Annotated in this window: 50 protein-coding genes (2 of these 50 only partly in view); 37 read left to right on the top strand and 13 right to left on the bottom strand. The window is 71.8% G+C overall.

Annotated features, from left to right (window positions below; all coding sequences use genetic code 11):
- From ilvA to AB0J57_RS11010, 3 genes are all read left to right on the top strand, one after another.
- Window positions 1–946, top strand: the 3' portion of a protein-coding gene (gene ilvA, locus AB0J57_RS11020; protein WP_366127746.1) for a threonine ammonia-lyase. 284 nt of this gene lie to the left of the window's left edge; 946 of the gene's 1230 nt are visible here — the last part of the coding sequence; its start codon lies beyond the left edge, outside the window; it ends in the stop codon at window positions 944–946.
- Between the two features lie 438 nt (window positions 947–1384).
- On the top strand, window positions 1385–2350 hold the full coding sequence (locus AB0J57_RS11015) for an ATP-binding cassette domain-containing protein (RefSeq protein WP_366127745.1): 966 nt from the start codon (window positions 1385–1387) through the stop codon (window positions 2348–2350).
- Window positions 2347–3177, top strand: a complete 831-nt coding sequence (locus AB0J57_RS11010; protein WP_366127744.1) for an ABC transporter permease — start codon at window positions 2347–2349, stop codon at window positions 3175–3177. Before AB0J57_RS11015 ends, AB0J57_RS11010 begins: the two co-directional genes overlap by 4 nt.
- Before the next feature lie 51 nt (window positions 3178–3228).
- On the opposite strand, the gene greA is transcribed toward AB0J57_RS11010, so the two are convergent.
- Complete coding sequence (gene greA, locus AB0J57_RS11005; RefSeq protein WP_366127743.1) at window positions 3229–3726, bottom strand: transcription elongation factor GreA; 498 nt, start codon at window positions 3724–3726, stop codon at window positions 3229–3231.
- A 167-nt stretch (window positions 3727–3893) separates the two neighbouring features.
- Window positions 3894–4295: a DUF4307 domain-containing protein gene (locus AB0J57_RS11000; protein ID WP_366127742.1), complete on the bottom strand. Its 402-nt coding sequence runs from the start codon at window positions 4293–4295 to the stop codon at window positions 3894–3896.
- 109 nt (window positions 4296–4404) lie between these two features.
- Here AB0J57_RS11000 and mca point away from each other — a divergent pair, with 109 nt between their 5' ends.
- Together mca and AB0J57_RS10990 are read left to right on the top strand one after the other, a co-directional pair.
- A complete protein-coding gene (mca, locus tag AB0J57_RS10995; protein WP_366127741.1) occupies window positions 4405–5286 on the top strand; it encodes a mycothiol conjugate amidase Mca in 882 nt (293 codons plus the stop codon).
- Between the two features lies 1 nt (window position 5287).
- Window positions 5288–5518, top strand: a complete 231-nt coding sequence (locus AB0J57_RS10990; protein ID WP_366127740.1) for a hypothetical protein — start codon at window positions 5288–5290, stop codon at window positions 5516–5518.
- A 62-nt stretch (window positions 5519–5580) separates the two neighbouring features.
- On the opposite strand, the gene AB0J57_RS10985 is transcribed toward AB0J57_RS10990, so the two are convergent.
- Window positions 5581–8808, bottom strand: coding sequence for a tetratricopeptide repeat protein (locus AB0J57_RS10985; RefSeq protein ID WP_366127739.1), 3228 nt, complete (start codon window positions 8806–8808; stop codon window positions 5581–5583).
- Between the two features lie 176 nt (window positions 8809–8984).
- On the opposite strand from AB0J57_RS10985, the gene AB0J57_RS10980 reads away from it, so the two are divergent.
- The 5 genes from AB0J57_RS10980 (at window position 8985) to AB0J57_RS10960 (ending at window position 17869) form a co-directional block, all read left to right on the top strand.
- Entirely contained in the window at window positions 8985–11018 is a 2034-nt protein-coding gene (locus AB0J57_RS10980; RefSeq protein ID WP_366127738.1) for a thioredoxin domain-containing protein, read from the top strand.
- A gap of 272 nt (window positions 11019–11290) precedes the next feature.
- On the top strand, window positions 11291–12547 hold the full coding sequence (locus AB0J57_RS10975) for a glycosyltransferase (protein WP_366127737.1): 1257 nt from the start codon (window positions 11291–11293) through the stop codon (window positions 12545–12547).
- Entirely contained in the window at window positions 12544–14205 is a 1662-nt protein-coding gene (locus AB0J57_RS10970; RefSeq protein WP_366127736.1) for a phospholipid carrier-dependent glycosyltransferase, read from the top strand. Before AB0J57_RS10975 ends, AB0J57_RS10970 begins: the two co-directional genes overlap by 4 nt.
- Entirely contained in the window at window positions 14202–15383 is a 1182-nt protein-coding gene (locus AB0J57_RS10965) for a glycosyltransferase family 2 protein (protein WP_366127735.1), read from the top strand. Before AB0J57_RS10970 ends, AB0J57_RS10965 begins: the two co-directional genes overlap by 4 nt.
- An 83-nt stretch (window positions 15384–15466) precedes the next feature.
- Window positions 15467–17869, top strand: coding sequence for a galactose oxidase early set domain-containing protein (locus AB0J57_RS10960; RefSeq protein ID WP_366127830.1), 2403 nt, complete (start codon window positions 15467–15469; stop codon window positions 17867–17869).
- On the opposite strand, the gene AB0J57_RS10955 is transcribed toward AB0J57_RS10960, so the two are convergent.
- Both AB0J57_RS10955 and AB0J57_RS10950 read right to left on the bottom strand, forming a co-directional pair.
- On the bottom strand, window positions 17847–18479 hold the full coding sequence (locus AB0J57_RS10955) for a TetR family transcriptional regulator (protein WP_366127734.1): 633 nt from the start codon (window positions 18477–18479) through the stop codon (window positions 17847–17849). The genes AB0J57_RS10960 and AB0J57_RS10955 overlap by 23 nt on opposite strands.
- Window positions 18480–18553: 74 nt before the next feature.
- Window positions 18554–19231: a hemolysin III family protein gene (locus tag AB0J57_RS10950; RefSeq protein WP_366127733.1), complete on the bottom strand. Its 678-nt coding sequence runs from the start codon at window positions 19229–19231 to the stop codon at window positions 18554–18556.
- A gap of 207 nt (window positions 19232–19438) precedes the next feature.
- On the opposite strand from AB0J57_RS10950, the gene AB0J57_RS10945 reads away from it, so the two are divergent.
- Both AB0J57_RS10945 and AB0J57_RS10940 read left to right on the top strand, forming a co-directional pair.
- Window positions 19439–21262, top strand: coding sequence for a phosphoenolpyruvate carboxykinase (GTP) (locus AB0J57_RS10945; protein WP_366127732.1), 1824 nt, complete (start codon window positions 19439–19441; stop codon window positions 21260–21262).
- A gap of 246 nt (window positions 21263–21508) precedes the next feature.
- On the top strand, window positions 21509–23263 hold the full coding sequence (locus AB0J57_RS10940) for an Ig-like domain repeat protein (protein ID WP_366127731.1): 1755 nt from the start codon (window positions 21509–21511) through the stop codon (window positions 23261–23263).
- A gap of 91 nt (window positions 23264–23354) precedes the next feature.
- On the opposite strand, the gene AB0J57_RS10935 is transcribed toward AB0J57_RS10940, so the two are convergent.
- The 3 genes from AB0J57_RS10935 to AB0J57_RS10925 form a co-directional block, all read right to left on the bottom strand.
- A complete protein-coding gene (locus AB0J57_RS10935) occupies window positions 23355–23573 on the bottom strand; it encodes a hypothetical protein (RefSeq protein WP_366127730.1) in 219 nt (72 codons plus the stop codon).
- Window positions 23574–23832: 259 nt separating this feature from the next.
- Window positions 23833–24237: a hypothetical protein gene (locus AB0J57_RS10930; protein WP_366127729.1), complete on the bottom strand. Its 405-nt coding sequence runs from the start codon at window positions 24235–24237 to the stop codon at window positions 23833–23835.
- A gap of 81 nt (window positions 24238–24318) precedes the next feature.
- Window positions 24319–25530, bottom strand: coding sequence for a pyridoxal phosphate-dependent aminotransferase (locus AB0J57_RS10925; RefSeq protein ID WP_366127728.1), 1212 nt, complete (start codon window positions 25528–25530; stop codon window positions 24319–24321).
- Window positions 25531–25659: 129 nt separating this feature from the next.
- Between AB0J57_RS10925 and AB0J57_RS10920 the strand changes: the two genes are divergently transcribed.
- The 3 genes from AB0J57_RS10920 (at window position 25660) to mptB (ending at window position 28922) form a co-directional block, all read left to right on the top strand.
- Window positions 25660–26439 (top strand): SDR family NAD(P)-dependent oxidoreductase, encoded by a 780-nt coding sequence (locus AB0J57_RS10920; protein WP_366127726.1) that lies wholly within the window; start codon window positions 25660–25662, stop codon window positions 26437–26439.
- 115 nt (window positions 26440–26554) lie between these two features.
- Entirely contained in the window at window positions 26555–27424 is an 870-nt protein-coding gene (locus tag AB0J57_RS10915) for a serine protease (RefSeq protein ID WP_366127724.1), read from the top strand.
- A gap of 37 nt (window positions 27425–27461) precedes the next feature.
- Entirely contained in the window at window positions 27462–28922 is a 1461-nt protein-coding gene (mptB, locus tag AB0J57_RS10910) for a polyprenol phosphomannose-dependent alpha 1,6 mannosyltransferase MptB (protein WP_366127722.1), read from the top strand.
- Here the strand turns inward: mptB and AB0J57_RS10905 are convergent.
- Window positions 28919–30487, bottom strand: coding sequence for a D-aminoacylase (locus tag AB0J57_RS10905; RefSeq protein WP_366127720.1), 1569 nt, complete (start codon window positions 30485–30487; stop codon window positions 28919–28921). The genes mptB and AB0J57_RS10905 overlap by 4 nt on opposite strands.
- A gap of 11 nt (window positions 30488–30498) precedes the next feature.
- On the bottom strand, window positions 30499–31782 hold the full coding sequence (locus AB0J57_RS10900) for an amino acid deaminase (RefSeq protein ID WP_366127719.1): 1284 nt from the start codon (window positions 31780–31782) through the stop codon (window positions 30499–30501).
- 123 nt (window positions 31783–31905) lie between these two features.
- Here AB0J57_RS10900 and AB0J57_RS10895 point away from each other — a divergent pair, with 123 nt between their 5' ends.
- From AB0J57_RS10895 to AB0J57_RS10880, 4 genes are all read left to right on the top strand, one after another.
- Window positions 31906–32916 (top strand): sugar kinase, encoded by a 1011-nt coding sequence (locus tag AB0J57_RS10895; RefSeq protein ID WP_366127718.1) that lies wholly within the window; start codon window positions 31906–31908, stop codon window positions 32914–32916.
- On the top strand, window positions 32913–33677 hold the full coding sequence (locus AB0J57_RS10890; protein WP_366127717.1) for an IclR family transcriptional regulator: 765 nt from the start codon (window positions 32913–32915) through the stop codon (window positions 33675–33677). The genes AB0J57_RS10895 and AB0J57_RS10890 overlap by 4 nt, the downstream gene beginning before the upstream one ends.
- Window positions 33674–34081, top strand: coding sequence for a RidA family protein (locus tag AB0J57_RS10885; RefSeq protein WP_366127716.1), 408 nt, complete (start codon window positions 33674–33676; stop codon window positions 34079–34081). The genes AB0J57_RS10890 and AB0J57_RS10885 overlap by 4 nt, the downstream gene beginning before the upstream one ends.
- Before the next feature lie 83 nt (window positions 34082–34164).
- The gene (locus AB0J57_RS10880; protein WP_366127715.1) at window positions 34165–35595 is read left to right on the top strand and encodes a gluconate:H+ symporter; all 1431 of its coding nucleotides are present in this window, start codon (window positions 34165–34167) and stop codon (window positions 35593–35595) included.
- Window positions 35596–35656: 61 nt separating this feature from the next.
- Here AB0J57_RS10880 and AB0J57_RS10875 read toward each other — a convergent pair whose 3' ends face one another.
- Complete coding sequence (locus tag AB0J57_RS10875; protein ID WP_366127714.1) at window positions 35657–37012, bottom strand: M14 family metallopeptidase; 1356 nt, start codon at window positions 37010–37012, stop codon at window positions 35657–35659.
- A gap of 188 nt (window positions 37013–37200) precedes the next feature.
- Between AB0J57_RS10875 and AB0J57_RS10870 the strand changes: the two genes are divergently transcribed.
- Together AB0J57_RS10870 and AB0J57_RS10865 are read left to right on the top strand one after the other, a co-directional pair.
- On the top strand, window positions 37201–38493 hold the full coding sequence (locus AB0J57_RS10870; RefSeq protein WP_366127713.1) for an Nramp family divalent metal transporter: 1293 nt from the start codon (window positions 37201–37203) through the stop codon (window positions 38491–38493).
- Window positions 38494–38528: 35 nt separating this feature from the next.
- The gene (locus AB0J57_RS10865) at window positions 38529–38987 is read left to right on the top strand and encodes a hypothetical protein (RefSeq protein ID WP_366127712.1); all 459 of its coding nucleotides are present in this window, start codon (window positions 38529–38531) and stop codon (window positions 38985–38987) included.
- A gap of 4 nt (window positions 38988–38991) precedes the next feature.
- On the opposite strand, the gene AB0J57_RS10860 is transcribed toward AB0J57_RS10865, so the two are convergent.
- Window positions 38992–40704: a glycoside hydrolase family 18 protein gene (locus tag AB0J57_RS10860; RefSeq protein ID WP_366127711.1), complete on the bottom strand. Its 1713-nt coding sequence runs from the start codon at window positions 40702–40704 to the stop codon at window positions 38992–38994.
- Between the two features lie 310 nt (window positions 40705–41014).
- Here AB0J57_RS10860 and AB0J57_RS10855 point away from each other — a divergent pair, with 310 nt between their 5' ends.
- The 14 genes from AB0J57_RS10855 to AB0J57_RS10790 all read left to right on the top strand — a co-directional run bounded on the left by AB0J57_RS10855 (window position 41015) and on the right by AB0J57_RS10790 (window position 52276).
- On the top strand, window positions 41015–41857 hold the full coding sequence (locus tag AB0J57_RS10855) for a hypothetical protein (protein ID WP_366127710.1): 843 nt from the start codon (window positions 41015–41017) through the stop codon (window positions 41855–41857).
- 142 nt (window positions 41858–41999) lie between these two features.
- A complete protein-coding gene (gene cpaB / locus AB0J57_RS10850) occupies window positions 42000–42722 on the top strand; it encodes a Flp pilus assembly protein CpaB (RefSeq protein WP_366127709.1) in 723 nt (240 codons plus the stop codon).
- A 7-nt stretch (window positions 42723–42729) separates the two neighbouring features.
- Complete coding sequence (locus AB0J57_RS10845) at window positions 42730–43977, top strand: AAA family ATPase (RefSeq protein ID WP_366127708.1); 1248 nt, start codon at window positions 42730–42732, stop codon at window positions 43975–43977.
- 18 nt (window positions 43978–43995) lie between these two features.
- Window positions 43996–44376, top strand: coding sequence for a TadE family protein (locus tag AB0J57_RS10840; RefSeq protein WP_366127707.1), 381 nt, complete (start codon window positions 43996–43998; stop codon window positions 44374–44376).
- Window positions 44373–44756 carry a TadE family protein gene (locus AB0J57_RS10835; RefSeq protein WP_366127706.1) on the top strand — a complete coding sequence of 128 codons (384 nt, stop codon included), beginning with the start codon at window positions 44373–44375 and terminating at the stop codon, window positions 44754–44756. Before AB0J57_RS10840 ends, AB0J57_RS10835 begins: the two co-directional genes overlap by 4 nt.
- A 15-nt stretch (window positions 44757–44771) precedes the next feature.
- The gene (locus tag AB0J57_RS10830) at window positions 44772–46115 is read left to right on the top strand and encodes a CpaF family protein (protein ID WP_366127705.1); all 1344 of its coding nucleotides are present in this window, start codon (window positions 44772–44774) and stop codon (window positions 46113–46115) included.
- Window positions 46116–46299: 184 nt separating this feature from the next.
- Window positions 46300–47238 carry a type II secretion system F family protein gene (locus AB0J57_RS10825; protein WP_366127704.1) on the top strand — a complete coding sequence of 313 codons (939 nt, stop codon included), beginning with the start codon at window positions 46300–46302 and terminating at the stop codon, window positions 47236–47238.
- A 14-nt stretch (window positions 47239–47252) separates the two neighbouring features.
- Window positions 47253–48140 carry a DUF5936 domain-containing protein gene (locus AB0J57_RS10820; RefSeq protein ID WP_366127703.1) on the top strand — a complete coding sequence of 296 codons (888 nt, stop codon included), beginning with the start codon at window positions 47253–47255 and terminating at the stop codon, window positions 48138–48140.
- 4 nt (window positions 48141–48144) lie between these two features.
- A complete protein-coding gene (locus tag AB0J57_RS10815; protein ID WP_366127701.1) occupies window positions 48145–49416 on the top strand; it encodes a histidine kinase in 1272 nt (423 codons plus the stop codon).
- On the top strand, window positions 49395–50108 hold the full coding sequence (locus AB0J57_RS10810) for a response regulator transcription factor (protein WP_366127699.1): 714 nt from the start codon (window positions 49395–49397) through the stop codon (window positions 50106–50108). The genes AB0J57_RS10815 and AB0J57_RS10810 overlap by 22 nt, the downstream gene beginning before the upstream one ends.
- 104 nt (window positions 50109–50212) lie before the next feature.
- Window positions 50213–50425, top strand: a complete 213-nt coding sequence (locus tag AB0J57_RS10805) for a hypothetical protein (RefSeq protein WP_366127698.1) — start codon at window positions 50213–50215, stop codon at window positions 50423–50425.
- Window positions 50422–51000 carry a pilus assembly protein TadG-related protein gene (locus AB0J57_RS10800; RefSeq protein WP_366127829.1) on the top strand — a complete coding sequence of 193 codons (579 nt, stop codon included), beginning with the start codon at window positions 50422–50424 and terminating at the stop codon, window positions 50998–51000. The genes AB0J57_RS10805 and AB0J57_RS10800 overlap by 4 nt, the downstream gene beginning before the upstream one ends.
- A gap of 83 nt (window positions 51001–51083) precedes the next feature.
- Window positions 51084–51641 (top strand): hypothetical protein, encoded by a 558-nt coding sequence (locus AB0J57_RS10795; RefSeq protein WP_366127697.1) that lies wholly within the window; start codon window positions 51084–51086, stop codon window positions 51639–51641.
- On the top strand, window positions 51641–52276 hold the full coding sequence (locus AB0J57_RS10790) for an OmpA family protein (protein ID WP_366127695.1): 636 nt from the start codon (window positions 51641–51643) through the stop codon (window positions 52274–52276). The genes AB0J57_RS10795 and AB0J57_RS10790 overlap by 1 nt, the downstream gene beginning before the upstream one ends.
- A gap of 1007 nt (window positions 52277–53283) precedes the next feature.
- On the opposite strand, the gene AB0J57_RS10785 is transcribed toward AB0J57_RS10790, so the two are convergent.
- Entirely contained in the window at window positions 53284–54225 is a 942-nt protein-coding gene (locus tag AB0J57_RS10785) for a hypothetical protein (RefSeq protein WP_366127694.1), read from the bottom strand.
- 143 nt (window positions 54226–54368) lie between these two features.
- Here AB0J57_RS10785 and AB0J57_RS10780 point away from each other — a divergent pair, with 143 nt between their 5' ends.
- Complete coding sequence (locus AB0J57_RS10780; RefSeq protein ID WP_366127692.1) at window positions 54369–56528, top strand: Tox-REase-5 domain-containing protein; 2160 nt, start codon at window positions 54369–54371, stop codon at window positions 56526–56528.
- Between the two features lie 50 nt (window positions 56529–56578).
- Window positions 56579–56607, top strand: the beginning of a protein-coding gene (locus AB0J57_RS10775; protein WP_366127691.1) for an Imm52 family immunity protein. It continues 655 nt past the right edge of the window; only the first 29 of its 684 coding nucleotides appear in the window; the start codon lies at window positions 56579–56581; its stop codon lies beyond the right edge, outside the window.

Below are 56607 nucleotides of genomic sequence, written 5' to 3'. Positions count from 1 at the left end.
CGCCTCGTCGCTGCTGGGCGTTCGTTCCACGGTCTTCATGCCGGTGGGCGCCCCGCTGCCGAAGGTGGCGGCGACGCGGGAGTACGGGGCGGACGTACGGCTGCACGGGCACGTGGTCGACGAGACGCTGGCGGCGGCGCAGGAGTACGCGCACGACACGGGCGCGGTGTTCATCCACCCCTTCGACCACCGGGACATCATCGCGGGGCAGGGCACGGTGGGCCTGGAGATCCTCGAACAGTGCCCGGAGGTGCGGACGATCGTCGTCGGGGTCGGCGGCGGCGGGCTCGCGGCGGGCATCGCGGTGGCGGTGAAGGCGCTGCGGCCGGACGTGAAGGTGATCGGCGTACAGGCGGAGGCGGCGGCCGCGTACCCGCCGTCGCTGGCGGCGGGCCACCCGCTGGTGATCGACACCTCGCCCACGATGGCGGACGGCATCCATGTGGGGCGCCCCGGTGACGTGCCGTTCGGGATCGTCGAGGAGCTGGTCGACGAGGTGCGCACGGTGTCGGAGGACGCCCTGTCGTCGGCGCTGCTGCTGTGCCTGGAGCGGGCCAAGCTGGTGGTCGAGCCGGCCGGGGCGAGCCCGGTGGCGGCGCTGCTGAGCGCGCCGGAGTCGTTCACCGGGCCGGTGGTGGCGGTGCTGTCGGGCGGCAACGTGGACCCGCTGCTGATGCAGCGCATCCTCCGGCACGGCATGGCCGCGGCGGGGCGGTATCTGAGCCTCCGGCTCAGGCTCACGGACCGGCCGGGCGCCCTCGCGATGCTGCTGGGCGTCCTGTCGGTCGCCGACGCGAACGTCCTGGACGTCGGCCACGTACGGACGGACCCGCGCCTCGGGCTCACGGAGGTGGAGGTGGAGCTCCACCTGGAGACCAAGGGCCCCGAGCACTGCGACGAGGTGGCGTCGGCGCTGCGGGACGCGGGGTACACGGTGATGCCCTGAGGGGCGGGCCCATGCCCCGCCACCCACCGTCCCGCAGTCGGCCCCCGGCCCGGGTGGGGCCGTGCAGGGTCGCCCCCGCAGAGGTTGGCGGCAAAGGCCGGGCTCCCAAGACCCGTGCCCCAAGGCCGCCGACCTCGAGGAGGTGAGCCCGGAGGGGTCCCGCCCCCACCCACCGGCAATGGCTGCACCGCCCAGCGGGGGCACGGGGCAAAGGCACCGCCCCGGTCCGTTGTGCCCACCCGTTCCGCCCCAGCGGAACGACTGCCCACAACGGGTGGGCGGCACCGGGCACCGCCCGGGGGCACAGGGGGCGGAGCCCCTTGTGAGACGCGATGTATCGCGTTAGTCTGTGGGCCCAGTCACATAATTGCCGGGCGCCCCCCGTCCGGCATCCCTACGCTTTGGGTAGCGATTCACCCCATCAACGGGAGAACCCACATGCCAGGCGCAATTCACGCCGAAGGTCTGGTGAAGACCTTCGGCGACGTACGGGCTCTGGACGGCGTGGACCTCGATGTCCCCGAAGGGACCGTCCTGGGGCTGCTCGGCCCCAACGGTGCGGGCAAGACCACCACCGTTCGCGTCCTCACCACGTTGCTCAAGCCCGACAGCGGCAAGGCGGTCGTCGCGGGCATAGACGTCCTCAAGCACCCCAACGAAGTCCGCCGGGCGATCGGTCTGTCCGGCCAGTTCGCGGCCGTCGACGAGTACCTCACCGGCCGCGAGAACCTGCACATGGTCGGCCAGCTCTACCAGATGTCCGGCAAGGCCGCGAAGATACGCGCGGCCGAGCTGCTGGAGCGGTTCAACCTCGCCGAGGCCGCCGACCGTCCCGCCAAGACCTACTCCGGCGGCATGCGCCGCCGGCTCGACCTCGCCGCCGCGCTGGTGGTGTCGCCCCCGGTGATGTTCATGGACGAGCCGACCACCGGACTCGACCCGCGCAACCGGCAGCAGTTGTGGGAGGTCATCCAGGAACTGGTCGCCGGGGGTACGACCCTGCTGCTGACCACGCAGTACCTGGAGGAGGCGGACCACCTGGCCCACGACATCTGCGTGGTCGACCATGGCAAGGTCATCGCCCGGGGCACCTCCGACCAGCTCAAGGTCCGCACCGGCGGAGAGCGGGTCGAGGTCGTCGTCCACCAGCCCGACCAGATCGACCCGGCCCGTGCCGTGCTCGCCGGCTTCGGCAAGGGCGAGGTCGCCGTCGAGACGCACACCCGCAAGCTCACCGTCCCGGTCACCGGTGGCGCCAAGCTGCTCGCCGAGGTCATCCGCGAGCTGGACACCCGGGGCGTCGAGATCGACGACATCGGCCTGCGCCGCCCCACCCTCGACGACGTGTTCATCTCGCTGACCGGGCACGCCGCGGAGCTGGCCGACGAGGAGGCCGTGAAGTGAGCGCCGTCACCGCCCCCAAGCCGCGCGGGGGTATCGCCCAGTCGTTCAACGACTCCCTTGTTGTGGCCAGGCGCAATCTGATCCGCATGTCGCGGATCCCCGAAATGATCATTTTCGGGCTCATCCAGCCGATCATGTTCGTGGTGCTGTTCAGCTACGTCTTCGGCGGCTCGATGAACATCGGCGGCACCACTGACCCCGACGTCTACCGCAACTTCCTGATGGCCGGCATCTTCGCCCAGACCGTCACGTTCGCCACGGCGGGCGCGGGCGCGGGCATCGCCGACGACATGCACAAGGGCCTGATCGACCGCTTCCGGTCACTGCCCATGGCGCGCGGCGCGGTGCTCACCGGGCGTACGCTCGCCGACCTCGTACAGACCGCGCTGACCGTCGTCGTTCTGGCGGTCGTCGCCCTGCTGGTCGGCTGGCGCATCCACGAGGGGGTGCCCAAGGCGCTCGGCGCGTTCGCGCTGCTGCTCCTGCTCGGGTACGCGTTCTCCTGGATCGGCGCGCTGATCGGCCTGTCCGTGCGTACGCCCGAGGCGGCCACGTCGGGCGGGCTGATCTGGCTGTTCCCCGTGACGTTCCTGTCCAACGCGTTCGTGGACTCGTCCCGGATGACGCCGTGGCTGCGGCACATCGCCGAGTGGAACCCGTTCAGCGCCACCGTGCAGGCCTGCCGCGAGCTGTTCGGCAACCCGGGCGTCTCGAACTCCACCGCCTGGCCCATGGAGCACCCGGTGCTGGCGTCGATCCTCTGGTCGCTGCTGATCATCGCGGTGTTCCGCACCCTGGCGGTGCGCAAGTACCGCTCGGCGGCGTAGTCGTGGTGAAGGGCCGGGTCGCGTGTGCGGCCCGGCCCTTCGGTGTCCCTGTCAGCCGGAGTACGGCTTCGCGTCGAGGATCTTCACCGACGCCTTCTTGCCGTTCGGCAGCTCGTACTCCGCGTCCTCGCCGACCTTCTTGCCGTTGACGCCCGAGCCGAGCGGCGACTGCGGGGAGTACGTCTCGATGTCGGAGCTCGCGTACTCGCGCGAGGCGAGCAGGAAGACCAGGGTGTCGTCCTCGTCGCCGTCGAAGGCGATCGTGACCACCATGCCCGGCGCCACGACGCCGCTCTCCGCGGGAGCCTCGCCGACCTTCGCGTGCTCCAGGAGCTGGGTGAGCTGGCGTACGCGCAGCTCCTGCTTGCCCTGCTCCTCCTTGGCCGCGTGGTACCCGCCGTTCTCGCGCAGGTCGCCCTCCTCGCGCGCAGCCGCGATCTTGGCGGCGATCTCGGTTCGCGCGGGACCAGACAGGTACTCCAGCTCGGCCTTGAGCTGGTTGTACGCCTCCTGGGTGAGCCAGGTGACGTTTTCGCTGGTCTGGGTCACAGGTGCTCCTCGTCGGTACTGGGAATACAAAGCATCGCCCTACCCAGAAGGATTGTGCCTTCCTGGATGGGCGAAACCACGAGCCTAACAATTTCGGCGGGGAAGGGGGAGGACGAAAGCCACGGAATCTTCGTCCGCGCAGGTCACGCCGCGAATCCGCGGCGCGGCTACTCCGAGGTGCAGCCCAGCAGCTCTGCGCTGGTCGCCCTGGTCGTCGTACGCACCGTGACGACCTGGTCGATCCGGTCGTCGGCCTGGTCGAAGCGGACGTCCTTGTGACCCACCTCGCTGCCGTCCTCGGCGAGGGCGCGCAGCGTGCAGGAGCCCTTGGCGGCCGGGTCCTTGCGCACTTCCAGGTGCACCTGCACCCGGTCGTCGGCCGAGAGGTCGAACTTGATCACCTCGGCGCTGATCTTCTGGCCGGCGACGTAGTCGTACCCGAACCAGCCCACCATCGCGAGGAGCGCGACGCCCAGGACCGAGCCGACGATCTTGAGCTTGCGGTCGGCGCGCTCGTCCGCGGAGCGGCCGTAACGGCCCTCGGGCAGCCCTTCCCGCACCGCGCTCATGATCGTTCCTCTCCTGTGGGCCCCTGTGGGCCGGACGACGGAATTTTCCGCCTGCCGATTCCGTCACTATAGAAGCCGCCCGATGGGACGAATCATTGAGGATCGAGTCTTGACTGAGCAGCTACGACTGATGGCCGTTCACGCCCACCCCGACGACGAGTCGAGCAAGGGCGCGGCAACGATGGCCAAGTATGTGTCCGAGGGGGTGGACGTGCTGGTCGTGACCTGCACCGGGGGCGAGCGCGGTTCCATCCTCAACCCGAAGCTCCAGGGTGACCCGTACATCGAGGAGAACATCCACGAGGTACGCCGCAAGGAGATGGACGAGGCCCGCGAGATCCTCGGCGTCAAGCAGGAGTGGCTCGGCTTCGTCGACTCGGGTCTGCCCGAGGGCGACCCGCTGCCGCCGCTGCCCCAGGGCTGCTTCGCCCTGGAGGACGTCGACAAGGCCGCCGGCCGCCTGGTGAAGTCCATCCGCGCATTCCGCCCGCAGGTGATCACCACCTACGACGAGAACGGCGGCTACCCGCACCCCGACCACATCATGACCCACAAGATCACGATGGTGGCGTTCGACGGTGCGGCCGACGCCGAGAAGTACCCCGAGTCGGAGTTCGGCCCCGTGTGGCAGCCGTCGAAGGTCTACTACAACCAGGGCTTCAACCGTCCCCGCACGGTCGCCCTGCACGAGGCGCTGCTGGCGCGCGGCCTGGAGTCGCCCTACGGCGAGTGGCTGGAGCGCTGGAAGGAGTTCGAGCGCGTCGAGCGGACGCTGACCACGCACGTCCCGTGCGCCGACTTCTTCGAGATCCGCGACAAGGCGCTGATCGCGCACGCCACGCAGATCGACCCGGACGGCGGCTGGTTCCGCGTGCCGATGGAGATCCAGAAGGAGGTCTGGCCGACCGAGGACTACGAGCTGGCCAAGTCCGTGGTGGACACTTCCCTCCCCGAGGACGATCTCTTCGCGGGCATCCGCGACAATGCATGACATGAGCGCACACCAGGCACTGACCCAGCTCGTCCCGCTCGCCGCCAAGGAGCTCGACGAGAACAAGGTGACCCCAGGCGTCCTCGGTTTCATCGTCTTCGCGGTCATGGCCGCGGGCGTGTGGCTGCTGATGAAGTCGATGAACCGCCACATGGGCAGGGTGAACTTCGAGGAGGCCCCGGAACCGGCGGCGGCGACGGGCTCCGAGCGGGAGTCCGGCAAGAGCGCCTAAGGACCGTCGTCATGGCTCCATGACCGCCGCACGGTGGTCATGGAGCCCTTCCGCGTCCCGGCTCAGGGCTGTGATGCCGCCGTGGGGACGCCCATCACCTCCCTCGCGTGCCGGCCCGGGGTCAGACCCAGGGGCCACGCCTGCCAGGGGGACTCCAGCCGGATGCCGCGCTCCAGGACCAGGGACCAGGCCGCCACGGCGTCCTCCAGCCGGGGATCGCGGGCCGGGTGCTTGGCGTCCGTGAGCTGGGCGAGCTCCTGCTGGGCGACGACCGTGCCGACCTCCACGCCGCCCGGCGAGGCGTACGGGAGCAGGGTGCAGCGCAGGAAACGGGCCCAGTCCGCGCCGCGCAGATCGCCGTACGAGGCGAACAGGGCCGCCGCCTCGTCGCACAGGGCCAGGGCCTGCGGGGCGCGGTCGTTGCCCGCGTCGATGACCGCCAGCTCCAGGCACGTCCACGCCTCGCCGTGCGCCACGCCGATGCGGCGGAAGTCCGCGCGGGCGTCCACCAGCAACTGGCGGGCGAAGCCCGAGTTGCGGAGGTTGCCGGTCTGGGCGGCGCGCTGGTCGCGGGTGGCGCGGCCCGAGTGGTGGCGGGCGCACGCCAGGCCGTACACGTCCCGCATCCGGGAGAACATCGTGCGGGCCCGCTCCAGCTCCCGTACCGCCTGATCGGTCTCGCCCCCGTCCTCCAGGGCCTGGCCCAGGTAGTACAGCGTCCACGCCTCGCCCCGCGCGTCCTCGTTGTCCCGGTGCCGGCCCAAGGCCGTCCGCAACTGCTCGGCCGCCGGGTCCGGGTCGCCGTCCACCAGCCGGGCCCGGCCGAGCTGGGTCAGCGCCCACGCCTCGCCGCGCCCGTCGTGCGTGCGCCCGTACAGCTCCAGCGCCGTACGCAGCGCCTCCTCGGCGCGGGGCACCTCCCCCATGCGCAGGCACACCTGGCCGAGCTGGAAGTGCGCCCACGCCTCGCCGTGCAGCGACTCGTTGTCCCGGTGCAGCTCCAGGGCCGTGTCCAGCAGCGTCAGCGCCTCCGCCAGGTTCGCCCGGTCCCGCTCCACCGCCGCCAGGGCGTGCAGCGTCCACGCCCGGTCCGCGGCGAGCTCCGGCGACGCCTGGAGCTCCAGCGCCTCCCGGAGCTTCGCCGCCGCCTCCGGCAGATTGCCCTGGTGCTGGAGCGTGATGCCCAGCGAGCACAGCGCGAGCGCCGCCCCCGCGTCCTGGTGGGCCTCCTGGTACAGCGAGACCACCGACGTCAGCGTCGTACGCGCCGTGTCCAGCTCGCCGAGCTGACGTGCCGCGATGCCGGTGCGCCACCGCACCGACCGCGCCAGCAGACCCTGGTCCACGGCCTCCGTCAGCTCCTGGAGCTCGCCCAGCCGGTACAGGTCGCCGCGCAGCAGGCAGTAGTCGCACAACGCGCCCAGCAGGTCCAGCACCGTCTGCCGGTTCACGCCCTCCGCGTTGCGCAGCGCCGCCGTGATGAACGACGACTCGTCGTCCAGCCAGCGCAGCGCCGCCTCCAGCGAGGCGAACCCGTGGCCGCCGAAGCGGTCCGCCCGTGTGGACATCTTGCCGTCCACCATGCGGATCACCGCGTCGGCCAGCTCCGCGTAGTTCCTGATCAGCCGCTCCTGGGCGGCCGCGATGTCGCCCGCCTCCTCCTCGGCGGCCAGCCGGGCCGCCGCGAACGCCCGCACCGCGTCGTGCAGCCGGAACCGCTCGCCGCGCACCTGGTCCAGCAGCCCCGCCCCGGCCAGCTCCCGAAGCCGCGCCTGCGCCTCCTCCTCGCCGGCCCCCAGCAGCGCGCCGGCCGCCGCCGCCCCCAGCGACGCCCGCCCGGCCAGCGCGAGGCGCCGCAGCAGCCGCCGCTGGTCCCCGTCCAGGTCCGTGGCGTACCGGGCCGCCACCGCCCGCTCCACCGGACCGCCCGCCCCCTGCTCCAGCAGCCGGGCCACCTCCGCCGCCGACCGGGCGGCGCCGACCGCCGAGCCCGCCACCCGCAGCGCCAGCGGCAGCCCCCCGCACAGCTCCCGCACCCGCTCCGTGGCCTCCGCGTCGTAGGGCGCCCGCTCCCGGTCCCCGGCCGCCTGCCGCAGCAGCTCCTCCGCGCCCGCCGCGTCCAGCCCCGCCACCGGCAGGTGGTGCACCCACGCCGGCACGTCGTCGCCCAGCTCCAGCGGCTCGCGCGCGGTGACCAGCACCAGGCTCTCCGACCGCTCCGGTATCAGCGTCCGCACCTGCTCGGCGTCCCGCGCGTCGTCCAGCACCACGACGACCGGCAGGCCCGTCAGGTGCTGGTGGTACAGCTCGGCCAGTCGCCGCACCTGCTGGCCCGCCGACGACGACCGGTCGCGCAGCAGCAACTGCTCGCGCGGCGCGCCCAGCCGGTTCAGCAGGTGCAGCAGGGCGTCACGCGTCGACACCGGCTGCCCGTCCGGCCCGGTGCCCCGCAGGTCCACCAGGCAGGCCCCGCGGAACAGGTCCCGCAGCCGGTGCGTGGCCCGCACCGCCAGGGTGGTGCGCCCCGCGCCCGGCTCGCCGTGCAGCACCACGACCGTCGGCCGCGTCTCGGTCGCCGCCCGGCCCGCCCGCACCCATCCCTCGATGCGCTCCAGCTCCCCGCGCCGCCCCGCGAACGGCTCCCCGGCCTCGGGAAGGTGGGTGAACGACTGCTCCAGGACCGTGCGCCGGCGGGCGATGGCGCTGCGGTCCACGCCCCGCAGCGGCGGCGCCTTGTCGGCGGGCTTCTGCGCCGCGGCCGCCGCCAGGATCCGCTGCTGGTCCAGGAACGGGCGTATCCCGCGCACCTCCAGAGCGGTCAGCCACTGGAGCCGGAGCTGCTCCGGCCCGCCGGGCTGGCCCAGCGCCCCGGCCCGGCGGTGCGCGGCCGGCCAGTGCGCCGCGGTCACCTTCAGCACGGTCGCCGCCGCGCCCGCCACCGCCACCACCGCCCCGGCGGCCAGCGCCGTGCCCGCCGCCGTGCCCAGCGCCAGGTCCGCGCCGGCCGCCGCCACCGCCGCGACCGCCGTGACCAGGGCGGGCGTGCCGACGGCCCGCCTGCTGAACCGCTCCGACAGCGGAAGCCGGTCCGCCTCCGCCTCCCGGAGCGCCGCCGCGTACGCCGCGTACTCCTCGGCCGCGCTCGCCGCCAGGGTCTCCAGCGCGTCCCGGCCCCGCGCCAGCAGCACCCCGGCGTCGGCCCGGCCGCCGGAGCGCCGGACCTCCTCCTCCACGGCCCTGGCCAACAGCCGCTCGGCCTCCGCGCGATGGCTCTCCAGCAACTGCGACATCCGCGTCCCCCTCCGCCGGCGATCACATCCGCGACCAGTGTCCGCCGTACGGCTGATCGGCGCGAGGGGCTGTGGAAAACCCCGCACACCGTGGACACCGGAGTCACCCAGGACATCCCCTGACACTCCCGGGACGCCCGAGGCGCGTGGTGTGCGCATCCGGCAGGATGGGTGTTATGCCGAACCGACTGGCCCATGAGACGTCCCCGTACCTCCTCCAGCACGCCGACAACCCGGTCGACTGGTGGCCCTGGACGGGCGAGGCATTCGAGGAGGCCCGGCGGCGCGGTGTGCCGGTGCTGCTCAGCGTCGGCTACAGCTCCTGCCACTGGTGCCACGTCATGGCGCACGAGTCGTTCGAGGACGAGACGACCGCCGCGTACATGAACGAGCACTTCGTGCCCGTCAAGGTCGACCGCGAGGAGCGGCCCGACGTGGACGCCGTCTACATGGAGGCCGTGCAGGCCGCCACCGGGCACGGCGGCTGGCCCATGACCGTGTTCCTGACGCCCGACGCCGAGCCGTTCTACTTCGGCACCTACTTCCCGCCCGCGCCCCGCCACGGCATGCCGTCGTTCCACCAGGTCCTCCAGGGAGTCGCCACCGCCTGGGCCGACCGGCGCGAGGAGGTCGACGAGGTCGCCGGGAACATCGTGCGGGAGCTGTCCGGGCGCTCCCTGGCCTACGGCGGCGCCGGTGCGCCGGGGGAGCAGGAGCTCGCCCAGGCGCTGCTCGGGCTCACCCGCGACTACGACGACCGGTACGGCGGCTTCGGCGGGGCGCCGAAGTTCCCGCCGTCCATGGTGGTCGAATTCCTGCTGCGCCACTACGCCCGCACGGGTGCCGAGGGCGCGCTCCAGATGGCCGCCGACACGTGCGAGGCGATGGCCAGGGGCGGCATCTACGACCAGCTCGGCGGCGGCTTCGCCCGGTACTCGGTGGACCGCGAGTGGGTCGTGCCGCACTTCGAGAAGATGCTGTACGACAACGCCCTGCTGTGCCGGGTGTACGCCCACCTGTGGCGGGTCACCGGCAGCGACCTGGCCCGCCGGGTGGCCCTGGAGACGGCCGACTTCATGGTGCGTGAACTGCGCACCGCCGAGGGCGGGTTCGCATCCGCGCTGGACGCCGACTCCGACGACGGGACGGGCAGGCACGTCGAGGGCGCCTTCTACGTGTGGACGCCCGGGCAGCTCCGCGAGGTGCTCGGCGAGGAGGACGCCGACTACGCCGCCCAGTACTTCGGCGTCACCGAGGAGGGCACCTTCGAGCACGGCTCCTCCGTGCTTCAACTGCCGCAGGGCGCCGGGGTCGTCGACGCCGAGCGCCTCGACCGGATCCGCCGGCGGCTGCTCGCCGCCCGCGACGAACGCCCCCGCCCCGGCCGCGACGACAAGATCGTCGCCGCCTGGAACGGGCTGGCGATCGCCGCGCTAGCCGAGACCGGCGCCTACTTCGACCGCCCCGACCTGGTCGAGCGGGCCACGGAGGCGGCCGACCTGCTCGTACGGCTCCACATGGACAGCTCCGCGCGGCTCGCCCGTACCTCCAAGGACGGGCGCGCCGGCGCCAACGCGGGGGTGCTGGAGGACTACGCCGACGTCGCCGAGGGGTTCCTGGCGCTGGCCGCCGTGACCGGGGAGGGCGTGTGGCTGGAGTTCTCCGGCTTCCTCCTGGACATCGTGCTCGACCGGTTCACCGGCGAGGGCGGCGCGCTCTTCGACACCGCGCACGACGCCGAGCGACTGATCCGCCGCCCCCAGGACCCCACCGACAACGCCGCCCCCTCCGGCTGGACCGCCGCCGCCGGAGCCCTCCTGTCGTACGCCGCCCACACCGGCTCCGAGGCCCACCGCGCCGCCGCCGAGGCCGCCCTGGGCGTGGTCAAGGCCCTCGGTCCGCGCGCACCCCGCTTCATCGGCTGGGGCCTGGCCGTCGCCGAGGCGCTGCTCGACGGGCCGCGCGAGGTGGCCGTCGTCGGCCACCCGGACGACGACGAGGCCCGCGCGCTGCACCGCACGGCGCTGCTCGGCACCGCTCCCGGCGCGGTCGTCGCCTTCGGCGCTCCGGACGGGACCGGCGAGGAGTTCCCGCTGCTCAGGGACCGTCCGCTGGTCGAGGGGCGGCCCGCCGCGTACGTCTGCCGCCACTTCACCTGCGACGCGCCTACCACGGAATCGGACGAGCTGGCGCGGAAATTGGCCAACTGACGCCGGAAACACAGTTTTTATCGGGACAGCTCCTGACTGTCACTGTCTGCCTCTATTCTCATCCGACATAAGGAGTGGAGACTCCGCGCACGTTCTGGGGAGGCCGTGTGCGGGTCATGACCGAGGGCGTCGACGGCCAGGGGGGTCCTGCCGCGATTCGCCCCTGACATGTCTCTTGGGGATCGGCCCCGCCGCGGCGGCGCGCCGCCGGTGTGAGCACCGGCGTGCGCACCTGCGTCCGTCGCGGCGTGGCCGGAGGGGGGTATTTTTCCGTGCTCGTATCCGTGTCCGTTGCCGCCATTTCGCTGGCGCTGTTCTGGATGGCCGCTTTCACGCTGTGGTGGCAGATGCACGCCTGGCGGACGCCCGAGACGCTCGCCGCCACCCGGTTCGAGAGCCCCGACGGGCAACAGGGGCTGTCTTTCTCGCTGTTACTGCCCGCCCGCCACGAACAGCTCGTCCTGGAGCACACGATCGACCGGCTGCTGGAGTCCAGCCACCGGGACTTCGAGATCGTCGTGATAGTCGGCCACGACGACCCGGAGACCACCGAGGTCGCCGAGCGGGCCGCGGCCCGCGACCCCGGCCGTGTACGGGTCATCGTCGACACCCACGAGGCCAAGAACAAACCCAAGGCCCTCAACACCGCCCTGCCGTACTGCCGGGGAGACGTCGTCGGCGTCTTCGACGCCGAGGACCAGGTCCACCCCGAACTGCTCGCGCACGTGGACCACGCCTTCACCGCCACCCGTGCCGACGTCGTGCAGGGCGGCGTCCAGCTCATCAACTTCCATTCGAGCTGGTACTCCCTGCGCAACTGCCTGGAGTACTTCTTCTGGTTCCGCTCCCGCCTCCACCTGCACGCCGCCAAGGGCTTCATCCCGCTCGGCGGCAACACCGTCTTCGTCCGCACCGACGTGCTGCGCGAGGCCGGCGGCTGGGACCAGAACTGCCTGGCCGAGGACTGCGACCTGGGCGTACGGCTGTCCAGCGTCGGCAAGAAGGTCGTCGTCGCGTACGACGCCGACATGGTCACCCGTGAGGAGACCCCCGGGACGCTGATGAGCCTGCTCAAGCAGCGCACCCGCTGGAACCAGGGCTTCCTCCAGGTCTACCGCAAGAAGGACTGGAGGCAACTGCCCACACTCGGGCAGCGGATGCTCGCCCGCTACACCCTCATGACCCCGTTCATGCAGGCCTTCACCGGTGTCGTCATCCCGCTCAACGCCGCGATCGCCCTCTTCCTCGACGTGCCCGTCGGGGTCGCCTTCATCACCTTCCTGCCGATGATCACCGCACTGGTGACGTTCGTCTTCGAGATCGTCGGACTGCACGACTTCGGCAAGCAGTACGGGCTGCGGGTACGGCTCGTGCACTACCTGAAGCTCATCGTCGGCGGGCCCTTCTACCAGGTGCTCCTGGCCGGGGCGGCGGTCCGGGCGGTCTGGCGCGAGCAGCGCGGGCGCAACGAGTGGGAGCTCACCAGCCACGTCGGCGCCCACCTCGTACGGGAGGAAGCCACCCGATGACCGCCACCCTTCCCGCCGCGCCCGCGACGCCCGGGCCGGCCACGGCCCCGGCGCCGCACGGCAAGAGAATCCTCGTCACCCGGCCCGTCGTCCGCTTCCGCCGCTCCCGCCCCGACCTGGTCGTGTGCGGGCTGCTGCTGGTCGCGATCCTGCTGGTACAGGGCTGGAACATCCAGCAGTACCCCACCCTCAGCGACGACGAGGGCACCTACCTCGCCCAGGCCTGGGCCGTGCAGAACGGCCGCGGCCTCGCCCACTACACGTACTGGTACGACCATCCGCCACTCGGCTGGATGCAGCTCGCCGCCCTCACCTGGATACCCTCGCTGATCGCGCCCGAGACGATGACCGTCGCCTCGATGCGCGTGGCGATGCTGCTGGTCAGCGCCGCCTCCGCGGTGATGCTGTACGTGCTGGCGCGCCGCCTGTGGCTGCCCCGCTGGGCCGCCGGGCTGGCCATGGCGCTGTTCGGGCTGTCCCCGCTCTCCGTCGTCCTCCAGCGCGAGATCTTCCTCGACAACCTCGCCGTGATGTGGATGCTGCTGGCGTTCTGCCTCGCCGCCTCGCCCAACCGGCACCTGTGGCACCACTTCGGCGCGGGCATCACGGCCGCCACAGCCGTCCTCACCAAGGAGACGATGCTCGTCGTCCTGCCGGCGCTGCTGGTGACCATGTGGCGCTACAGCCACCGCGACACCCGCAAGTTCGCCGTCACCGGCGCCATCACCGCCTGCGCCCTGATCGGCTTCTCCTACCCGCTGTTCGCGCTCCTCAAGGGCGAGCTGCTGCCCGGCGAGGGACACGTCTCGCTGTGGGACGGCATCACGTACCAGATGAGCCGCCCCGGCTCCGGTTTCATCCTCAGCGAGGGCACCGGCTCCAACGGCGTACTGGACTCCTGGCTCTACTACGACCGGGTCCTGCCGCTCGGCGGCCTCACCGGCGCCGCCCTGCTGCTGCTCACCATCAGATGGTCGGTCACCGCGCGGGCGCTGGCCGGCCCGGCGCTCGCCGTCGCCATCCTGGCGGTCGTCGCGATGCGCCCCTCCGGCTACCTGCCCGCCATGTACGTCATCCAGGCCCTGCCCTTCCTGGCCCTGGTGCTGGCGGGCGGCGCGGCGAGCGTCGCCCACGCCGTGCTGCGCAAGGGCCGTCGCACCCCTGCCCTGCTCCCGGTGCGCCGGGCGGCCGCCGTGCTGCTCGCCGCCACCGCCGCCGTGTACGTCGTCCCGCGCTGGTACGACGGCGACCGCACCGCCATGACCGCCGACGCCAACGCCCCCTACCGTGCCGCCGCCCACTGGCTCGCCCGCGAGGTCCCCGACCCGGCCCACGCGCGCGTGCTCGTCGACGACGCGCTCTGGCTCGACCTCGTCCACGCCGGGTACCAACCCGGGCTCGGCGCCATCTGGTTCTACAAGGCCGACCTCGACCCGGCGGTGACGAGGACGATCCCGCGCGGCTGGCGGGACCTGGACTACGTCGTCGCCTCCCCGACCGTACGGCGCGACGCGCGTGACCTGCCCAACGTCAAGGCGGCGCTGGAGCACTCGACGCCCGTCGCCAGCTTCGGCGAGGGCGAGGAACGGATCGAGATCCGGAAGATCACCGGTGACGGAGTCACCGGAGACCGGATCACCGGAGCGGAGGCCTCTTGACCATCCAGCCCACCGGCGCCGAGCACGTCGCCCCGGTCACCGGGGACGTACCCGAGCCGGGAGCCGTCACCGTCGTCATCCCCACCTTCAACGAGTCCGCGAACGTACGGGAGTTGCTGCGCCGCGTCGCCGCGTCCGTGCCCGACCGCCTCCCGTGCGAGATCGTCTTCGTCGACGACTCCACCGACGACACCCCCGCCGTGATCGCCGACGCGGCCCGGGACTGCGCCTTCCCCGTCTCCGTCATCCACCGCGACACCCCCGACGGCGGCCTCGGCGGCGCCGTCGTCGAGGGCATCAAGGCCGCCACCGCCGACTGGGTCGTCGTCATGGACGCCGACCTCCAGCACCCGCCCGCCCTCGTCCCCGACCTCGTCGCCACCGGCGAGAAGGAGAACGCCGACCTCGTCGTCGCCAGCCGCTACCTGCCCGGCGGCAGCCGCGCCGGACTGGCGGGCGGCTACCGCGTCGCCGTCTCGCGCGGGGCGACCTGGCTCGCCAAGGGGCTGTTCCCGCGCGCCCTCGGCGGCATCAGCGACCCGATGAGCGGCTTCTTCGCCATCCGGCGCAGCGCGGTGACCGCGGACGCCCTCAAGCCCCTCGGCTACAAGATCCTGCTGGAGCTGGCCGTCCGGTGCCGCCCGGCCCGGGTCGCCGAGGTCCCGTTCGTCTTCGAGGAACGGTTCGCCGGCGAGTCCAAGTCCACCGCCAGGGAAGGGCTGCGGTTCCTCCGCCACCTCGTCGAGCTGCGCACCGCCTCCCCGCTCGCCCGCATGGTCGCGTTCGGGCTGATCGGCCTCACCGGCTTCGTACCGAACCTGGCCGCCCTGTACGTCCTCACCGGCGCGGGGGTGCACTACCTGCCCGCCGAGATCCTCGCCAACCAGCTCGGTGTCGCCTGGAACTTCCTCCTCATCGAGGTGCTGCTGTTCCGCGACCGCCGCCACCACCGGCACTGGGCCGACCGCGTGGGGCGCTTCGCGCTGCTCGCCAACGCCGACCTCGTCCTCCGCATACCGCTGATCGCCCTGTTCGTCGGGCAGCTCCACCTCGCGGTGCTGCCCGCCACCGCCCTCGCGCTGCTGACCACGTTCGTCCTGCGCTTCGCCGGGACCGAGGCGCTGGTCTACCTGCCCCGCAGAGCGCGTGCGGCCCGCACGGGAAGGAACGTCCGGTGACAAAGGAACGTCCGGTGAAACCGGTCCCTCCACGACGGCTCCCTCGACGACGGCGAAGAGTGGCGCTGCTCGCCATCGGAGCCATGACGTCCGGCCTGCTCCTGGCGGCCCAGTCCCCGGCGAACGCCGGGATCAACCTCATCAAGAACCCCGGCTTCGAGACCCCGGGCACCGACCACACCGGCATGCCGGAGTGCTGGTCCAGGTCCGGCTGGGGGGACAACGACTTCACGTTCACCACCACCACCGACGCCCACTCGGGCGGCGCCGCCATGAAGGTCGAGCTGACCCGCCGCCTCGACGGCGACCGCAAGGCGCTCATCACCGAGTCGGACGCCTGCGCCCCGGCCGTCGCCGCCGACCGGCAGTACGACCTGTCGCTCTGGTACAAGTCGACGACCCCCGACACGGCGATCACACTCTTCCGGCACGACACCACCGCCGGCTGGCAGTACTGGACCGACCTCAAGACCCTCCCGCTCGCCGGTGACTACACCCGCGCCGAGGTGCGCACGCCCGTCGTGCCGCCCGGCACCGACCGGATCGCCTGGGGTGTGTCCGTCTTCGGCACCGGCAGCGTCACCACCGACGACTACGTGATGGAGGAGGTCACCCCGGCCGCGCCCGACCCGGTGTGCACGGGGACGGCGGAGGAGTGCGCCAAGGGCAAGTGGGAGGTCCTCCCCACGAAGAACCCGGTCCGCTCCATGCACTCCGTCGTGCTGCACAACGGCAAGGTGCTGCTGATCGCGGGCTCCGGGAACGACCCGGAGATGTTCAGGGCCGGGACGTTCACCTCCGCCGTGTACGACCCGGCGAACGGCTCCTTCAAGACCATCCCCACGCCCGTCGACATGTTCTGCGCCGGCCATGTGCAGTTGTCCGACGGCCGGGTGCTGGTGATGAGCGGCAACAAGGGCTATCCGTCGGCCGACGGCAAGATCGGCTACCAGGGCCTGAAGGACTCGTACATCTTCGACCCGGCCACCGAGTCGTACGTCAGGACCAACGACATGCACGACGGGCACTGGTACCCGTCGGCGACGATCCTCGGCAATGGTGACGTGATCTCCTTCGGCGGCCTCAAGGAGGACTCGACCGGCAATGTGACGGCGGAGAAGTTCTCGGCCGCGCAGAACAAGTGGCTGCCCATCAACGAGGTGAAGCAGACCTGGTCGTACTGGGGCCTGTACCCGTCGATGATCCTCATGCAGGACGGGCGGCTGTTCTACTCCGGCAGCCACACCTTCGGCAACGGCACCCCGGGCACCGGCGCCTCGATCTACGACTACGACACCAACACCATCACCGACGTACCGGGCCTGAGGAACAAGGACGAGCGCGACGAGTCGGCGAGCGTCCTGCTGCCCCCGGCGCAGGACCAGCGGGTGCTGACCATCGGCGGCGGCAACAACGAGCGCAACCCCGCCGCCAACCGCCTCACCGACATCATCGACCTCAAGCAGCCCAACCCGGGGTACGTCGCCGGACCGCCGATCCCGCACGGCCTGGTCGACCAGGGCCAGGGCAAGCGCCCGCAGACCGGCGACGAGGGCAAGATGTACGTGTCGGCCGTGCTGCTGCCGGACGGCAAGGTCCTGGAGACCGGCGGCGCGCTGCACGACCGGGCCGACCCGGTGTTCGAGGCGTCGATCTTCGACCCGGCGACCGACACCTACCAGGCGGGAATGGCCGCCGACCCGGTGCCGCGCGGCTACCACTCGTCGGCGTTCCTGCTGCCCGACGGCCGGGTGATGGCGGTCGGCGACAACCCCGGCAACGGCTCGTACAACCACGACGTGTCGGTCTACACGCCGCCGTACCTGCTCAAGGGCCCGCGCCCGCGGATCACTTCCGTGATCGACAGCCGGTGGAACTACGGCGACACGCAGCGGATCACGGTGGACCGGCCGATCGCCAAGGCCGAGCTGATCCGCCCGGCCGCCGTCACCCACTCCTCCGACCCCAACCAGCGGTTCGTGGACCTGCCGCTGTCCGTCATCGACGACCGTACGGTCGACCTGAACGTCACCGGCAATCCGAACCTCGCCCCGCCCGGCTGGTACATGCTCTTCGCGGTCGACGCGAACGGCATCCCGTCCATCGCCCAGTGGGTGCACCTGGGCGGACCGGCGGCGATGGCCGCCGAGGCGGAGCGGTCGGCGCACGTCCACGACTTCGCCGGCGACCTGGCCGCGACGCCGAGGAAGGCGCTGAAGAAACGGGACTCCGCCCCGGTGAGCCCCCGGATCGCCGGGTGTGACCGGCACTACGGCTCGGCGGGCGTGTGCGTACCGACGGTGTTCCCGCGGGCGGTGAAGGCGACGACGAAGGCCCGCTGCGACTGGCTGGCGGCCCACGACTACGGCCGTCTGAAGGTCAACGGCAAGGACGACCCGCTGCGGCTCGACCCGGACCGGGACGGCGTGGCGTGCGGAAAGGGGGACGTCCGGAGGGCCTCGCCTACAGGGAAAGCCCGCCCCTGAGCGTGTCCAGGGTGCGGTGCACGAGCGCGACCAGATCGTCCCGCTGGTCGCGCTCGGCCCAGTAGGCCGTCGCCTCGCACAGCGCGCTCATCACGGCGGCGGTGAAGACCCGCACCTCCAGGTCGTCCGCCGCCCGGCCGGTGCGGTCGGCGAGCAGGCGCGCCAGCACCTGGGAGGTCTCGGCCATCGTCTCGGTCATCCGGGCGCGTATCGCCGGGACCTCCACCATCAGCCGGGCCCGCTCGCGCATCTCCTCCGGCTCGTGCTCCAGGAGGGCGGCGGTGGCCCGCGTCATGACGACACGGAGGGATTCCAGCGGGTCCTCGCCGGCGGGCCGCTCAGCCAGCGCCTTCTCGATCACCGGGTCGTACTCGTCGGTGAGGACGATGTCCTCCTTGGTGGGGAAGTACCGGAACACGGTGCTCGGCGACACCTCGGCCGCCTCGGCGATCTGCTCGACGGTGGTCGCCTCGTACCCCTGCTCGGCGATCAGCCGGTAGGTGGCCCGGCGGATGGCGATCCGGGTCTTGAGCTTCTTGCGCTCGCGCAGCCCCATGGGCGGGTGCGTGGCGGTGAGCTGATCGAGCGAGTCGAGGAATTCGGCGGCCATATGGCTCATTGTCGGCCATCGCAAACGGCCGTGGCGTCGGAGCGCCACGGCCGTTTCGGGTGCGTCGGTATGGGTCAGGCGTGCTGGTAGGCCACGAGCGAGATGCCGACGTAGTGGACGACGAACGCCGCGAGCGTGAGGGAGTGGAAGACCTCGTGGAAGCCGAACCACCGCGGCGAGGGGTTCGGGCGCTTCAGCCCGTAGACCATGCCGCCCAGGCTGTAGAGCACCCCGCCGACGACCACCAGGACCAGCACCGCGATACCGCCGGTGCGCAGGAAGTCGGGGAGGAAGAAGACCGCCGCCCAGCCCATCGCGATGTAGCAGGGCGTGTACAGCCAGCGCGGGGCGCCGACCCAGAACACTCTGAAGGCGATCCCCGCCACCGCGGCCGCCCAGACCGCCCACAAGAGCACCCGCCCGGTGGAGTGGGGGAGCAGGAGCAGCGTCAGCGGGGTATAGGTGCCCGCGATGATCAGGAAGATATTGGCGTGGTCCAGCCGGCGCAGCACGGCGGTGGCGCGCGGGCCCCAGTCGCCCCGGTGGTAGAGGGCGCTCACACCGAAGAGCAGGCAGGCGGTGACGGCGTAGATGCCGCAGGCGATCCGGCCGCGCGTCGAGTCGGCGAGCGCCGTGAGGACGACGCCCGCCACGAGGGCGGCCGGGAACATGCCCGCGTGCAGCCAGCCGCGCAGCCTCGGTTTCACCGGCGGAGGGTCTATCTCGGTCACTTCGGACACGGCTGCAGTCATGCCGGGAATGCTACCGACGGCCCTGTAGGTACCGGGCAGGAGTGGCAATGCTCACGTGAGAGGCCCTCTGGACATATGCGCATAGGGCACGGATGATCAGATGAGTGCGGTCGGCACCGGATGAGCGCCAATGATCCATGCAGTGAAGCATCCGGGTCGCAGCCCCCACGGGGCAGACAACCCAAAACCCCTCAACAAGGAGCAATCGTGGCGCGCGGTAATGCGGCTCCCACCACCGTCCCCACCAATCACCAGGAGCTGATCTCCTGGGTCGACGAGATCGCAGCAATCACGCAGCCGGACAGCGTCGTCTGGTGTGACGGTTCAGAGGCGGAGTACGAGCGCCTGTGCGAGGAGCTCGTCGCCAAGGGCACGTTCCGCAAGCTCGACCCGATCAAGCGTCCGAACTCGTACTACGCCGCGTCCGACCCCACCGACGTGGCACGCGTGGAGGACCGCACCTTCATCTGCTCCGAGAAGGAGGAGGACGCGGGCCCGACCAACCACTGGAAGGCCCCGGCGGAGATGAAGGAGATCTTCGCCGGTGAGAAGGGGATCTTCCGCGGCTCCATGAAGGGCCGCACGATGTACGTCGTGCCCTTCTGCATGGGCCCGCTCGGTTCGCCGCTCTCCGCCATCGGCGTCGAGATCACCGACTCCGCGTACGTCGCCGTCTCCATGCGCACCATGACCCGCATGGGCCAGGCCGTCCTCGACCAGCTCGGCGACGACGGCTTCTTCGTCAAGGCCGTCCACACCCTCGGCGCCCCGCTGGAGGAGGGCCAGGAGGACGTGCCGTGGCCCTGCAACTCCACCAAGTACATCTCGCACTTCCCCGAGAGCCGTGAGATCTGGTCCTACGGCTCCGGCTACGGCGGCAACGCCCTCCTCGGCAAGAAGTGCTACGCCCTGCGCATCGCGTCCGTCATGGCGCGCGACGAGGGCTGGCTGGCCGAGCACATGCTGATCCTCAAGCTCACCCCGCCGCAGGGCGAGTCGAAGTACGTCGCCGCCGCCTTCCCGTCCGCATGCGGGAAGACCAACCTCGCGATGCTGGAGCCCACGATCTCCGGCTGGACCGTCGAGACGATCGGCGACGACATCGCGTGGATGCGGTTCGGCGAGGACGGCCGGCTGTACGCGATCAACCCCGAGGCCGGTTTCTTCGGCGTCGCGCCCGGCACCGGCGAGCACACCAACGCCAACGCCATGAAGACCCTGTGGGGCAACGCCGTCTTCACCAACGTCGCGCTCACCGACGACAACGACGTGTGGTGGGAGGGCATGACCGAGGAGGCGCCGAAGCACCTCACGGACTGGAAGGGCAACGACTGGACGCCGGACTCCGAGACCCCGGCCGCCCACCCCAACGCCCGCTTCACTGTGCCCGCCTCGCAGTGCCCGATCATCGCGCCCGAGTGGGAGGACCCCAAGGGCGTGCCGATCTCGGCGATCCTCTTCGGCGGCCGCCGCGCCACCGCCGTCCCGCTGGTCACCGAGTCCTTCGACTGGCAGCACGGCGTCTTCCTCGGCGCCAACGTCGCCAGCGAGAAGACCGCCGCCGCCGAGGGCAAGGTCGGCGAGCTGCGCCGCGACCCGTTCGCCATGCTGCCGTTCTGCGGCTACAACATGGGCGACTACATGGCGCACTGGATCAAGGTCGGCAAGAACGCGGACGCCGCCAAGCTGCCGAAGATCTACTACGTCAACTGGTTCCGCAAGAACGACGCCGGCAAGTTCGTCTGGCCCGGCTTCGGCGAGAACAGCCGCGTCCTGAAGTGGATCGTCGAGCGCCTGGACGGCAAGGCCGAGGGCGTCGAGACCCCGATCGGCATCCTGCCGACGCGCGAGGCCCTCGACACCGACGGGCTGGAACTGCCGGAGGAGGACCTCGACTTCCTGCTGAAGGTCGACACCGAGGTCTGGCGCGAGGAGGCCGCTCTGGTGCCCGAGCACCTCAACACCTTCGGCGACCACACGCCGAAGGAGCTGTGGGACGAGTACCGCGCGCTGGTGGAGCGCCTGGGCTGAGCCGGCCGAGCCGAGCCCGCGCCCCTCATGACTCGTGGCGGGCTGCCCCGACAACCGCCCTGACCAGTGGGGTCACGACGGTCCGCCACGATTCCCTCGGCCCCCGAAGCCCCCTCAGGCTTCGGGGGCCGAACTTTTCACGGCACGCTCTCGAACCCCTGTGCGCAATCCGTGCACGGCGGTTACATTTCCCCCACGTGTCCCTCTCCTCACGGGGAGGGCCAATCACGCCTGTGGGGGGCCCAATTGAATACGTCCGTACGTTCCGCACGTTCCCGGCGACGCGTCACGTCCACGCTCGTCGCCCTCTCGCTCACGCTCGGCACCACCGGCCTGGTCGCGGCCGCCGCGCCCGCCGCGTACGCCGCCGGGGCGAGCGACGTCGTCGCCAAACTGCCGATCTCCTCGTTCTCCGACATGGTCGTCGACTCGGCGAACCAGCGTGTCTTCGTCTCCGACAAGGCGAGCGACGCGCGCTACGGCGGCACGGTCGTCGCCTACGACTTCGAGGGCCGGCGGGTCGGCCAGTTCCAGACCGCCACCCGCGCCTCCGGCCTGGCGGTGAGCGAGGACGCCACCACGCTCTACGTGGGCCAGCGCGAACTCATCGTCGCCTACGACGCCCTGACCCTCCAGGAGACGGGCCATACCGTCGTACACCAGGACTCCTGCACCCGTGACCTGGCCGTCACCGGCACCAAGCGCTGGCACACCACCACCTTTGCCTCCAGCGACTACTACTGCGACCAGAACCCGACCGAGCTGGACTCGATCGTCGACGGCGTCCACGCGCGGACCGGTTGGAACGCTCCCGGCGAGGTGCTGCTCGAAACGGGCGCGGGAGCGCCGAACCGGCTGTTCATGGGCCAGGCCAAGGGCCCGCAGGCCGCCAACCCGTTCCTCACCTCGTACGACACCAGCGGTTCCACCCCCGTACGGGGCGACGCGCGCCGCTTCGCGGACGCCGAGGGCAAGGGCGCGCTCGACCTGAAGGACATCGCGGTCAGCGCCGACGGCAAGCACGTCGCGGTCGCCGACGCCGCCCACGGCACCCGGCTGCTGAACTCCGGCGACCTGTCGGACGCGGCGACCCCCTACCAGCCGCTGCCCGCCGGGGCGGTGGCCAGTGCCGTGTCCTTCAGCGGCGACGGGAAGTACGTCGCGCGCGGCGCATCGGCCGGCGGCTCGACACCCGACCTGCTGATCCAGCCCGCCGACCCGGCGAACGGCACCGCACCGCTCGAATTCGCCTACGAGGGCGAGGTCGACGGGAACCGGGTCGTCCCGCGCGGCCTCGGCTGGTCCAAGGACGGCGCCCGGCTCTTCGCCCTCACCACCAACGCGTACGGCAACGCCTTCTGGCTGCACGTCATCCAGCCGCCGGCCGCCCAGTACGACTCCCGCTTCACCGGCGGGCTCACCTCCACCCCCGCCCAGGCCGTCGTCGGGGAGCCGGTCGGCATCCGGGGCCGCCTGGAGCTGGACGGCCCCGCGCCCGCCGAGCCGGTCGAGGTCACGGCCGTACGCACCGACGCGGACGGCACGCGCAAGATCGCCGCCGCCGAGGTGGCCGCCGACGGGACGTTCACCGTGCTTGACGTGCCCGCGCGGGTGGGCGAGTCGACGTACACGCTGTCCTTCCTCGGCGACCTCACCCACCGCCCGGCCCAGGACGTCAGCCTGACCGTGTCCGTGGCCAAGGCGCCCACCGCGATCACGCTCACCGCGCCCGCCGAGGCGTCCATGAGCGCGGGCCTGGAGATCACCGGCAAGCTCACCGCCCAGGGGCGGCCGCTGCCGTCCGGGATCACGCTGGCCGTCCAGCGCGCCGACCGGCTCGGCACGGGAGCGCTCACCTCGGTGGCGGTCGCGGCCGACGGCACGTTCACGATCAAGGACCTGCCCCGGGTGCGCGGCTCGGTGACGTACACCGTCGGCTACGCGGGTGACGACGTCCACGAGGCGTCGAGCGCCGAGGCGACGGTGTGGGTACGCCGCTGACGCCGCCCAGGACGGGGCCGACCGACGCGACGATCGTGCTGCTCGTGCTGGCCGGCGTCCTGGTGGTCGCGCCCGTCGTGGGGATCGGCCTCTACATCCACGCGGTGGGGGAGAACCACCGGAACCTGAGGTTCCCGTCCGACGACGTGACCGTCGCCTCCTGCGCGGCCGACCCGGTCAGTGGCCGGCCGGTCGCCGGGCTGACGGTCACCAGCCGGGCGGCGCGGCCGGGCGCGTACACGATCGGCGTGGAGTTCCGGGACGGTGAAGGGCGGGTGTCCGGGACGGGCACGGCGTACGTCGGGAGCATCGCGCCCGGCGAGTCGGCGCGGCGGGTCGTCGTGGGCGCGGAGGCGGTGAGCGGCGAACCGCGGTGCGCGGTGACGGACGCCCGCTTCCGGGCCGCGCGCTTCGGGCGCGAGTCCGGAAGACACCGCGCCCACGTCGCGCCGGCCTTGACGCGCCGACGACTCCGGCCTCGGACGCACCGATCAGGCGGCGTCCGAGGCCGGAGTCGTGAGGGGGTGGCAACCCGGTCCGCGCCCTCCCCGGGCGCGGACCGGGGCCGTTCAGAGGGCGCTGACGGGGCGGCGCTCGCCGCTGAGGTCGTTCAGCGCGGCGGTGTGCGCGTCCATGCGCTCGGCGGCGAGGATCGCGGCGGCCGTGTCGGCCCGGGAGGCGGCGACGACCAGGGCGCGGCCCGCGAGGGCGTGGGCGCGGCCGTGCAGGGCCGCCGGGTCGGCGCCGGTGAGGCCCGCGTGCCGGGCGGGCGGGGCGCCGCGCAGCCGGGCGACCTGCTGGGCGATGCGCTCCGCCGCCGCGTCGTCGCCGAGCTCGTCGGTCACGGCGAGCAGGGCGGCGAGGTGCCCGGCGAGCTGGATGTCCAGCTCCTCCTCGCGGGAGCGGTGCGGGATGCGGTCCTGGGCGTCGTCGGCCATCCGGTGGACCGACTTGGTGCGGATCGGTTCGTACATGGTGGACGGCCTCCTGCTCTCGACAGGAGACCATCCTACCTTGGATTCTGTCTAAAGTTGAGCTGACTCCATGTGTGGCTGTCAGTGCTGGCTGTAGCCGTCGAGGAAGTTCCCGATCCGCGTCACCGCGTCCGCCAGATCCGTGGCGTTGGGCAGCGTGACGATCCGGAAGTGGTCCGGCTCGTGCCAGTTGAAGCCCGTCCCGTGCACCACCATGATCTTCTCGGCCCGCAGCAGGTCGAGGACCATCTGCCGGTCGTCCTTGATCTTGTAGACGTCCGGGTCGAGCCGCGGGAACAGGTACAGCGCGCCCTTAGGCTTCACGCACGTCACGCCCGGGATCTGCACCAGCAGCTCGTACGCCACGTCCCGCTGCTCCAGCAGCCGCCCGCCCGGCCGCACCAGGGCCTCGATCGACTGCCGCCCCTGGAGCGCGGCGGCGATGGCGTGCTGCGCCGGCATGTTGGCGCACAGTCGCATGTTCGCGAGGATCGTCAGGCCCTCGATGTACGAGGAGGCGTGCGCCTTGGGCCCGCACACCGCCAGCCAGCCGCTGCGGTAGCCGGCCACCCGGTAGTTCTTCGACATGCCGTTGAAGGTGAGGACCAGCAGGTCGGGCGCGATGGCGGCGGTCGGGGTGTGCGTGACCCCGTCGTAGAGGATCTTGTCGTAGATCTCGTCCGAGCAGACCACCAGGTTGTGGCGGCGGGCGATCTCGGTCAGCCCGCGCAGCATCTCGTCGTCGTACACCGCACCCGTCGGATTGTTCGGGTTGATGATGACGAGTGCCTTGGTCCGGTCGGTGATCTTGCGCTCGATGTCGGCGAGGTCCGGCATCCAGTCGGCCTGCTCGTCGCAGCGGTAGTGCACCGCCGTACCGCCCGCGAGGGACACGGACGCCGTCCACAGCGGATAGTCGGGCGCCGGTACGAGGACCTCGTCGCCGTCGTCGAGCAGCGCCTGCATCGCCATCTGGATCAGCTCGGAGACGCCGTTGCCGAGGTAGATGTCCTCGACGGAGAGCGGGATGCCCTTGGTCTCGTAGTGGCTCATCACCGCCCGGCGGGCCGACAGCAGGCCCTTGGCGTCGCCGTAGCCGTGCGACTCGCCGAGGTTGCGGAGCATGTCCTCGAGGATCGCGGGCGGGCACTCGAAGCCGAAGGCGGCGGGGTTGCCCGTGTTGAGCTTCAGGATCCGGTGACCCGCAGCCTCCAGCCGCATCGCCTCCTCGAGCACCGGGCCCCGGATTTCGTAACAGACGTTGGCGAGCTTCGTGGACTGGATCACCTGCATGTCGCGAGCTTACGGCGGTGGCGGGTGGGGCGCCTCGTGTTTTGTGCCACTTCGCCCCCGTGGGCGGCGGTGGGCGTGGCGGGGGCGGGCGCCCTTGATCGCCCCGCACGCGCGCGGGATCATCGCCGGATGGGCGCTCTGGGACGTTTCGACGGGTACGGCGTACTGATCACCGGCGCGGCACGCGGCATCGGGGAGGCCACCGCGCGGAGGCTCGCGGACGAGGGCGCGCGGGTGCTGGTCGCCGACATCGACGGAGACCTCGCGCGCGAGGTGGCCGGCACGATCCCGGAGGCGGCGGCGCACGGGTGCGACGTGAGCGACCCGGCGGCGGTCGGGGCGGCGGTGGCGTACGCCGCGGAGACCTTCGGCCGCCTGGACGTGCTCGTCAACAACGCCTTCGCGCGCACCCCGGACGCCCCGCGTTTCGAGGACGAGAGCGACGCGACCTGGCAGCGTTCCCTGGACGTCACGCTGGTCGGCGCGCTGCGGTGCTCCCGGGCCGCGCTGCCGCACCTGGCGGCGTCGGGGCGCGGCGCGATCGTGAACATCGGGTCGGTCAACGCCGAGCAGGCCTTCGGCGGCCACGCGTACAGCGCCGCCAAGGCCGGGCTCACCTCGCTCACCCGCACGCTGGCGGCCGAGGCCGCCCGGCGCGGCGTCCGCGTCAACCAGGTCAACCCCGGCACGATCCGCACTCGTGGCTGGGAGGGCCGGGAGGGCGAGCTGGAGGCCCTGGCCGGCCGGGTCTACCCGCTGGGCCGAGTGGGTGAGCCGGAGGACATCGCGGCGGCGGTGGCCTTCCTGGCCTCCCCGGACGCCTCCTGGGTCACGGGCACGACCCTCCGCGTCGATGGCGGTCTCCTGGCCGTGAACACGGGCTTCGCGCAGGTGCTGTCGGACGACTGACGACCGGCCCGCAGGCCCGTCGGGCGCGCGCGGCCGAAAACGCTCTCCTCCCGGCCGTGCCCGGCCCCTCACAATGCGCATGACAAAAGTCATCGCCCAAGAGGGGACCCCCCACATGCGAAAGCCTCTCGCCGGCGCGCTGCTCGCGCTCACGCTCCTCGGAGCGGGCGCCACCACCGCCACAGCAGCCCCGGCCCCCGCCCCCCACAAGCCCGCCCCCACCGCAAAGACCACCGCCAAGACCACCGCCGCCGCCGTCGACTTCGCCGGCACCGTCGCGCTCAGCAACTGCTCCGGTTCCGTCGTCCGCGTACCCGGCTCCCAGCCGACCGACCCCGCGCTCGTCCTGTCGAACGGGCACTGCCTGGAGAGCGGCATGCCCGGCCCCGGCACGGTTGTCGTCGACAAGCCGTCCACCCGCAGCTTCAGCCTGCTCAACTCCGCCGGCACCAAGGTCGCCACCCTCCGCGCGGCCAGGATCGCGTACGCGACCATGACCGACACCGACGTCTCCCTGTACGAGCTGACCAGCACGTACGCCCAGATACAGAGCCGGTACGGCATCAAGGCCCTGGAGCTGAACGCCACCCGCCCCGCCCAGGGCACCGCCATCAAGGTGGTCTCCGGCTACTGGAAGCGGATCTATGGCTGCTCGATCGACGGCTTCGCGTACCGCCTGAAGGAAGCCGGCTGGACGATGAAGGACTCCATCCGCTACACCGCCGCCTGCGACACCATCGGCGGCACCTCCGGCTCGCCCGTCATCGACAACGCCACCGGCAAGGTCGTCGGCGTCAACAACACCGGCAACGAGGACGGCCGGCGCTGCACCATGAACAACCCCTGCGAGGTCGACGAGAACGGCACCGTGACCGTCCGCCACGGGATCAACTACGGCCAGCAGACGTACACCATCGTCGCCTGCGTCGGCACCGGCAACAAGATCGACCTCGGCCGCCCGGGGTGCGCCCTGCCCAAGCCGTAGCACGACGTGCCCGGCCCGCCCGATAGGTTGGCGGGTCATGTGGGCAATGAGCGCTGCCGGGTACCGCCGGCTGGGTGCGGCCGGGTCGGCCGCGGTGGCCGCCGGCGGCTGGGCCGCCGGTGCGCTGCCGGCCCGCGACCCGTGGGGGATCTGGGTCCCCCACGGGCCGGGGGTCACGGTGGCCGCCGGCGTCCTCGCGTACGCCGGGCTGACCGCCCTGGTCGTGGCCTGGTGGGGCCATGGACGGGCCGGGGCGTCCGTGCGCGAGACGCTCACCGCGCTCGGCTGGTGGACGGCCCCGCTGCTCCTCGCCCCGCCCCTCCACAGCGCCGACGTCTACAGCTACGTCGCCCAGGGCGCGATGGTCCTGGAGGGCCACGACGTCTACGGCGTCGGGCCCTCCGTACTCGACCCTGCCGGGCTCGGCGGGGACGCCGCCGCGAGCGTCGGCGGGAACTGGACGGACACGCCCGCCCCGTACGGGCCGGTCTTCCTGGTACTGGCGCAGGCCGTGACCTGGGTGACGGGCGGGACGATCGTGCCCGCGGTACTCGGCATGCGGCTGATCGCCGTGGCGGCGCTGGTCCTGATCGTCTGGGCGCTGCGCCGGCTCGGGCGGTCCTCCGCCGGTGGGGAGAGCGGTGCTCTCTGGCTCGGCGCGCTCAACCCGCTCCTCCTCGTGCACGTCGTGGGCGGCATGCACAACGACGGGCTGATGATCGCCCTCATGCTGGCGGGCGTGGTCCTCGCCCGGGGCGGCCGGTGGATCGCGGGCAGCGCGGTCGTCGGGCTCGCGGTGATGGTCAAGTCCCCGGCCGCGGTGGCGCTGCTGTTCATCGGCGTGATCGTCGGCAGGGCGGCGACCGGCCCGCTCGTACGGCGCGTGGCGAAGGGGCTGCTGGCGCCGGGGGCGATCGCCGGGGCGGTGGCCGTGGCCGCCACACTGGCCGCCGGCACCGGGTTCGGCTGGCTGCGGACCCAGAGCGTCGCCGGGACGATCCACACCGCGCTGTCGGCCACCAGCGACCTGGGCCTCGCCCTGGGCGAGCTGCTGCACCTGCTGCTGGGCACGGACCCGGACCCGGTGAAGGCCACCGTCCAGCGCCTGGGCCTCGCCGCGGCGCTCGCGCTCATCGCCCACCTGGCCCGGCGCTCCGCACGCGGCCGCCCCGACCCGGTCCACGCCCTCGGCCTGGCCCTCCTCGCCCTGGTCGCCCTGTCCCCGATGGTCCAGCCCTGGTACCTCCTGTGGGGCGCCACCGTGATCGCCGCCGCCGCCCCGCGCGGCCGCGCCGCCCGCGTCGTCCTGGTCCTGTCCACCGCCCTCGCCTACGAAACGGCCCCCTCGGGCAGCACCCCGGCGTACGGCTTCGCCCTCGCGGCCGCCGCGTGCGTCGTGGGCACGGTGCTGGTACGCCAGGAGGCGGCCACCGCCCCGGGCCGCGACGGCCGGGTGCCCGGCTCGCGCGCGGCGGAGCAGGACGCCGCCCGTACCTAGAGGGTCCGCCGCACCGCCCGGCCCGCCAGGACGTCCGTGCGCCGCCCTTCCTCGATGACGAAGCGGCCGTCGATCAGGACGTGCGGGATGCCGGTCGGCAGGGTGCGGGGAGCGGCGAAGGTGGAGCCGGCCGCGACCGTGGCCGGGTCGAAGAGGACCAGGTCGGCGCGGTAGCCCTCGCGGACCAGGCCCCGGTCGGGGAGGCGGAGGCGGGCGGCCGGGCGGGAGGTGAGGTGGGCGACGGTCTCCTCCAGCGACAGGACGCCCAGCTCACGCGCGTACCGCCCGAGGTAGTGGGGGAAGGTGCCGTAGGCGCGCGGGTGGGGCTTGGTGCCCTGGAGGATGCCGTCCGAGCCGCCCGTGTGGACGGGGTGGCGCATGATCGCGCGGACGTTCTCCTCATGGCCCACGTGCTGGAGGATCGTCGTGCCGAGGCCGTCCTCGATCAGCAGCCGCCGGGCGGTCGTCCAGCCGTCCAGGCGGCGGCCGACGTGGTGCGCCAGGCCCGGCGCGGAAACGCCCGAGATCTCGATGGTGTCCCACTCGACGGGTACGCCGTGACAGCCGTCCGAGCCGGTGACTTCGAGGTGGTGGCGGATGCGCTCGGCCGTGGCGTCGTCCCGCAGCCGGGCCAGGACCGCTTCCGGGCCGCCCTCGCTCGACCAGCTCGGCAGCAGGGCGACGAGCGTCGTGCAGCCGGGCGTGTAGGGGTAGGTGTCGAGCGAGATGTCGGCGCCGTCCGCCAGCGCCCCGTCGAGCAGCGCCAGCAGCTCGGGCGCCCTGCCCTTGTTGACGCCGAAGTTCATGGTGGCGTGGGCCAGGTGCAGCGCGCAGCCGGCCTCCCGGGTGAGGGCGAGCATCTCCTCGTACGCCCGGAGGGCGCCGGCGCCGTAACTGCGGTGGTGCGGGCAGTAGTAGCCGTCGTACGCCGCCACGACCCGGCACAGCTCGGTCAGTTCGGCGTCACGCGCGTACATGCCGGGCGTGTAGGTGAGGCCGGACGACATGCCGACCGCGCCCTGCTCCAGGCCCTCGGCGACGAGCCGCTTCATACGGGTGAGTTCGGCGTCGGTCGGCGGGCGGTCCTCCCAGCCCATGGCGTACGCCCGGACCGTCCCCTGGGGGATGAGGTAGGCCGCGTTGACGGCGATGCCCTGGCGGTCCAGCCGGTCCAGGTACTCGCCGACCGTCCGCCAGTCGAACTCGATGTCCGATCCGTCGCCGTTCCACCCGGTGATGGCCCGGCGGACCTCGTCGAGGGTGCGGTCGTCCACCGGCGCGTACGACAGGCCGTCCTGCCCCAGCACTTCGAGCGTGACGCCCTGGGCGGCCTTGGCGCTGTGGTCCGGGTCGCGGAGCAGCGCGAGGTCGCTGTGGGCGTGCATGTCGATGAAGCCGGGGGACAGGGCCAGGCCGTGCGCGTCCAGGAGCCGCGCGCCGGTCAGCGGGCGGTCGCCCTCCCGGCGGATCGCGGCGATGCGGCCGCCGGTGACGCCGACGTCGGCGCGGTACGACGGGCCACCGGTGCCGTCGACGACGCGTACGTCCCGTATGACGAGGTCCATGCCGGCCGCTCCTAGAAGAAGGTACGGATGAAGTCGACGACCGTGCCGTCCGCCTCGACCAGCGGAATGAGCTGCCACTTGTCGAACGACGTGCACGGGTGCGACAGGCCCATGCCGACCCAGTCGCCCACCTCCAGCTCGGCGTCGGCCGTCGTCTCCAGCCAGGCGTGCTGGTCGGAGAGGCGGGTCACGGTGATCCCGTCCGCCGGGCGGACCGACCCGTCGCGGGCGGAACGGACGACCTGCGCCTCGGGGAGGTGGAGGTCGTACGCGGCGTCCCGCTTGCCCGCGTTGACGAAGGCCTGCTCCGCCGTCGGGCGGGACACCACCTGGGCCCACAGCCGGAACGCGGGCTGGAGGGCGCCCTCCTCCGGGACCCGGTTGAAGGGGGTGAGGTTCCTGTACTGGCCGTCGTCGTGGGACACGTACGCGCCGGAGCGCAGCAGTTTGAGCACCGGGCGGGACAGCGGCGGCAGTTCGGCGAACACCTCGGCGACCGTGTCGAACCAGGCGCTGCCGCCCGCGCTCACCACGATCTCGTCCGGGCCGTCGGTGAACCGGCCCGCCTTGTCGAACTCGACGGCGATGGCCGTGAGCCGGTGCAGCCAGGCCCGCACGGCGTCGGGCGTCGCGTTCGGCACCTCGCCCTCGTACCCGGCGACGCCCACCAGGCGCAGCGTGCTCGTCGCGGCGACGGCGTCCGCCACGGCGGCGCAGTCGGCCTCCGTACGCGCCCCGGTGCGCGCGCCGTCGCCCGCACCGAGCTCGACGACGACGTCGACCGGGCGCGGGGCCCTGCCGGAAAGGGCCTCGTCCATCAGCTCGACGCCGCGCACGGAGTCGACGTAACAGATGAAGCGGAAGTCCGGGTCGGCGGCGAGCTCGTCGGCGAGCCAGCGCAGTGCGGCGGGGTCGACCAGCTCGTTGGCGAGGAAGATCCGCCGGATGCCGAAGGTCCGGTAGACGCGGGCCTGGTGCGGCACGGCCGCCGTGATGCCCCAGGCGCCGTACTCGATCTGCCGGTCGAAGAGCTGCGGCGCCATGGACGTCTTGCCGTGCGGGGCGAAGGCGAGGCCGTGCCGCTCGGCGTACGTCTCCAGCAGCGCGAGGTTGTGCTCCAGGGCCTCGGCGGAGAGGGCGAGGACGGGCGTGGTGAAGCCGCCGGTGAAGAGGTCGCGGCGCTGGGCGGCCAGCTCGCCGACGGTCAGCCCTTCGGCGTCGATGGGGAGGCCCTTGAAGCGGTGGTCGATGCGCTCCCGCGTGAGGTGCTCGGCCCTGAGGTGTGCGGTGGCCATGGCGACCCCTCCCCATCTGTTGCATGCTCTGCAACGGTCATTGCGTATATCGCTCAGTGGTGTCTAACATCCGGCGCAACGCCGGGTCAATGGATCCGGCGGACCCCGTGAGGAGCCGCCAGCGTGACCGCAACCGACGTCGTCTGTCTCGGCGAGTCCATGGTCACATTCCTGCCTTCCCGCCCCGGCCGCCTCGCCGACGTGCCGTCCTTCACCCGCGCCATCGGGGGCGCCGAGTCCAACGTCGCCTGCGCCCTGGCGGCGGCGGGCCACCGGACGCGGTGGGTCAGCCGCGTCGGCGCCGACGGCTTCGGCGACCACCTGGTGGAGGCCGTCGCCGCGTACGGGGTCGACACCGCCGCCGTACGCCGCGACCCCGACCGCCCGACGGGCGTCTACTTCCGCACGGCCACCGACCGGGCCACCGACGCCCACGAGGTCGTCTACTACCGCGCCGGATCCGCCGCCTCCGCGATGTCCCCGGAGACGGTCCCCTACGAGGACGTCGCCACCGGCCGCGTCCTGCACCTGTCCGGCATCACCGCCGCGCTCTCGGACGGCTGCCTCGCCCTCACCCGCGCGCTCACCGCCCGCCGCCCCGGCCGGCCCCTGGTCTCCTTCGACGTCAACCACCGGCCCGGCCTGTGGCGCGGCGCCGACCCCGCCGTCCTGCTCGGCCTGGCCCGGGACGCCGACCTCGTGTTCGTCGGCGAGGACGAGGCGGAGGCGGCGTGGGGGCTGCGGGGCGCGGCATCCATCCGGGAGGCGCTCCCGGAACCCGCGGTCCTGGTCGTCAAGCACGGCGGGCGCGGCGCGACGGCGTTCGCGGAGGGCGGCGCCGCCGCCTTCGTGCCCGCCCCCCGCGTGGACGTCGTCGCCCCCGTCGGCGCCGGGGACGCCTTCGCCGCCGGGTTCCTGTCCGCCACCCTCCGGGGGCTCGCGCTCAAACAGCGCCTCCGGCACGGGCACCTCATGGCCGCCGCCGCGCTCACCGTCGCCGGGGACCTCGGCGCCCCGCCCGCCACCGCACACGCCGACCGCCTCGCCGACCTGGACGACACCGCCTGGGGGAGACTGCACCTCGGCCCCGGCTGGATGCGGACCGGGGAAGACCAGGAGGTACGTACGCCATGAGCCAGACCGTCGACCGCGCGCTCAGCATCCTGCCGCTGCTCGCGCGAGGCCCCGCCGACCTCGGACAGGTCGCCGACGCCCTCGGCGTACACAAATCCACCGCGCTGCGGCTGCTGCGCACCCTCCACGAGCACGGCCTGGTCTACCGCCAGGAGGACCAGCGCTACCGCCTCGGCGCCCGCCTGTTCGCCCTCGCGCAGGAAGCCGTCGAGAACCTCGACATCCGCGAGATCGCCCACCCCCACCTCGTACGACTGGGCGAGGAGACCGGCCACACCGTGCACCTCGCCGTGTACGAGGAGGGCGAGGTGCTCTACATCGACAAGGTCGACAGCCGCTACCCGGTCCGGATGTACTCGCGCATCGGCAAACCCGTCGCCATCACCGTCGCCGCCGTGGCGAAGCTGCTCCTCGCCGACCTGCCCGAGCCCGAGCGCCGCGCGCTCGCCGCGAAGCTCGACTACCCCATGTACACGCCCCGTTCGATCCCGAACGCCGCCGCCTTCCTCCAGGAGCTGGCGACCGTGCGCGAACAGGGCTGGGCCACCGACCTCGGCGGCCACGAGGAGTCCATCAACTGCGTCGCGGCCCCCATCCGCGGCGCGGACGGCCGGGTCGTCGCCGCCATGTCGGTGTCCGCGCCCAACGTCGTCGTCACCGCCGACGAACTCCTCGCCCTGCTCCCGCTGGTGCGCCGCACCGCCGACGCCATCAGCCGCGAGTACTCAGGAACCACCCCACCCAAGGAAGCGACCGCATGACCACCGAGAAGATCGCGATCACCCCCGCCACCCACACCGCCCCGCCCGCCAAGTTCTCCCACGGCGTCCGCAAGGGCAACATCCTCCAGGTCGCCGGCCAGGTCGGCTTCCTCCCCGCCGTCGAGGGACAGGCGCCGACCCCCGCCGGGCCGACCCTGCGCGAACAGACCCTCCAGACGCTCGCCAACGTCGAGGCCGTCCTCAAGGAGGGCGGAGCGAGCTGGGACGACGTGATGATGATGCGCGTCTACCTCACGGACACGGCGCACTTCGCCGAGATGAACGAGATCTACAACGAGTACTTCGCCGACCCGACCGTGCCCCCCGCCGCCCGCACCACGGTCTACGTCGGCCTCCCCGCCGGCCTGCTCATCGAGATCGACGCCCTGGCGGTCCTGGACTGATCCCCCTTCACGAGCCGCAGCACGGCACGGCGTTCACCCCCGGAGCGCCGTGCCGCGATCCGCCCTGCCCGAAATGAGATCCCATGCCCGTGCACAGCGGAGGACTGCTCCTCCTCATCGACGGCACCGCCGGTCTCCTCACCGTCGCCGCCCTCGGAATCGCCCTCCTGCTCTTCCTCATCATCAAGGTCCGGCTCCAGCCGTTCGTCGCGCTGCTCGCCGTCTCCATAGCCGTCGGCCTCGCCGCCGGGCTCTCCGTCACCGAGCTCTTCGGCACCGTCCAGAAGTCGGCCGCCACCTCCGTCATCGAGACCGGCATGGGCGGCATCCTCGGCCACGTCGCCATCATCATCGGCCTCGGCACCATGCTCGGCGCGATCCTCGAAGTGTCCGGCGGCGCCCAGGTGCTGTCCTCCCGCCTCCTCGGCCTGTTCGGCGAGCGGCGCGCCCCGCTCGCCATGGGCCTGACCGGCCTGATCTTCGGCATCCCCGTCTTCTTCGACGTCGGCATCTTCGTCCTCGCGCCGATCGTTTACGCGGCCGCCAAGCGCTCCGGCCGCTCGATCCTCCTCTACGCGATGCCGCTGCTCGCCGGCCTGTCCATGACGCACGCCTTCCTGCCCCCGCACCCCGGCCCGGTGGCCGCCGCCGGACTGCTGCACGTCTCGCTCGGCTGGGTCATCCTCATGGGCGTCGTCGTCGGCGTCCCGGCGGTCCTCGCCGCCTGGGCCTACGCCGCGTGGATCGGCCAGCGCCTCTTCGTCCCCGTGCCGGAGGACATGGTGGAAGCCGCCGAGGACGCGAAGGCGGCGGTGGCCGCCGACCGGAAGGGCGCCCCCGAGGCCCCGGTCGCCCTCTCCACCGTCCTCACCATCATCGGCACGCCCCTCGTCCTCATCCTCGCCGCCACGTTCTCCTCCATCGCGCTGGAGCCCACCACCCTCCGCTCGGTCGTGGAGTTCTTCGGCAACCCCTTCGTCGCGCTGACGATCGCCCTCGTCATGGCGTACTACCTGCTGGGCATCCGGCGCGGCTGGTCCCGTACGTCCCTGGAGTCGGTGTCCACCCAGTCCCTCAAGCCGGTCGGCAACATCCTCCTCGTCGTCGGCGCGGGTGGCGTCTTCGGAGCCGTACTGAAGGGCAGCGGCGTCGCCCAGGCGCTCTCCGACACCTTCAACGGCATCGGTCTGCCGGTCGTCGTCCTCGCCTACCTCATCTCCCTGGTCCTGCGCGTCGCCCAGGGCTCGGCGACGGTCGCCATCGTCACGACGGCCGGCATCGTGCTCCCGCTGGTGGAGAACGGCGGCCACTCACAGGCGTTCCTGGCGCTCGTCATCATGGTGATCTCGGCCGGCTCCATCTTCGCCTCGCACGTCAACGACGGCGGCTTCTGGATCGTCGCCAAGTACTTCGGCATCTCGGAGCGCGACACCCTCAAGTCCTGGACGGTGCTGGAGTCCGTCCTGTCGGTCGCCGGCTTCGCCGTCGCGGCCGCGCTGAGCCTGGTGGTGTAGGCGAACGCCAACCGGCGCGGTACGGCTTCACGAGCGCCGTACCGCGCCGGTCATTTCCGGGTCACGCGCAGTACTGCTGCTCCTTGCCGATCGAGCGGTACATGCAGTCGGCGTTCTCGATCAGTTGCAGCACCGCGTCGCGGTTGCGGCTGGTTTCGCGTTCGATGACCTCGTCGGGCGGGTAGAAGCCGCCGCCGGAGGCGGAACGCGGGTACATCTCGAAGGTGTAGCCGAAGATCTTGTGCGCGCCCCACAGGTAGTCGTCGATGGACCCGTCCGTGATGTACAGGTCGCTGGACTGCTCGGGGGTGTAGCCGTTGCTCGCGGCCATCTTGCGGCCGACGGTCGCGAAGGCGTCACGGTCGTCCTGGGTCAGGCCGGGGGCCGTGTCGTTGTAGGTGTAGCCGTAGGGCCACAGCACCAGTTCGCTGTACGTGTGGAAGTCGATGCCCGCCTTGATCTGCTGCTTGCCGCCCACGACGCGGGAGCGGACGAAGTCGGCGACGACCTTCACCTCGGGGGCCGACTCGGGGGCCGAGCCGCGGTAGGTCTCGGAGGAGTACGAGCCTGAGGAGCCGCCGCAGCAGCCCCACTTGTAGTTCCAGTTGCGGTTCATGTCCGTGCCGATGTACGAGGAGCCGGAGTTGGGCTGCCGGTTCTTGCGCCAGCTCCGGTAGGAGCCGGTGGCGATGTCGTACTCGCCGCCGTCCGGGTTGAGGTCCGGCACGATCCAGATCTCGCGGTTGTTGACGGCGCTGGTGATCCGGGAGTCGGAGCCGTAGCCGGCGCCGAACTCGCGCATCAGGTACAGCGCCATCTCGACGGTCAGGTGCTCGCGCGCGTGCTGGTGGTGGGTGAAGAGGATCTCGGGCTCGTTCTCGTCCGTGGCCACGTTGTCGCTGATCTTGATGGCGACGATGTCGCGGCCCTGGTACGACTTGCCGATGACGCGGCGGCTCATGATGTTCGGGTACTGCTGGAGCCGCTGGCTGATCTCCGCGTTCATCTCGGCGTAGTTGTGGTACCGCGCGTCGGCGGAGGGGAAGTCCATGGCGCCGACGGCCTTGCCGCCGGTCCGGTCGGGCGGGGCGGGCAGGGCCTCCAGCTTGTGGCCGAGGGCGCGGAGCCCCCGCGCCTGCTCGGCGTTGGCGCTGACGACGACCGCGTGGTCGTCGGCCTCGTCGATCGCGACGCCGGTGGCGGCGATGGCGGTGCGTTCGGCGGGGGTGGAGGGGCCGTGGATCTCGTACTGGCGGATGACCTCCTCCGTGGTGGCGGCGGAGGCGGCCGGGATGTCGGTGGGCGGCGCGGTCGCGGTGGCGGCGAGCGGGGCCGCGACGGCGAGCGCCAGGAGGGCCGTGAGGGTGGCGGACCTTCTGCCGCGTGTGTGTCGTATGCCGCGTATGCGCAAGCGCATGTCGTCTCCTGCGGTGGGGGGTACGGGGTGGGTCTCCCCGTGCGAGGCATCGTCCGGCGGTGGCATGACCGCGTCAAGTAGGCCTTCGGCCGTGGTCCCGGCGCGGAACCTCTTGCGCGATCACCTCGCCCCGCGCTTTGGTGACGTGACGTCGCGTGATCAGGGGACGAATGAAAGGCGGCCAACGCATGGCAGACACCGCGCAACAGGGCGAGACCGAGGGCACCGGCCCCCGGCCCCGCAAGGCGAGCTGGCGCTACATCGGGCCGGGCATCGTCGTCGCCGCGACCGGCGTCGGCGCCGGCGACCTCGTCGCCACGCTCATCGCGGGCAGCAAGTTCGGGTACACGCTCCTGTGGGCGGCCGTCGTCGGCTGCCTCATCAAGATCTCGCTGGCCGAGGCCGCCGGGCGCTGGCACCTGGCCACCGGCCGCACCCTCTTCGACGGCTGGCGCAGCCTCGGCCCGTGGACCACCGGCTACTTCGCGGTGTACGTCGCCGTCTGGGGCTTCGTGTACGGCGCCGCCGCCATGTCCTCCAGCGCGCTGCCCCTCCAGGCGCTCTTCCCGGGCGTCATGGACCTGAAGTGGTGGGCCGTCCTGTGCGGCGTGGGCGGACTGGCCTTCGTCTGGTTCAACCGGTACGCGGTCTTCGAGAAGGTCATGACCCTCCTCGTCGGCGTCATGTTCGTCGTCACCGTCTACCTCGCCATCCGGGTCACCCCGCACCTCGGCGAAGCCCTCGCCGGCCTCGCGCCCGTCCTGCCGGACGGCTCCCTGATCTACACCCTCGGCCTGATCGGCGGCGTCGGCGGCACCATCACGCTGGCCGCGTACGGCTACTGGGTCAACGCCAAGGGCTGGACCGACACGTCATGGATGAAGGTGATGCGCCTCGACAACCGCGTCGCCTACATCACCACCGGCGTCTTCGTCGTCGCGATGCTCTTCGTCGGCGCCGAACTGCTGCACTCCTCCGGCGTCGCGCTCGCCAAGGGCGACAAGGGACTCCTCGACCTCGGCGGCGTACTGGCCGACCAGTACGGCACCGTCACCTCCAAGCTGTTCCTCATCGGCTTCTTCGCCACCTCCATCACGTCCCTCATCGGCGTGTGGCACGGCGTGAGCCTGATGTTCGCCGACTTCGTCACCCACTTCCGCAAGCGGGGCGCGACCACCGGCGAAGAGGTCGCGGCCGGCGTGCGCGAGAAGTCGCTGCCCTTCCGCGCGTACCTGCTGTGGCTGACGTTCCCGCCGATGGCCCTGCTCTTCCTGGACCAGCCGTTCGGCCTGGTCATCGTCTACGGCGTGATCGGCGCCTTCTTCATGCCGTTCCTGGCGCTCACCCTGGTGTGGCTCCTCAACTCCGACCGCACGCCGCGCGAATGGCGCAACGGCTGGCTGAGCAACGGGGTCCTGGGCGCGGCGGGGCTGCTGTTCGTGGTGCTGTGCGTCCAGCAGGTGCGCGAGCTGCCCTGGTAAGGGACGGCTCCCGACCGGCGGCCATACTGGAGGACATGACGACGCCCCCCGGGTTCGGCCCGCCGACACCGATACAGCCGCCGTACGGCGCGCCGCCGGCGCCGTACGGCGGTCCCGCCCCCTACGGCGCCCCGCACCAGGCGCCGTACGGCGGTCCCGCCCCGTACCCCGCTCCCTACGGGCCGCCGCCGCCCGCCGACGGGCCCGAGTTCGTGGCCCACGACCGGCGCAACTCCGTGATCGTGGACGCCTCCGGGGTGTCCCTGGAGATCAACGGCCACACCATGGACTTCCCGTGGCCGGCCGTCGCCACCGTGCACCACGCGCCCTCCCCGCACGGCGGCGCCGTCCTCATGGTGGCCGTCGCCCACCCCAGCGGCATGCTGTACGAGTGCCGGATCGACGCCAAGCGCAAGGCCCAGCTCCACCAGTGGCTGGCGGAACTGGGCCCTGTACTGCACTACTACCTGGCGAACCGGCCGCCGCACGCGTGAGCGGCTACGGCAGGTTGTGGACGTGCGGTCCCACCGCGTTGGACCAGGCGTTGCCGGCCGTGGCGTCCCAGTTCGTGGACCAGGTCATCGCCCCGCGCAGCGCCGGGTACGTCTTCGACGGCTTGAACGAGCCGCAGCCGGTGCCGCGCGTCAGGCAGTCCAGCGCGTTCTTCACGATCGACGGGTCGACGTAGCCGCTGCCCGCGCCGCGCGGTGAGGCGGGCACGCCGAGCCCGACCTGCGAGGGGTCGAGGCCGCCCTCCAACTGGATGCAGGCCAGGGCGGTCAGGAAGTCCACCGACCCCTGGGAGTACACCTTGCCGTCGCAGCCCAGCATCGAGCCGCTGTTGTAGTACTGCATGTTGACGACGGTCAGGATGTCCTTCACGGCCAGCGCCGTCTTGAAGTACTCCGTCCCGGTGTTCTGCATGTCGATGGTCTGCGGCGCCATCGTCAGCACCATCCCGGGCCCGGCCTTGGCCGACAACTGCCGCAGCGCCTTCGTCAGGTACGTGGAGTTGATGCCGTGCTCCAGGTCGATGTCGACCCCGCTGAAGCCGTACTCCTGCATCAGGGCGTACGCGCTGTTCGCGAACGCCGTCGCCGACGCGTCGCTGTTGATGGTGACGTTGCCCTTCTCGCCGCCCACCGAGATGATCACCGACTTGCCGGCGGCCTTCTTCGCCGCGATGTCGGCCTTGAAGTCGGCGACCGAGGCGTAGCCGACGGCCGGGTCGAGGTTGAAGACGATCTGGCCGGGCGTGGCGGTCGAGTCGGCGAACGACACGGCGATGATGTCGTACTGCGCCTGCACGTCCCGCAGCTTCTGCACGGTCGCGCCGTTGTTGAAGTTCTGCCAGTAGCCCGTCACCGCGTGCCGGGGCACGGCGGGGTTCGGGTTCGTCCCGCCGGTGGACGTCTTCCCGGTCACGGCCGCCGACCTCGCCGACTCACCGGCCGCGTTCGTGGCGCTGACCTGGAAGCTGTACGAGGTGTTCGCCGCCAGCCCGGTCACGGTCGCCGACGTCCCGGTCACCGACTGGACCTTGGCGCCGTCCCGGTAGACGTTGTAGCCGGTCGCGCCGGAGACGGGGTTCCAGCTCAGGGCGACGGACGACGGGGTCACCGCACCGGCCGTGAGCCCGGCGGGCGTGGCGGGCACCACCGGGTCGGGGTCGCCGCCCCCGCCCCCGTCGGGCCCGAAGACGGAGACGTCGTCCGCGTAGTAGGCGGCCTGCCCGTACCAGCCGTGCGTGTAGACCGTCACGGACGTGGTGTTCGCGCCCGTGGTGAACCGGGTGGTGAGCTGCTTCCAGCCGGACGAGTCCGGCGTCCACGTCGACACGTCGGTGGTCCCGGTGCCGCTCGCGCCGAGGTACGCGTAGCCGCCCTGCACCCAGGCGCTCAGCGTGTACGTGGAGCTGGGCCTGACCGCCACGGTCTGCGCGCACCGGGCGTTGTCCTGCCCGCTCGGTGTGGCCCTGAGCGCGGCGCTCCCGCCGTGCACGGGTGAGGAGACCGTGGCGCCGCTGCCCGCCGAGCAGCTCCAGTTGGCGAGACCGGCCTCGAAGCCGGCGTTCTTGGCGACGTTGACGTCGGCGGCGTACGCCGTGCCGGCGGCCGCGCCGGTGAGGGCGATCCCGGCGCCTACGGCCAGCGCCAGGCCCCCTCCGAGCCATCGTTGGTGACGTCTGGGGGTGCGGTGTGAGGGGTCCACGTGCTGCCTCCGGTGGGGGAGTGGGGGAGGTGCTGGGGAACGGTGGCCACCGCCGTTCCCGTAAAACTGGTCCAGACCAATCGAGTTGTCAAGACCTGTGGAAAGAAACAGGAGTTAACTGCTGACGCCTTCGTCCTGATTGGTCACCCACAGGCTCTCCACGCAGAGCGATCGAGCGATCTGAAAGCTGTTCTCTGGCCCCTGAGACGTGGCTAAAGTGCGGGTGGGCAGGGATGAGCGTGGAGGAGCAGGCAGAGCAGTGTCTGCGGTTCGCCGGAATGCCGGCGGCCGGAGCTGAACGGGGAACAGCGTGCCGACCGCAATTGCCGTCACCAGTGCCGATCTGGTGCTACCACCGACCGATCACCAGACCCCCACAGCGGCCCTTCTGCCGTCCCCCGGCGTGCAGCCGCTGGACGCCGCCGTCGCGGACATGCAGGTCATGGTCGAGCAGCACGGCTATGTCGTCGCCCTCTACCCCGCCTCCCTCCCCGCCCCCCACGAACGCCGCCTGCACACCGTCCGCTCCGTCCTGGAGAGCGACCGCATCGCCCTGCTGAAACTGGACCTCCCGCCGCTCGGCGTCGCCGTACTCGTACGCCAGCTCCGCCAGTTGTCCATCTGCGACTTCAGCGCCGGCGTCGTCGCCTCGGCCGCCCGGCTGCTGTCCCACTACATCTACGCGGGCGCCCTGCTCAACACCGTCACCCGGCTCGACCGCGTACCGGTGAGCCTGAAGTCCCACGCCAAGTCCTGGGTGCCCGGCTCCCAGTTCGGCGTCCTCGCCAACCCGGCACCGCAGCTCGTCAGGATCGGCACCGGAGAGCAGCTCGCCGGACCCGAGTTCGGTACGCAGATGATGCTGGCCCGCGGGCAGTTGGCGTCCGACTGGGTCACCGAGACGCTGGCACCCGCCTGGCGGGTTCGGGGAGTGGTGGAGAGCGCGCTCCCGGCCGAATCCCCGAAATGGTGGGGGACGGCGAAACTTGTCGAATTCGCGGCCTTCCTGCCCGACATCTCGGTCCTCTACCAGCTCGTCGCGTCCGTGCGGCGGGAGATCTGTTCCTGGTGCGGGATCGACCTCATAGGAGACCGCTGCGGATTCTGCTCGGCCCCGCTCGTGCCGCCCGAGCCGGTCCAGGGCGTGTCGTGACGCCCGGCCGCCGGTACGCCGCCGACCGCTTAAGGCGCCGTCCGCGCCCACGTCCGCGCCTGTGCCCGCACCCACGCCCACGTCTTCGTACACGTCCACGCCTACGTCCACGCCTACGTCCACTCGCGAGGTCGCCCCGCCCATGAATTCACGTCAGCGCCGCGGTGTCATTCTCCTGCTCCTTTCGGTCCTGTGCGCCTTCGGCGCGTTCGCCGGTGTGGTCACGGTGATCAGCGACGTGAATTCCAAGGTCGGCCCGGAAGTCGACGCGTACGAACTGAAAGCCGACGTGGCGGCCTACACCGCTCTCCAGCCCGGCCAGTTCCGGAAGATAAGGATGCCGGAGCGCTGGCTTTCCGGAAACGCCGTCACCGACCTCTCCGTCGTCAAGGACAAGATCGCCGTGACGGACCTCAAAAGGGGCTCACTGCTCCAGGAGGACATGATCGCCAACCGGCCCGCGCTCGAAAGCGGCCAGCAGGAGATCGCCATCATGATTGACGCCGCCACCGGCGTCGCCGGAAAGATCACGGCCGGCTCGCTGGTGAACATCTTCGCCACCTTCGACGACGACAACCGCGAGAAGGGCGCCGTCGCCGAGTCCCGCATCATCGTCGCCAACGCCCGCGTCCTCGACGTCGGCAAGCTCACCCCGCTCGACGGCAAGCGGGACGACAACCGGGGCGTCGGCGTCCGGGAGGCCGTGCCGATCACCTTCGCGCTCTCCACCACCGACGCCCAGCGCGTGGCGTACGCCGAGTCGTTCGCCGAGCACGTACGGCTCGCGCTGCTGCCCAGGAACAGCCCCACCGTCCTCCGGCCCGGCGAGGGCAGCTACACGCTCGACGAAGACAAGAACAAGTGAGGGCCGGATGACCACACGCATCCTCCCGGCCGTCGGTGACCCCGACGCCGCCCGATCCATCACCACCCTCCTCAGCCAGCTCCCCGACGCCGAACCGGCCGCGCCGGTCGCCGACTCGACCTCGCTGATCGACACCCTCGCCCGGCTCGCCGCCGAGTCCCTGGACGAACTGCCCGAGGTCGTGCTGGTCCACGAGCGGATCGGGCCCGTCCCCGCACTCGAACTCATCCGGGAGGTCGCCCTCCGCTTCCCGGCGGTCGGCGTCGTCCTCGTCACCGCCGACGCCGGGCCCGGCCTCTACTCGGCCGCCATGGACTCCGGCGCCCGCGGCCTGGTCGGCATGCCCCTGTCGTACGAGGAGCTCGTCCAGCGCGTCCAGTCCGCGGCCGCCTGGTCCGTGGGCGTCCGGCGCCACCTCGGACAGGGCGGCGACGTCTTCACCGGACCGGGCGGCCGGGTCGTCACCGTGAGCGGCGCCAAGGGCGGGGTCGGCACCACCCTCACCGCGGTCCAGCTCGCCCTCGCCGCCCGGGCGTCCGGCCTGTCCGTCGCCCTCGCGGACCTGGACCTCCAGGCCGGGGACATCGCCTCGTACCTGGACGTGCAGTTCCGGCGGTCCATCGTGGACCTCGCCACCATCCAGGACATATCGCCCCGGGTGCTCCAGGACGCCCTGTACGCCCACCAGTCCGGCATCGCCCTGCTGCTGGCGCCCGGGGAGGGCGAGCGGGGCGAGGACGTCACCGACCGGTCCGTCCGCCAGATCGTCAGCGCGCTGCGCAACCGCTACGAGGTCGTCGTCATCGACTGCGGTACGCACATGGACACCGCCAACGCCGCCGCCATCGAGATGGCCGACACCACGCTGCTGGTCCTCACGCCCGACGTCGTGGCCGTCCGGGCGGCCAAGCGCATGGTCAGGCTCTGGGACCGGCTCCAGATCCGCAAGGCGGAGGAGACCGTGACGGTGGTCAACCGGCACATCCGCAACACGGAGATCCAGCCACAGCTCGTCGAGAAGATCACCGGCACGCGTGTCGCCCGCACCTCCGTACCCGCGAACTTCAAGGAACTCCAGCCGGTCGTCGACGCCGGCCGGATGCAGGACCTGGAGGCCAAGTCGTCCGTCAAGCAGGCGCTGTGGGCACTGGCGGGCGAGCTGGGGATCGTGAAGGCGCCGGAAGGGGAAAGCAGGCAGGGGAAGTTCCGTGGCGACCGGGGGTCGGTGGGCCTCCGTCGCGGCCGGGGCAAGTAGGGGATACGGGGATACGTCATGGGACGCCGTTACGGAAATGACCGGGGTGCCCCGGGGGACCGGGGACAGGTCGCGGTCGAGTTCACCGGGATGGTCCCGGTGGTCCTCGGCGTGATCGTCCTGCTCTGGCAGGCCGCCCTCGTGGGCTACTCCTACTCGCTGGCCGGCAACGCGGCGGACGAGGCGGCCCGGGCGGGCACCGTGGGCGGCGACGGGGCGTGCGCGGCGGCGGCGCGGGGGAGCGTGTCGGGGGCGTGGACGGTGGCGGCGGAGTGCGGGGGCGGGGGCGACCTCTACACGGCGACCGTGCAGGTGAACGTCCCCGTCCTCTTCCCCGGTTTCGACATCCCCATCGACGTGCGGGGCCACTCCGCCGTGGCGAGGGAGGACGACCGATGACGCCGTACGCGTGGAGCAGGCCCCGCGACCGGGAGGCCGGCCAGTCGGCGGTCGAGTTCGTCGGCTGGGTCACCGTGCTCCTGATCGCCGCCCTGGCGGCCGTCCAGCTCGGGTTCGTGGCGTACGCGGTGCAGCAGGCGGGTACGGCGTCGAGGGCGGCGGCCCGGGTGGCGTCACAGGACCCGACGGCGGACGCGGGGGGCGCGGGGCGGGCGGCCACGAGCGCCTGGCTCGACACGGACGTCGGCGTTTCCGGCATCGGAGGCGACGAGGTCACGGCCACCGCGACCGTCCCCATCCCCTCCGTCCTCCCGCTCTTCAGCTTCCCGAACGCACAGAGGTCCACCACCATGCCGGTCACCACGCCCGCCACCGACTGAGGGAGTTGAGACGACATGAGCTTGCGGGCGCGCATCAGCAGTCCCGAGCCGGTCAACGGCAAGGGCGAGGACAACCACCTCGTCGGCGTCTACCGCGTCAAACTCCTGGAGGAGATCGACCTCGCGGAGATGTCCGCCCTGGCGACCGCCGAGCGCCGCGCCCGGCTGGAGCGGGTGCTCGGCCACATCATCAGCCGCGAGGGCCCGGTGCTCTCCTCCACCGAGCGCTCCCAGCTCATCCGCCGGGTCGTCGACGAGGCCCTCGGCCTGGGCATCCTCGAACCGCTCCTGGAAGACGCCTCCATCAGCGAGATCATGGTCAACGGCCCCGAGCAGGTGTTCGTCGAGCGGCGCGGCCGCCTCGAACAGCTCCCGATGCGGTTCTCGTCCACCGAGCAACTCATGCAGACCATCGAGCGGATCGTGTCCACCGTCAATCGTCGCGTCGACGAGTCGAACCCGATGGTCGACGCCCGGCTCCCCTCGGGCGAGCGCGTCAACGTCATCATCCCGCCGCTGTCCCTCTCCGGCCCCATCCTCACCATCCGCCGCTTCCCGCGCGCCTTCACGCTCCAGGAGATGGTCGCCCTCGGCTCGCTCGACGAGCACATGGTGATGCTGCTCGCCGGGCTCGTCCGCGCCAAGTTCAACGTGATCGTCTCCGGCGCCACCGGCACCGGAAAGACCACCCTGCTCAACGCGCTGTCCGGCCTCATCCCCGAGGGGGAGCGCATCGTCACCATCGAGGACTCCGCCGAGCTCCAGCTCCAGCAGTCCCACGTCATCACCCTGGAGGCGCGACCGCCCAACGTCGAGGGCAAGGGCCGTGTCACCATCCGCGACCTCGTACGCAACTCGCTGCGCATGCGCCCCGACCGGATCATCGTCGGTGAGGTCCGCGGCGGCGAGACGCTCGACATGCTCCAGGCGATGTCCACCGGCCACGACGGCTCCCTCGCCACCGTCCACGCCAACAGCGCCGAGGACGCCCTGATGCGCCTCCAGACCCTCGGCTCCATGTCGGAGGTGGAGGTCCCGTTCGTCGCCATCAAGGACCAGATCAACAGCGCGGTCGACGTCATCGTCCAGCTCACCCGGCACGCCGACGGCGCCCGCAAGATCACCGAGATCGCGATCGTCGACTCCCATGGCCGCGAGGAGTACCGCATCGTGACCGTCTGCCGCTTCGCCGCGCGGCCGATGGCCGCCGACGGAAGGATCCACGGCCACTTCGAGTACCACCCGCTCCCGCGCCGCGTCGCCGAACGCCTCTACCTCAAGAGCGAACCCGTACCGCCCGCCTTCGGCGTCGCCCACTCCGACGACCAGCTAGCCCTCCGCCGCGCGACGACCGGCTGACGGGCCCGACCGGCCCCTGACCGGCCGGCTCCACGACCCGCCTCCGACCCCGGACCGACCGTCCCCGACCCACCCACAGGACACGCCCGCAGCCCGCCCCCGACCGACCGCCCCCGACCCACCCACAGGACACGCCCGCACCCCGCCCCCGACCGACCGCCCCCGACTGGACCGACGGACCCCCATGGACAACCTCCCGCTCCTGACGCTCGGCGTCACCCTCCTCGCCTGTGTGCTGGGCGTCGCCGGCGTGCACGCCTACGCGTCCGGCAAGGCGCAGCGCCAGGCACTCGTGGCCCGGATGACCCAGACGGGACACGTCCCGCTCGACGGGCGGCGCCGCCGCTTCGCCGGCGTCGACCGGCGCCTCCGGGCCACGCGCCTCGGCCGCCGCATCGAGCGCAAGATCGCGGCGACTGGCCTGGACCTCACACCCGGCGAGTACGCCGTGTACGCGGTGGCCGCCCTGCTCGGGGTCCACTTCACGATCGGCGCGATCTTCGCCCCGTTCTTCGGCGCCCTCGCCGCCCTGGCCGGCCTGTGGGGCGCCAACTCGTTCCTCAACTGGCAGCGCCAGAAGCGCACCGAGGCGTTCATCAACCAGCTCCCCGAGCTGACCCGCGTCCTCGCCAACGCCACCCAGGCCGGCCTCGCCCTCCGTACCGCCATCGCCATGGCCGCCGAGGAGCTCGACGACCCGGCGGGCGAGGAGCTGCGCAAGGTCGCCGACCAGCTCGCCGTCGGCCACAGCCTCGACGACGCGCTCGGCGACCTCGCCGACCGCCTGCCCTCCCGCGAACTCGTCGTCCTCGTCTCCACCCTGGTGCTGTCCAACCGCGCCGGCGGCCAGGTCGTCACCTCGCTGCGCAACCTCACCAGCACCCTGGAAGAGCGCAAGGAGACCCGGCGCGAGGTCATCACCCTCCTCTCCCAGGTCAAGGTGACGGCCTTCGCCCTGCCACTGCTCGGCCTGTGCTTCCTGCTGATGATCAACGGCATGGCCCCCGGCGCCCTGGACAAGATGACCGGCTCGGCCGCCGGCCAGATCGGCTCCGTCCTCGCCTTCGGCCTGTACGCCGCCGGGTTCGTCCTCATCCGCCGCCTCTCCCGCATCCGGGTCTGAAAGGAGGGCACACCATGGGCCTGTTGTACGCGGCCGTCATCGGCCTGTCCGTGTACGGCGTCTTCCACGGCATCCGCATGTACCGGGCCGACGCCAGACTCCCCGGCGACCTGGTGCTCGCCCTGGAGGTCGGCGCCACCCGCACCACGCCCGTCGGCTCCGGCATCGACCGGCTCGGCATGCGCTGGGCCCCCGCGGTGCTGCGGATGATGGGCCCCAAGCGGGTCGACGCGCTGCGCCGCCGCCTCGACATGGCGGGCAACCCCGGCGGCATGACCGTCGACCGGTACGCCGCCCGGCGCGCCGTGTACGGCTTCCTCGGCGTCCTCGCAGCCCTCGCCATGCTGGCGCGCGGCCAGGCCGTCGTCGCCGTCGTCATCCTGGCGTACGGGCTGACCTGGACCGACGTCCTGCTGCGGCTCGCCATCCGGCGCCGCAAGGACGACATCGAGCGCACCTTGCCCGACTTCCTCGACGTCCTCGCCGTCGTCGTCTCCGCCGGCCTCGGCTTCCGCCAGGCCCTGGAACGCGTCGCCGAGAAGTACTCCGGCCCCTGGGCCGACGAACTGCGCATCACGCTGCGCCAGATGGACATGGGCGTCAGCCGCCGCGAGGCCTTCGACCAACTGCGCAAGCGCAACGCCTCCGAGCAGGTCTCCATGTTCGTCACCGCCCTCCAGCAGGGCGAGGAGCTGGGCGCGCCGATCGTCGACACGCTGATCCAGATCGCCAACGACATGCGGCGCACGGACGCGCAGAACGCGCGCCGCAGCGCCGCCAAGGCCGTACCGAAGACCACGCTCGTCGTGACGATGGTGATGCTGCCCGCGACCATGATCCTGATCGCCCTGAGCTTCTACTACGGCTCCGGCGTCGACTTCGCGGACATCATCGGCGGGTGACCCGATGACCCCGAAGCCGGCGACGCGCGACCCCTCCCTCCCCCTCCAGATCAACGCCCTCCAGGCGCTGTGCCGCCAGGTGTTCGGCTTCCGGCTGGCGATGATCGTGCTGGCGTCCCCGTTCGCCCTCGACGGCGCCGCGCCGGGGCTCGGCACCTGGCTCGTCGGCACCGCCGTGCTCATCACCTTCATGGTGTCGTACGTCGTCCTGCGCGACTGGGAGCGCTTCGGCCGCGTCCTGCTGCGCCACCCGGCCGTCCTCGCGGCCGACATGCTGTTCGGCGCGCTGCTGCTGGCCACCGCGTCGCCCGAGTCGACGCTCGCGTACGTCACCATCTGCACGCCGCTGCTCGCCGGCCTGCTGTACGGCTGGCGTGGCGCCGCGTTCTTCGCCGTCCTCCAGTCCCTCCTCCTCCTGCTGTCCTACGGCGTGAGTACCGAGGTCTCGGTCGACCCCTCCTCCCTCCTCTTCCCCGGCCTGTGCGTGATCGCCGGCGCGGTCGGCTCGACCCTCCGGGGCCTCATCCTCGACTTCGGCGCCGCGAGCCAGGCCCTCACCGAGGCGCGGGCCCGCCTCGCCGTGAACGGCGCGGTGGAGGCCGAACGGGCGCGGCTCGCCCGCGAGATGCACGACTCGGTCGCCAAGACCCTGCACGGCCTGGCCCTGGCCGCCGACGGCCTGGCGTCCACCGCCGACCGCGCGGACCCCCTGTCGGTGCGCCGCCAGGCGGAACTGGTGGCCCGCTCCGCCCGCCGCGCCGCCGCCGAGTCGCGCGAACTGCTCGCCGACCTCCGCCGTGAATCGGGCCTGGACGGCGGTGGCGTGGACGTCACGGCGGAACTGGCCGCCCGTACCGCCGACTTCGCCCGCCGCCACGGCGTACGCGCCACATACCGCCCGCTGGGCGCCGCCCCGCCCCCGGTCCCGCACGCGGTGGCCCGCCAGCTCCTGGCCGTCGCCTCGGAGGCCATGGAGAACGCGCACCGGCACGGCCGCCCGTCGTACATCACCGTGTCGTCGGGCGTGGCGGACGACGTCCTGACGCTCAGCGTGTACGACGACGGCCGCGGCCTGCCCACCGGTACGACGCTCGACGACCTGAGACGCGCGGGCCACTTCGGCCTCGTCGGCATGGTGGAGCGCGCCGCGTCGATAGGCGCCCGCATCCGCATCGGCCGGGGGCGGGCCACCAAGGGCACGGAGGTCCGGCTGGAGCTGCCGGTCCGGGCGCTGGAAACGGAGGGTGCACCACCATGCATGAGCACCTGCGAGTGATCGTCGCCGACGACAACCCGGTCGTCCGGGCGGGCCTGACCGCCCTGCTGTCCGGCCGCGAGGACATCGAGGTCGCCGCCGAGGCGACGGACGGCCGCGAGGCGTACGAGGCCGCGGTACGCCACCACCCGGACGTCATCCTCCTCGACGTCCGCATGCCGGGCGTCGACGGCATCGCGGCCCTGCCCCACCTGGTCCGGCTGGCCCCGGTCCTGATGACCACCTACAGCCGCGAGTCCGACGTCGTCCACGAAGCCCTCCGCCTCGGCGCGTGCGGCTACCTGGTCCACGGCGAGTTCACGGCCGCCCAACTGGTCGACGCGGTACGCGACGCCCAACTGGGCCGGGCGCATTTCACCCACACGGCGTCGAACGCCCTGCTGGCGGCGGTGCGGGCGCAGTATGCTCCTGCAACGCCATCCGGGTCGCGAATTTCCTTCGCGGAACGTGAGTTTGCCCAACCCTCTTCGCAGCAGCAAGCGAATATGGCACATTCATTACTGAGCCAACGGGAGGCGGAGGTGATGGACCTGATCGCGTCGGGCATGACCAACCAGCAGATCGCCGCCGCGTGCTTCATCAGCCAGAAGACGGTCAAGAACCACATCAACCGCATCTTCGCCAAGCTCAACGCCGAAAGCCGAGGCCAGGCCATCGCCATCTGGCACGGAGGGGGACCGACCCGTGGCTGACCACCCCCACCTCCCTGATTGGGCCCCCACTTGGGCCCCCAGGCCCATGCCCGCACACCTCCTCCCGCCGTACGTTCCTCCCAACGAGCCCGGAGGAGACCACCATGTCGAACATCACGCTGTACGTGGGTACGTGGGCCAAGACGACCGCTGCGGCACTCAAGCGCCGGGGCGACAGGGGCCAGGGAGCCGTCGAGTACGTCGGGATCATCATCCTGGTGGGGGTGATCATCGCGGCGGTGGTGGGGTCGGGTGTGGGCGACACGATCGCCGCTGGTCTGCTGGCGCGCGTCACAGCGATCGTCGGCGGTGGCTGACGATCAGTCACCACACGAGTCGCGAGACCGGGCAGGCTTCGCCCCTCTACATCTTCGTAGTGGCGAGCCTGCTCTTTCTCGCGCTCGCGTTCTTCGCGGTAGGCCAGGCCGGGGCTACGCGCAATGGCGCCCAGTCCGCGGCGGACGCCGCAGCGCTGGCGGCAGCCCGGGAGCAACGGGACAGTTTCGACCTCACGATCGATGACCTTGGCGACCTGTTGGACGGTGCACTCATCCCCACGCTCGACGGGTGCGGTGCGAGCCACCACTACGCCGGCCAGAACAAGGCCAACGTTGCGGAATGCCGTCCGTTGGACGACGGCCGCTGGGGCTCAAGGGTGAGCGTTACGTCCCAGAAGCCGGTCGGGGACACCATTCTGCCCGGGACGGACAACCTGACCGCCGAGGCAACAGCGACGGCGATCGTCGTCCCTCGATGCAGCTTCGACCCCGCCGATGACGACAGCGCGCCCTCCCCGGGGTCCCTGGACTGCGAGGGCGACGTCATGGATCTGGACCCGACTGACCTCCCGGACATGTCCGACCTCTTCGACGTCCGACTCGCCGAGGACTGACCGCGAATGAACGAAAAGGAATGGCACTCATGAGTAATCGGTACGGGACGGCAGTACGTAGAGCGGCGGCCGGAGTCACCGCTGTGGCACTGGCCGTACTCCTGTCGGCCTGCGGCAGCGGTGGCGAAGGCGGCGGAAGCGACAGCGCCGACAAGGAGCCGGAGAAGGCGGGCAGCGCCTCCTCGGCCCCGGCCGATCCCGGTAAGCCCGCAGAGGACACCGGGCCGACGGTTCCAGACACCAGTGCGACGCTGGCCACCATCAACGGCAGCAACGGTTTCCAGATCGTCATCCACAGCGCTGTGCGGGACCAGGGTGGCTTTCTCACCGTCACCGGGAGCCTGAAGAACCCGTCGTCCAAGATGCTGATCGCCCCTCCGCAATGGAGTGGCCAGGAGGTCAGCGTGAAGCAGACCGGCCCTTCCTTCGCCGGCATCACGCTCTTGGACAAGACGGAGAAGAAGCGCTATTACGTTCTGCGTGACACCGAGGGCTACCCCCTGACAACGACCGGGATCACCACGGTGAAGGCCGGTGAGACCATCTCGATGTTCGCCCAGTTCCCCGCGCCGCCCGCGAACACGACTCAGGTGGACATCCAGATCCCGCAGATGCCCGTCGCGACCATTGAGATCTCGTGATGCGCACCCCCACCCTCTCCCCCCGCAGAACCCCCGTACGCCGCCCTGCTGCGTGCGTGCTCGCTGCCGTGGTGCTGTTCGCCGGCGCCGCCACAGCGCACGCCGACGACATCCCGAGCACGCCGCCCGGCACCGAGTCGACCGTGCCGCCACCTGAGGTGGACGGGAACTCGCCGGGACTCAAGATGCGCGACGGGGCCACGCTCGCGCCCGCGAAGGTGCTGCCGCTCATCTCGATCGTGGAGTCCGAGGGCGGCGAGGAGCGGCGCGAGGAGACGAGCTCGAACCTGAAGTTCGCCCTCCAGGCCGAGGTCCTCTTCGGCAAGGACAGCGCCAAGCTGACGCCCGACGCCCACTCCCGAATCGCCGCCATCGCCGAGGAGATCAAGAAGCAGAACGCCACCAAGGTCCGCATCTTCGGGTTCACCGACAACCTCGGTTCCTCGGCCCACGGTGACGTGCTCTCCAAGCAGCGCGCGGACGCCGTGCACAAGGTGCTGTCACCCTTGCTCGCGTCCGGCGGGATCACGTACGAGATCCGCGGCTACGGCGAGCAGTACCCGATCGCCGACAACAGCACGGAGGAGGGCCGCAAGAAGAACCGTCGCGTGGAGGTCTCCTTCCCGCGCGGCTGACGTACCGCTCCCAGGCCGGGAGGTGGACCGACCTGTCCGCCTTCCCCCCCCGGCCTGAACGCCCCGTTCACGGTGGGCCGTGTGGGCCGCCCTCTCTCCGAGTGTGGCGGGCTGCGGCGTCCCCTCAAGGGCGCTTCGCGTCGCTTCGCGATGGGCTTCGCCCACCCTTGACCGGCCGCCTCCGCCCGCCTTTTCACACTCGGAGGGCGGCCCGGGGGTGCGGGGTCCACGGGCCCGGTCGCACGTCGCTGCGGTGCGTCGCCGAGCGCGGGCCGGTGGGTGGGGCGCGGGGGGTGGAGTGGGGCGGCCGGGCTGGGCTCGGCGGCTGGCCGCCGGTTTCGGGCTGGGGTGCAGGCGGGTGGCCGGGGTTGGGCGGGGGCTGGGACGGTGGAGCCGTCGGGTGGAGGCCTCAGTGACACCACCGACATCCCAGGTCCCACAGGAGCACCCCACCGGGCTCTCTGGTCACACCAGTACCGGGAACAGGGACTTGTGGGCGGGAAGGGACACGCCTCTGCCCTCTGAGGCTCCCCCGGGGGTGTCCCTTGCCGCCCAGCAAACAGGGGAGCCCCGCCCTCGGCCGCAGCCCCTCTCGGGCTCCTCCGTCCCAAGCCCCCACCCAACCCCAGCCACGTGCCTGCACCGCAGCACCCCACCCGGCCGCAGCCGCCAAGCCCAACCCCGGCCGCCCCACACCACTGCCGCGCACCCACCACCGGCAGGAGCGAGGTCCTGTGCCGCAGCCGGACGACGGCGGTCTGCCGCTGAGTCGAGAGAGAGCCCCCCATTCCGCTGCCGCGCCCCTCCGCCACCCGCCTCTTGGCCAGAACCCAAGGGGACAATGGGCGCCCCCCTGGACCCGTTCCCCCGGGCCGCCCTCCGAGTGTGAAAAGGCGGGCGGAGGCGGCCGGTCAAGGGTGGGCGAAGCCCATCGGCGAAGCCGACGCGAAGCGCCCTTGAGGGGACGCCGGAGCCCGCCACACTCGGAGAGAGGGCGGCCCAGACGGTCACTTGGGGTGGGCGTCCAGGTGGGTCAGGGCCTGGTGGATGGTGGCGATCACGTGGTGTGGGCGGTGGAACACGTCGGCTGCCGTGAAGCGGAGGATGTGCCGTACGCCCGGGCAGGCCATCAGGTCGTTGAAGCGCTGGATGTCGCGGGCGTGGGCCTCTCGCGTGCCGTGGTAGGCGTACCCCTCGATCTCAACGACCAGGCCCTGCTTCCGGAAGAGGAAGTCCGGTTGGACGCGGCGGCCTTCCGGGGTTCGGAACTGCGGCTGTGACTCCGGGTGGAGGCCCGCGTCGTGCATCCGCAGCCGTGCGATCGTCTCCGCGGGCGAGCCCGACGCGGGGTCGGTGAGGGCCAGCCACTCGCGGGCCGCTGCGCCCCCGCGGCGGCCCGAGGACAGCTCGGCGCGCAGGTCCTCCTGCCCGAGGAGCGGGGGCCGGCGCACCCCGTGCACCACCCGCCTCGCCAGGGCCGAGTCCGCGCACACCAGGGCGTCGTCCCGGGGGCCGCGCCGCATCAGGTCGCCGACCGTGCGCGCCGGGGTGGTGACCCTCAGGCCCCGCCGGACGGTGCAGTCGGCGTCCGTGAGCGGGAGCCTGTGCACCCGACGGCCGGGGCCGCGCCAGGAGGAGCCGTCGGTGTGGGGATCGGTGAACTCGGCCGGTTCCGGCCCGCCGTGGGTGGAGCGCAGGAGCTCGATGCGGTGCAGTATCGCGGCGGTGCGGTGGCTGCAGACCAGGCGCGGTCGCTGAAGTTGTACCGCACGGGCCTCGATCTCCCAGTTCACGGCCCTGCCGGGCGCCGCCCAGGCGCCTTGGCGCACGTGGGTCCAGCCTTCGGTGCGCAGCCGCCGGTGCAGGCGGCGCTTGGGCCAGCCGGCCTCCAGCGCCCGCGCGGTGAGCAGTACACCGCCCTGCGCGAGCGCGGTCAGATCTCTCTTCATGTGTGTATCCCCCCATCGTTCCCAGCGGGGCTACCCGTTGTCGGCCGGCTCACTGCCGCCGCCCGTGCCCTTGCATCCGGATAGGGGAAAGGTTGGGCCCTGGGGCCCAAGACCGGGGGCGGGCGACGCCCTAGCGTCGTGGCATGTCTGCAACAGGGGCCGGTGGTGGGGGAGTTGTGCCGCAGCGGCGGCCGATGCCGCGTGCGCTTCAGGCCGTACTGGTCCTGGTGCGGGTGGTGTTCGGGGTCACCCTGCTCGGTGGGGCCGGGGTGCTTCTGCTCGCCGCGTCGCTGGGCGGCGTGGACGGGGAGCTGATCGCCTGGGTGGTGTACGGGGCGTTGCCCGGTACGGCGGGGTTCCTGGTGAGCCGGCGGGTGTGGACGGGCGGGGTGTGGGTACGGCGCGGGCTGCTCGCCGTGCAGGCGTGGTTCGTCGTCGGCGCCCTCGGCTCCCTGACGGGCGGTGACGGCCGGGGCGTACCGCAGTTGGTGATCCCCGTCGTCGTCATCGTGCTGCTGTGCCGGGGGTCATCGCACGAGTGGTTCCTGCTGCCGGCCGGGGAGCGTGCGGTGCACCGGCTGTTCCGGTGGGACCGGATGGTCAAGTGGCGTACGCAGGGCGGGCAGACGACCACGGAGTACGTGGGGCTCGTCCTGCTCGTCGCCGCGATCGTCGGGGCGCTGGTCGTTTCCGGCGCCGGCGGCCAGGTCGTCGGCGGGCTCCGGTCGGCGGTGTGCGCGGTGGTGGGGGCGGGGTGCGAAGCCGGTGCGGGTGACGGCTCCGGAGTGGAGGCCGGGGAGAGGCCCGGGGGCAGCACGGGCGAGCAGGACGGGACCGGGCAGGACGACCCTGCCACCTCCGACGAGGAGGACGGGGACAAGGAAGGGGATGGGGATGGGGATGGGGATGGTGAAAGCTGTACTTCCGGGATCGGCGCCTTCCTCTCCTGCGGTGCCCGCCAGGTCGGCGGGTTCTTCGAGGGCGTCTTCAAGGACGGCCTGTGGGGTGACATCACCGGTACGTTCGAGACGATCCTGCACCCCGTCAAAGCCCTGGAAGGCCTCAAGGAGTACGGCAAGGACCTCGGCGAGCAGTGGCTGAAGGACGCCGGGGGCGCCCTCGACAAGTGGGCGAAGGGCGACTACCTGGGCGCTCTCCTCGACGTGGGCAAGGCGAACGTCGGCATGAGCGTGACCGTGCTCGACGACGTGTTCGTCGGGGACGACGTCCGGGACATGTGGAACCGGGGCGACCAGGGCCAGGCCATCGGCACCGTGCTGTGGAACGTCGGGTCCCTTTTCATCCCCGGTTACGGCGAGGCCAAGCTCGTCGGCAAGCTCGGCAAACTGGGCAAGCTCGGGAAGCTCGGCGAGGTCGGGGAGCTCGCCCAGAAGGCGTCCGAGGCGGCGGGCAAGGCGCGCAAGGCCGCCGACGCGGGGGACGTCGAGGCGGCGGAGGCCGCCGCCCGTGAGGCGCGCCGGCACGCCGACGAGGCCGCGGAGAAGGCCGGGCTCAAGGGCTGCACGTTCAGTTGGGGCGGGCGTACCGACGCCCCGCGCATGCAAGGCGTCCCCGGCAGCGGCACCGGAGTCCTCGCCTCGTCACCCGTACGGCTGCTCGCCCAACCGCCCTGCGGCGAGGGCGACGACCCGGCGAAGACGGAGGCGGCCCGGCAGGCCGACCGGGACGCGGACGCGGCCGAGCAGGCGGTGGAGGACGCCAAGAAGAAGCGCAACGGGCCCAAGGAGTGGCCGCCGCCCACCCCCGGCGACAAGAACGACCCGCGCAACTACGAGCCGCCGGCGTGGGCCGAGGACCTCAGGGACCCCGAACTGGGCGACGCCGACAAGGGCAACGGCACCTGGCGCGGCCGCAACCGCAACCCCGAGCCCACCTGGTTCAACGAGGCGTGGCTGCGCTACCAGGAGCAGGTCAGCGGCACCGTGCGCGGCAAGGAGTACGTCGTACCGCATCCGGACGCGGGGAGACGGCCGGTCGAGTACGACGGCTGGGACGCCGGCCGGCAGACGTTCCTGGAGGCCAAGCTCGGCTACACCAGCTACCTCGCCAAGCAGGACGGGAAGCCGATCGCGCAGCTCACGGAGTCCGGCAAGGCGAAGTTCCTGGAGGAGGCGCGGGGACAGGTGGCCGCCTCGGGGGGCCGGGCCATCGAGTGGCACTTCTCGGACCCGATGGTCGCGCGGGCGGCGCGGCTGGCGTTCCTCGACGAGGACCTGCCGATCAAGGTCGTCCACACGCCGCAGAAACGGCCGATCTCCGGCCCGATGAAGCCCGGCGGGTGAAAATCCGTCCTTAGGATGCGCGGAGGGGAGCCTACAGAGGAGGACAGACCATGAGGCGAGTCGTACGGGGCTTCTGGGG

This window comes from Streptomyces sp. NPDC049837 (genome assembly GCF_040674455.1).
Classification (GTDB): domain Bacteria; phylum Actinomycetota; class Actinomycetes; order Streptomycetales; family Streptomycetaceae; genus Streptomyces.
This window is presented reverse-complemented; position numbering and strand designations above follow the sequence as displayed.

Bases quoted from the DNA above. Each gene is read 5' to 3' on its own strand.
- AB0J57_RS11015 (WP_366127745.1), top strand. From the start codon at position 1,385: ATGCCAGGCGCAATTCACGCCGAAGGTCTGGTGAAGACCTTCGGCGAC.
- AB0J57_RS11000 (WP_366127742.1), bottom strand. From the start codon at position 4,295: ATGAGCGCGGTGCGGGAAGGGCTGCCCGAGGGCCGTTACGGCCGCTCC.
- AB0J57_RS10990 (WP_366127740.1), top strand. From the start codon at position 5,288: ATGAGCGCACACCAGGCACTGACCCAGCTCGTCCCGCTCGCCGCCAAG.
- AB0J57_RS10985 (WP_366127739.1), bottom strand. From the start codon at position 8,808: ATGTCGCAGTTGCTGGAGAGCCATCGCGCGGAGGCCGAGCGGCTGTTG.
- AB0J57_RS10980 (WP_366127738.1), top strand. From the start codon at position 8,985: ATGCCGAACCGACTGGCCCATGAGACGTCCCCGTACCTCCTCCAGCAC.
- AB0J57_RS10970 (WP_366127736.1), top strand. From the start codon at position 12,544: ATGACCGCCACCCTTCCCGCCGCGCCCGCGACGCCCGGGCCGGCCACG.
- AB0J57_RS10960 (WP_366127830.1), top strand. From the start codon at position 15,467: ATGACGTCCGGCCTGCTCCTGGCGGCCCAGTCCCCGGCGAACGCCGGG.
- AB0J57_RS10955 (WP_366127734.1), bottom strand. From the start codon at position 18,479: ATGGCCGCCGAATTCCTCGACTCGCTCGATCAGCTCACCGCCACGCAC.
- AB0J57_RS10950 (WP_366127733.1), bottom strand. From the start codon at position 19,231: ATGACTGCAGCCGTGTCCGAAGTGACCGAGATAGACCCTCCGCCGGTG.
- AB0J57_RS10935 (WP_366127730.1), bottom strand. From the start codon at position 23,573: ATGCTCCCGACGTACGCCGTGCCCGTCCCGGACACCCGCCCTTCACCG.
- AB0J57_RS10930 (WP_366127729.1), bottom strand. From the start codon at position 24,237: ATGTACGAACCGATCCGCACCAAGTCGGTCCACCGGATGGCCGACGAC.
- AB0J57_RS10925 (WP_366127728.1), bottom strand. From the start codon at position 25,530: ATGCAGGTGATCCAGTCCACGAAGCTCGCCAACGTCTGTTACGAAATC.
- AB0J57_RS10920 (WP_366127726.1), top strand. From the start codon at position 25,660: ATGGGCGCTCTGGGACGTTTCGACGGGTACGGCGTACTGATCACCGGC.
- AB0J57_RS10915 (WP_366127724.1), top strand. From the start codon at position 26,555: ATGCGAAAGCCTCTCGCCGGCGCGCTGCTCGCGCTCACGCTCCTCGGA.
- mptB (WP_366127722.1), top strand. From the start codon at position 27,462: ATGTGGGCAATGAGCGCTGCCGGGTACCGCCGGCTGGGTGCGGCCGGG.
- AB0J57_RS10905 (WP_366127720.1), bottom strand. From the start codon at position 30,487: ATGGACCTCGTCATACGGGACGTACGCGTCGTCGACGGCACCGGTGGC.
- AB0J57_RS10900 (WP_366127719.1), bottom strand. From the start codon at position 31,782: ATGGCCACCGCACACCTCAGGGCCGAGCACCTCACGCGGGAGCGCATC.
- AB0J57_RS10890 (WP_366127717.1), top strand. From the start codon at position 32,913: ATGAGCCAGACCGTCGACCGCGCGCTCAGCATCCTGCCGCTGCTCGCG.
- AB0J57_RS10885 (WP_366127716.1), top strand. From the start codon at position 33,674: ATGACCACCGAGAAGATCGCGATCACCCCCGCCACCCACACCGCCCCG.
- AB0J57_RS10880 (WP_366127715.1), top strand. From the start codon at position 34,165: ATGCCCGTGCACAGCGGAGGACTGCTCCTCCTCATCGACGGCACCGCC.
- AB0J57_RS10875 (WP_366127714.1), bottom strand. From the start codon at position 37,012: ATGCGCTTGCGCATACGCGGCATACGACACACACGCGGCAGAAGGTCC.
- AB0J57_RS10870 (WP_366127713.1), top strand. From the start codon at position 37,201: ATGGCAGACACCGCGCAACAGGGCGAGACCGAGGGCACCGGCCCCCGG.
- AB0J57_RS10865 (WP_366127712.1), top strand. From the start codon at position 38,529: ATGACGACGCCCCCCGGGTTCGGCCCGCCGACACCGATACAGCCGCCG.
- cpaB (WP_366127709.1), top strand. From the start codon at position 42,000: ATGAATTCACGTCAGCGCCGCGGTGTCATTCTCCTGCTCCTTTCGGTC.
- AB0J57_RS10845 (WP_366127708.1), top strand. From the start codon at position 42,730: ATGACCACACGCATCCTCCCGGCCGTCGGTGACCCCGACGCCGCCCGA.
- AB0J57_RS10840 (WP_366127707.1), top strand. From the start codon at position 43,996: ATGGGACGCCGTTACGGAAATGACCGGGGTGCCCCGGGGGACCGGGGA.
- AB0J57_RS10835 (WP_366127706.1), top strand. From the start codon at position 44,373: ATGACGCCGTACGCGTGGAGCAGGCCCCGCGACCGGGAGGCCGGCCAG.
- AB0J57_RS10830 (WP_366127705.1), top strand. From the start codon at position 44,772: ATGAGCTTGCGGGCGCGCATCAGCAGTCCCGAGCCGGTCAACGGCAAG.
- AB0J57_RS10825 (WP_366127704.1), top strand. From the start codon at position 46,300: ATGGACAACCTCCCGCTCCTGACGCTCGGCGTCACCCTCCTCGCCTGT.
- AB0J57_RS10820 (WP_366127703.1), top strand. From the start codon at position 47,253: ATGGGCCTGTTGTACGCGGCCGTCATCGGCCTGTCCGTGTACGGCGTC.
- AB0J57_RS10815 (WP_366127701.1), top strand. From the start codon at position 48,145: ATGACCCCGAAGCCGGCGACGCGCGACCCCTCCCTCCCCCTCCAGATC.
- AB0J57_RS10810 (WP_366127699.1), top strand. From the start codon at position 49,395: ATGCATGAGCACCTGCGAGTGATCGTCGCCGACGACAACCCGGTCGTC.
- AB0J57_RS10805 (WP_366127698.1), top strand. From the start codon at position 50,213: ATGTCGAACATCACGCTGTACGTGGGTACGTGGGCCAAGACGACCGCT.
- AB0J57_RS10790 (WP_366127695.1), top strand. From the start codon at position 51,641: ATGCGCACCCCCACCCTCTCCCCCCGCAGAACCCCCGTACGCCGCCCT.
- AB0J57_RS10785 (WP_366127694.1), bottom strand. From the start codon at position 54,225: ATGAAGAGAGATCTGACCGCGCTCGCGCAGGGCGGTGTACTGCTCACC.
- AB0J57_RS10780 (WP_366127692.1), top strand. From the start codon at position 54,369: ATGTCTGCAACAGGGGCCGGTGGTGGGGGAGTTGTGCCGCAGCGGCGG.